This window comes from Pseudomonas sp. CHM02 (assembly GCF_000612585.1).
Taxonomy (GTDB): Bacteria; Pseudomonadota; Gammaproteobacteria; order Pseudomonadales; family Pseudomonadaceae; genus Aquipseudomonas.
The window spans coordinates 1-56,512 of record NZ_JFCA01000042.1; the positions used below are offsets into that span (position 1 = coordinate 1).

General features: G+C 62.5%; 52 protein-coding genes (1 of these 52 cut by a window edge). 25 read left to right on the top strand and 27 right to left on the bottom strand.

The features are described 5' to 3' along the window. Window positions 1-8 precede the first annotated feature (8 nt). The 3 genes from BM70_RS0122945 to BM70_RS0122955 are packed head-to-tail and all read right to left on the bottom strand — an operon-like array spanning window position 9 to window position 2,076. Window positions 9-602 carry an HAD family hydrolase gene (locus BM70_RS0122945; RefSeq protein WP_025858196.1) on the bottom strand — a complete coding sequence of 198 codons (594 nt, stop codon included), beginning with the start codon at window positions 600-602 and terminating at the stop codon, window positions 9-11. Then, the gene (gene tesB / locus BM70_RS0122950; protein ID WP_025858197.1) at window positions 599-1,468 is read right to left on the bottom strand and encodes an acyl-CoA thioesterase II; all 870 of its coding nucleotides are present in this window, start codon (window positions 1,466-1,468) and stop codon (window positions 599-601) included. Before tesB ends, BM70_RS0122945 begins: the two co-directional genes overlap by 4 nt. 38 nt (window positions 1,469-1,506) lie before the next feature. Then, complete coding sequence (locus BM70_RS0122955) at window positions 1,507-2,076, bottom strand: GNAT family N-acetyltransferase (protein WP_025858198.1); 570 nt, start codon at window positions 2,074-2,076, stop codon at window positions 1,507-1,509. Window positions 2,077-2,151: 75 nt separating this feature from the next. On the opposite strand from BM70_RS0122955, the gene BM70_RS0122960 reads away from it, so the two are divergent. The 3 genes from BM70_RS0122960 to BM70_RS0122970 all read left to right on the top strand — a co-directional run bounded on the left by BM70_RS0122960 (window position 2,152) and on the right by BM70_RS0122970 (window position 8,191). Further along, window positions 2,152-3,072, top strand: a complete 921-nt coding sequence (locus BM70_RS0122960) for a histone deacetylase (RefSeq protein WP_025858200.1) — start codon at window positions 2,152-2,154, stop codon at window positions 3,070-3,072. Window positions 3,073-3,301: 229 nt separating this feature from the next. Beyond that, window positions 3,302-6,625, top strand: a complete 3,324-nt coding sequence (locus BM70_RS0122965) for a type III effector HrpK domain-containing protein (protein WP_025858201.1) — start codon at window positions 3,302-3,304, stop codon at window positions 6,623-6,625. Between the two features lie 339 nt (window positions 6,626-6,964). Continuing rightward, window positions 6,965-8,191 (top strand): TIGR03862 family flavoprotein, encoded by a 1,227-nt coding sequence (locus BM70_RS0122970; RefSeq protein ID WP_025858202.1) that lies wholly within the window; start codon window positions 6,965-6,967, stop codon window positions 8,189-8,191. Between the two features lie 132 nt (window positions 8,192-8,323). Here BM70_RS0122970 and BM70_RS0122975 read toward each other — a convergent pair whose 3' ends face one another. After that, on the bottom strand, window positions 8,324-9,658 hold the full coding sequence (locus BM70_RS0122975; protein WP_025858203.1) for a DEAD/DEAH box helicase: 1,335 nt from the start codon (window positions 9,656-9,658) through the stop codon (window positions 8,324-8,326). A 47-nt stretch (window positions 9,659-9,705) separates the two neighbouring features. Next, window positions 9,706-10,602 (bottom strand): drug/metabolite exporter YedA, encoded by an 897-nt coding sequence (gene yedA / locus BM70_RS0122980; protein ID WP_025858204.1) that lies wholly within the window; start codon window positions 10,600-10,602, stop codon window positions 9,706-9,708. Between the two features lie 160 nt (window positions 10,603-10,762). On the opposite strand from yedA, the gene BM70_RS0122985 reads away from it, so the two are divergent. Beyond that, the gene (locus BM70_RS0122985) at window positions 10,763-11,218 is read left to right on the top strand and encodes an Lrp/AsnC family transcriptional regulator (RefSeq protein ID WP_025858205.1); all 456 of its coding nucleotides are present in this window, start codon (window positions 10,763-10,765) and stop codon (window positions 11,216-11,218) included. Beyond that, window positions 11,208-11,900: a cyclase family protein gene (locus tag BM70_RS0122990; protein WP_025858206.1), complete on the top strand. Its 693-nt coding sequence runs from the start codon at window positions 11,208-11,210 to the stop codon at window positions 11,898-11,900. The genes BM70_RS0122985 and BM70_RS0122990 overlap by 11 nt, the downstream gene beginning before the upstream one ends. 251 nt (window positions 11,901-12,151) lie before the next feature. Here the strand turns inward: BM70_RS0122990 and BM70_RS0122995 are convergent, their stop codons facing one another. The 3 genes from BM70_RS0122995 to BM70_RS0123005 form a co-directional block, all read right to left on the bottom strand. Continuing rightward, on the bottom strand, window positions 12,152-12,763 hold the full coding sequence (locus BM70_RS0122995; protein WP_025858207.1) for a PolC-type DNA polymerase III: 612 nt from the start codon (window positions 12,761-12,763) through the stop codon (window positions 12,152-12,154). 24 nt (window positions 12,764-12,787) lie between these two features. Beyond that, window positions 12,788-13,264 carry an NYN domain-containing protein gene (locus BM70_RS0123000; protein WP_025858209.1) on the bottom strand — a complete coding sequence of 159 codons (477 nt, stop codon included), beginning with the start codon at window positions 13,262-13,264 and terminating at the stop codon, window positions 12,788-12,790. 118 nt (window positions 13,265-13,382) lie between these two features. Beyond that, window positions 13,383-14,138 carry a DUF2076 domain-containing protein gene (locus BM70_RS0123005; RefSeq protein WP_025858211.1) on the bottom strand — a complete coding sequence of 252 codons (756 nt, stop codon included), beginning with the start codon at window positions 14,136-14,138 and terminating at the stop codon, window positions 13,383-13,385. Window positions 14,139-14,314: 176 nt separating this feature from the next. Here BM70_RS0123005 and BM70_RS0123010 point away from each other — a divergent pair, with 176 nt between their 5' ends. After that, window positions 14,315-14,974 carry a YciC family protein gene (locus BM70_RS0123010; protein ID WP_025858212.1) on the top strand — a complete coding sequence of 220 codons (660 nt, stop codon included), beginning with the start codon at window positions 14,315-14,317 and terminating at the stop codon, window positions 14,972-14,974. Window positions 14,975-15,014: 40 nt separating this feature from the next. Further along, complete coding sequence (locus tag BM70_RS0123015) at window positions 15,015-16,103, top strand: endonuclease/exonuclease/phosphatase family protein (RefSeq protein WP_025858213.1); 1,089 nt, start codon at window positions 15,015-15,017, stop codon at window positions 16,101-16,103. Here BM70_RS0123015 and hrpB read toward each other — a convergent pair whose 3' ends face one another. Next, entirely contained in the window at window positions 16,104-18,611 is a 2,508-nt protein-coding gene (gene hrpB / locus BM70_RS0123020; RefSeq protein WP_025858214.1) for an ATP-dependent helicase HrpB, read from the bottom strand. 222 nt (window positions 18,612-18,833) lie between these two features. Between hrpB and BM70_RS0123025 the strand changes: the two genes are divergently transcribed. Together BM70_RS0123025 and BM70_RS0123030 are read left to right on the top strand one after the other, a co-directional pair. Continuing rightward, window positions 18,834-19,253 carry a hypothetical protein gene (locus BM70_RS0123025; RefSeq protein WP_025858215.1) on the top strand — a complete coding sequence of 140 codons (420 nt, stop codon included), beginning with the start codon at window positions 18,834-18,836 and terminating at the stop codon, window positions 19,251-19,253. Between the two features lie 15 nt (window positions 19,254-19,268). Then, entirely contained in the window at window positions 19,269-20,162 is an 894-nt protein-coding gene (locus BM70_RS0123030; RefSeq protein ID WP_025858217.1) for a cation diffusion facilitator family transporter, read from the top strand. On the opposite strand, the gene BM70_RS0123035 is transcribed toward BM70_RS0123030, so the two are convergent. Next, window positions 20,159-21,241 (bottom strand): DUF6515 family protein, encoded by a 1,083-nt coding sequence (locus BM70_RS0123035; protein ID WP_025858218.1) that lies wholly within the window; start codon window positions 21,239-21,241, stop codon window positions 20,159-20,161. The two genes, BM70_RS0123030 and BM70_RS0123035, sit on opposite strands and share 4 nt — an antisense overlap. 398 nt (window positions 21,242-21,639) lie before the next feature. On the opposite strand from BM70_RS0123035, the gene BM70_RS0123040 reads away from it, so the two are divergent. Together BM70_RS0123040 and BM70_RS0123045 are read left to right on the top strand one after the other, a co-directional pair. After that, entirely contained in the window at window positions 21,640-22,119 is a 480-nt protein-coding gene (locus BM70_RS0123040; RefSeq protein WP_003194418.1) for an Lrp/AsnC family transcriptional regulator, read from the top strand. A 192-nt stretch (window positions 22,120-22,311) separates the two neighbouring features. After that, entirely contained in the window at window positions 22,312-22,521 is a 210-nt protein-coding gene (locus BM70_RS0123045; protein ID WP_025858220.1) for a DUF2788 domain-containing protein, read from the top strand. On the opposite strand, the gene BM70_RS0123050 is transcribed toward BM70_RS0123045, so the two are convergent. From BM70_RS0123050 to BM70_RS0123065, 4 genes are all read right to left on the bottom strand, one after another. After that, the gene (locus BM70_RS0123050; RefSeq protein ID WP_025858221.1) at window positions 22,516-23,151 is read right to left on the bottom strand and encodes a pseudouridine synthase; all 636 of its coding nucleotides are present in this window, start codon (window positions 23,149-23,151) and stop codon (window positions 22,516-22,518) included. The two genes, BM70_RS0123045 and BM70_RS0123050, sit on opposite strands and share 6 nt — an antisense overlap. A gap of 70 nt (window positions 23,152-23,221) precedes the next feature. Continuing rightward, window positions 23,222-24,694: an AMP nucleosidase gene (gene amn, locus BM70_RS0123055; RefSeq protein ID WP_161630243.1), complete on the bottom strand. Its 1,473-nt coding sequence runs from the start codon at window positions 24,692-24,694 to the stop codon at window positions 23,222-23,224. 66 nt (window positions 24,695-24,760) lie between these two features. After that, window positions 24,761-26,407 carry an acyl-CoA dehydrogenase family protein gene (locus tag BM70_RS0123060; RefSeq protein ID WP_025858223.1) on the bottom strand — a complete coding sequence of 549 codons (1,647 nt, stop codon included), beginning with the start codon at window positions 26,405-26,407 and terminating at the stop codon, window positions 24,761-24,763. 97 nt (window positions 26,408-26,504) lie between these two features. Next, complete coding sequence (locus tag BM70_RS0123065) at window positions 26,505-28,895, bottom strand: hybrid sensor histidine kinase/response regulator (protein WP_025858224.1); 2,391 nt, start codon at window positions 28,893-28,895, stop codon at window positions 26,505-26,507. Window positions 28,896-29,171: 276 nt separating this feature from the next. On the opposite strand from BM70_RS0123065, the gene BM70_RS0123070 reads away from it, so the two are divergent. The 4 genes from BM70_RS0123070 (at window position 29,172) to BM70_RS0123085 (ending at window position 32,692) form a co-directional block, all read left to right on the top strand. Further along, window positions 29,172-29,969, top strand: coding sequence for a hydroxymethylpyrimidine/phosphomethylpyrimidine kinase (locus BM70_RS0123070; RefSeq protein ID WP_025858225.1), 798 nt, complete (start codon window positions 29,172-29,174; stop codon window positions 29,967-29,969). A gap of 18 nt (window positions 29,970-29,987) precedes the next feature. Further along, a complete protein-coding gene (gene thiE, locus BM70_RS0123075) occupies window positions 29,988-30,617 on the top strand; it encodes a thiamine phosphate synthase (RefSeq protein ID WP_025858226.1) in 630 nt (209 codons plus the stop codon). 11 nt (window positions 30,618-30,628) lie between these two features. Continuing rightward, window positions 30,629-31,912, top strand: coding sequence for a glutamate-1-semialdehyde 2,1-aminomutase (gene hemL / locus BM70_RS0123080; protein ID WP_025858227.1), 1,284 nt, complete (start codon window positions 30,629-30,631; stop codon window positions 31,910-31,912). Window positions 31,913-32,137: 225 nt separating this feature from the next. After that, complete coding sequence (locus tag BM70_RS0123085) at window positions 32,138-32,692, top strand: tetratricopeptide repeat protein (RefSeq protein WP_010206766.1); 555 nt, start codon at window positions 32,138-32,140, stop codon at window positions 32,690-32,692. A 128-nt stretch (window positions 32,693-32,820) separates the two neighbouring features. Here BM70_RS0123085 and BM70_RS0123090 read toward each other — a convergent pair whose 3' ends face one another. Next, on the bottom strand, window positions 32,821-33,147 hold the full coding sequence (locus BM70_RS0123090) for a DUF1820 family protein (protein ID WP_003194436.1): 327 nt from the start codon (window positions 33,145-33,147) through the stop codon (window positions 32,821-32,823). A gap of 131 nt (window positions 33,148-33,278) precedes the next feature. Between BM70_RS0123090 and miaB the strand changes: the two genes are divergently transcribed. The 5 genes from miaB to lnt all read left to right on the top strand — a co-directional run bounded on the left by miaB (window position 33,279) and on the right by lnt (window position 38,702). Next, window positions 33,279-34,607, top strand: coding sequence for a tRNA (N6-isopentenyl adenosine(37)-C2)-methylthiotransferase MiaB (miaB, locus tag BM70_RS0123095; RefSeq protein ID WP_025858228.1), 1,329 nt, complete (start codon window positions 33,279-33,281; stop codon window positions 34,605-34,607). A 226-nt stretch (window positions 34,608-34,833) separates the two neighbouring features. Further along, complete coding sequence (locus tag BM70_RS0123100) at window positions 34,834-35,838, top strand: PhoH family protein (protein ID WP_025858229.1); 1,005 nt, start codon at window positions 34,834-34,836, stop codon at window positions 35,836-35,838. Next, complete coding sequence (gene ybeY, locus BM70_RS0123105) at window positions 35,831-36,289, top strand: rRNA maturation RNase YbeY (RefSeq protein WP_025858230.1); 459 nt, start codon at window positions 35,831-35,833, stop codon at window positions 36,287-36,289. Before BM70_RS0123100 ends, ybeY begins: the two co-directional genes overlap by 8 nt. A 41-nt stretch (window positions 36,290-36,330) precedes the next feature. After that, window positions 36,331-37,170 (top strand): HlyC/CorC family transporter, encoded by an 840-nt coding sequence (locus BM70_RS0123110; protein WP_010206772.1) that lies wholly within the window; start codon window positions 36,331-36,333, stop codon window positions 37,168-37,170. 8 nt (window positions 37,171-37,178) lie between these two features. Further along, a complete protein-coding gene (lnt, locus tag BM70_RS0123115; RefSeq protein ID WP_025858231.1) occupies window positions 37,179-38,702 on the top strand; it encodes an apolipoprotein N-acyltransferase in 1,524 nt (507 codons plus the stop codon). Window positions 38,703-38,822: 120 nt separating this feature from the next. Here the strand turns inward: lnt and BM70_RS0123120 are convergent, their stop codons facing one another. After that, window positions 38,823-39,584, bottom strand: a complete 762-nt coding sequence (locus BM70_RS0123120; RefSeq protein ID WP_025858232.1) for a YdcF family protein — start codon at window positions 39,582-39,584, stop codon at window positions 38,823-38,825. Between the two features lie 99 nt (window positions 39,585-39,683). After that, window positions 39,684-40,001, bottom strand: coding sequence for a hypothetical protein (locus BM70_RS0123125; RefSeq protein WP_025858233.1), 318 nt, complete (start codon window positions 39,999-40,001; stop codon window positions 39,684-39,686). 262 nt (window positions 40,002-40,263) lie between these two features. On the opposite strand from BM70_RS0123125, the gene leuS reads away from it, so the two are divergent. From leuS to BM70_RS0123150, 5 genes are all read left to right on the top strand, one after another. Further along, window positions 40,264-42,870: a leucine--tRNA ligase gene (gene leuS, locus BM70_RS0123130; protein WP_025858234.1), complete on the top strand. Its 2,607-nt coding sequence runs from the start codon at window positions 40,264-40,266 to the stop codon at window positions 42,868-42,870. 88 nt (window positions 42,871-42,958) lie between these two features. Further along, window positions 42,959-43,564, top strand: a complete 606-nt coding sequence (lptE, locus tag BM70_RS0123135) for an LPS assembly lipoprotein LptE (protein ID WP_025858235.1) — start codon at window positions 42,959-42,961, stop codon at window positions 43,562-43,564. Between the two features lie 39 nt (window positions 43,565-43,603). Continuing rightward, window positions 43,604-44,641, top strand: a complete 1,038-nt coding sequence (holA, locus tag BM70_RS0123140) for a DNA polymerase III subunit delta (RefSeq protein ID WP_025858236.1) — start codon at window positions 43,604-43,606, stop codon at window positions 44,639-44,641. Window positions 44,642-44,835: 194 nt separating this feature from the next. Beyond that, entirely contained in the window at window positions 44,836-45,000 is a 165-nt protein-coding gene (gene arfA, locus BM70_RS0123145) for an alternative ribosome rescue factor ArfA (protein ID WP_003176285.1), read from the top strand. Between the two features lie 61 nt (window positions 45,001-45,061). After that, window positions 45,062-46,387, top strand: coding sequence for a lytic murein transglycosylase (locus BM70_RS0123150; protein WP_025858237.1), 1,326 nt, complete (start codon window positions 45,062-45,064; stop codon window positions 46,385-46,387). Window positions 46,388-46,500: 113 nt separating this feature from the next. Here BM70_RS0123150 and BM70_RS0123155 read toward each other — a convergent pair whose 3' ends face one another. From BM70_RS0123155 to rlmH, 10 genes are all read right to left on the bottom strand, one after another. After that, on the bottom strand, window positions 46,501-47,421 hold the full coding sequence (locus BM70_RS0123155) for an LD-carboxypeptidase (RefSeq protein ID WP_025858238.1): 921 nt from the start codon (window positions 47,419-47,421) through the stop codon (window positions 46,501-46,503). 190 nt (window positions 47,422-47,611) lie between these two features. After that, window positions 47,612-48,613, bottom strand: a complete 1,002-nt coding sequence (lipA, locus tag BM70_RS0123160) for a lipoyl synthase (protein WP_162493887.1) — start codon at window positions 48,611-48,613, stop codon at window positions 47,612-47,614. A 26-nt stretch (window positions 48,614-48,639) separates the two neighbouring features. After that, window positions 48,640-49,287: a lipoyl(octanoyl) transferase LipB gene (gene lipB, locus BM70_RS0123165; protein ID WP_025858240.1), complete on the bottom strand. Its 648-nt coding sequence runs from the start codon at window positions 49,285-49,287 to the stop codon at window positions 48,640-48,642. Continuing rightward, window positions 49,287-49,568: a DUF493 domain-containing protein gene (locus BM70_RS0123170; protein ID WP_025858241.1), complete on the bottom strand. Its 282-nt coding sequence runs from the start codon at window positions 49,566-49,568 to the stop codon at window positions 49,287-49,289. Before BM70_RS0123170 ends, lipB begins: the two co-directional genes overlap by 1 nt. 84 nt (window positions 49,569-49,652) lie before the next feature. Then, entirely contained in the window at window positions 49,653-50,810 is a 1,158-nt protein-coding gene (locus tag BM70_RS0123175) for a D-alanyl-D-alanine carboxypeptidase family protein (protein ID WP_015886062.1), read from the bottom strand. Between the two features lie 180 nt (window positions 50,811-50,990). Continuing rightward, on the bottom strand, window positions 50,991-51,989 hold the full coding sequence (locus BM70_RS0123180; protein WP_025858242.1) for a septal ring lytic transglycosylase RlpA family protein: 999 nt from the start codon (window positions 51,987-51,989) through the stop codon (window positions 50,991-50,993). Next, a complete protein-coding gene (gene mltB / locus BM70_RS0123185; RefSeq protein WP_025858244.1) occupies window positions 51,989-52,999 on the bottom strand; it encodes a lytic murein transglycosylase B in 1,011 nt (336 codons plus the stop codon). The genes BM70_RS0123180 and mltB overlap by 1 nt, the downstream gene beginning before the upstream one ends. A gap of 17 nt (window positions 53,000-53,016) precedes the next feature. Beyond that, the gene (gene rodA / locus BM70_RS0123190) at window positions 53,017-54,120 is read right to left on the bottom strand and encodes a rod shape-determining protein RodA (protein ID WP_042570827.1); all 1,104 of its coding nucleotides are present in this window, start codon (window positions 54,118-54,120) and stop codon (window positions 53,017-53,019) included. Window positions 54,121-54,151: 31 nt separating this feature from the next. Further along, complete coding sequence (gene mrdA / locus BM70_RS0123195) at window positions 54,152-56,050, bottom strand: penicillin-binding protein 2 (RefSeq protein ID WP_025858245.1); 1,899 nt, start codon at window positions 56,048-56,050, stop codon at window positions 54,152-54,154. Window positions 56,051-56,065: 15 nt separating this feature from the next. Then, on the bottom strand, window positions 56,066-56,512 hold the 3' portion of the coding sequence (gene rlmH / locus BM70_RS0123200; RefSeq protein ID WP_003176297.1) for a 23S rRNA (pseudouridine(1915)-N(3))-methyltransferase RlmH. It continues 21 nt past the right edge of the window; only the last 447 of its 468 coding nucleotides appear in the window; the start codon falls outside the window, past its right edge; it ends in the stop codon at window positions 56,066-56,068.

Below are 56,512 nucleotides of genomic sequence, written 5' to 3' on the forward strand. Positions count from 1 at the left end.
ACAGGGGGTCAGGGCTGGAGCATTTGGCGCAGCGCGGCGCAATCCTCGGCATGCCAATCTGCCAACTCCGGCCAGGGGTTTTCCGGCAGATTCACCAACACCGTCCGCGTCCCCGCCGCCCGACCGCAGTCCAGGTCGAAGCGGTAATCGCCGACCATCACCATCTCGCCCGGCGCTACGTCCCAGGCCGCCGCCAGTTTCAGCAAGCCACCCGGATCCGGCTTGGGCGGCGCATCGTCACGCCCCAGCACATCCTCGACGGCAAAGCAGTCCGCCAGGCCAATCGCTTCCAGGGTGATGTGCGCCAATTCGCGCGCATTGCGGGTCAGGATACCCAGGCGATAACCACGCCCAGCCAGCTCGCGCACCAACTCCACCGCACCTTCGGCGGCCACCGAACCCAGCGCCAACTCCCGCTCATGCTCCAGCAACCAGGCGTGCTTGGCCGCCGCGACCTCCGCGGGCAACGCCGCCAGGTGAGTGAGGATGTCGTCTTCGGGCGGAATCTCCAGGGCAACGCGAATGGCCGCGAAATCATGCACGGCCACCGTGAGGGTGCCGTCCATGTCGAAGACCCAGTGCCTGACATCCGACAGGCTCATGCCCAGTCCTTGCGATGGCGGATCAGGCCTTCCTGGGTCACCGAGGCCACCAGTTGCCCGGCGCGGTTGTACACGCTGCCACGGGAGAACCCGCGGGAATTGCCGGCCCACGGGCTGTCCATGGCGTACAGCAGCCAGTCATCGGCGCGCAGGTCAGCGTGAAACCACAGCGCGTGGTCGAGGCTGGCGACCTGCATGTCTTTCTGCCACACGGTCTTGCCATGGGGCAGCAGCGAGGTGGTCAGCAGACCGAAGTCAGAGGCATAGGCCAGCAGGTATTTGTGCAGCGCCGGCGCGTCGGCCAGGGCTCCGTCGGCGCGGAACCACACGTATTTGACCGGGTCGGACGGCTGCGGGTTGAACGGGTCTTTCTCCGTCACCGGGCGCACTTCGATGGGCTTGGGGCACAACAGCTTGTCGCGCATGTGCTCCGGGATCAGGTGCGCACGCTGTTGGGTCAGTTCCAGCTCCGACGGCAGGTTTTCCGGGCCGACCACCACGGGCATGGTGGTCTGGTGATCGAAGCCTTGTTCGTCGTACTGGAACGAGGTGGTGCAGGTGAAGATCGGGTGGCCCTTCTGGATCGCCGTCACGCGGCGCGTGCTGAAACTGCCGCCATCGCGCACGCGGTCGACCGAGTACACCACCGGCAATTTTGCGTCGCCAGGGCGCAGGAAGTAGCCATGCAGGGAATGCACATGCCGCGCTTCTTCTACGGTCTGGCTGGCCGCCGACAGCGACTGGCCGAGCACCTGGCCTCCGAACAGCTGGCGAAAGCCCAGGTCCTGGCTGCGGCCGCGAAAGAGGTTTTCCTCGATCGGCTCCAGGGTCAGCAAGTCCACCAGATCTTCCAATACTTGGCTCATAGAGCAACTCCTAAAATCTACGGGGCATTCCGGGCTGCCTATCCGTGCAGCGTGTCCAACCATTGGGCGCGGGTGATGCGGTACAAAACATGATGGCGCAGCGGGTCATCGGCTGCGACCTTGGGGTGTTCAAAATCTGCCAGCGGATCGTAATGCATACCGATGGCTTGCATGACTTTTTGTGATGGCAGATTGGCTTCCGTGGTGAAGGCGACAATCTCGTCCAGGTTCAAGCGATCAAAACCACAGCGCAATGCGGTCCACGCGGCCTCGCTGGCATACCCCAGGCCCCAATGTTCGCGGGCCAGGCGCCAGCCGATTTCCACCGCTGGGGTAAAATCCGCCTCAAAGCTGACATTCAGCAACCCGGTGAGGCCGATGAATTCCCCGGTGTCCTTGCGCTGCAAGGCCCACAGGCCAAAGCCGTATTCGGCGAAGTGGCCGCGAATACGGCCGATCAACGCGGCGCTTTCCAGGTGGCTCAGCCTGGCCGGGAAATAGCGCATCACCTGCGGGTCGGCGCACATGCGTGCAAACTCCGGCAGGTCGCTGTCGCGCCACTGGCGCAACACCAACCGTGCACTTTCCAATTCCAGTATCGGCTCCATGGGTCCCCTCCCTTGCCATGTGCGTGAGTGTACAGCGCTGTTAAGATCCGTCGCAGGTTCCCGTCAGAAAATCCCATGCCTTTGCCATTGATCTACCACGATGACTACAGCCCCGAGTTCCCGGCGGACCACCGCTTCCCCATGGACAAGTTCCGCCTGCTGCGCGACCACCTGGTGGACAGCGGCCTGACCGAGGACAACCAGTTGCTGCGCCCGCAACTGTGCCCGCCGGAAATTCTGGCCCTGGCCCATGACAGGGGCTACATCGAACGCTACATGGGCGGCGAGCTGTCCCGCGAAGACCAGCGCCGCCTCGGCCTGCCCTGGAACGAAGCCCTGGCGCGGCGCACCGTGCGTGCGGTCGGCGGCTCGATCCTGGCGGCGGAGCAGGCGCTGGAACACGGCCTGGCATGCCACCTGGCCGGCGGCACGCACCACGCCCATTACGATTACCCGGCGGGCTTCTGCATCTTCAATGACCTGGCGGTGATCAGCCATTACCTGCTGGCCAGCGGCCGGGTCAACCGCGTGCTGATCTTCGATTGCGACGTGCACCAGGGCGACGGCACCGCACGCATCCTCCACGACACCCCGGACGCCATCACCGTGTCGCTGCACTGTGAAAAGAACTTTCCCGCGCGCAAGGCCCAGAGTGACTGGGACATCCCGCTGCCCATGGGCATGGGCGATACCGATTACCTCAAGGTGGTGGACGATGCCCTCAACTACCTGCTGCCGCTCTACCAGCCCGACCTGGTGCTCTACGACGCCGGCGTCGATGTGCACAAGGATGACGCCCTCGGTTACCTCAAGCTGACAGACCAAGGCGTGGCCGCCCGTGATGAAAACGTGATGCGCCACTGCCTGGGCCGCGACATCCCGGTGATGGGCGTGATCGGCGGCGGCTACAGCAAGGACCGTCCGGCCCTCGCCCGCCGCCACGGCATCCTGCACCACAGCGCGCAACGGGTGTGGACGTCATCAGGTTGTCACTGAACTGTGAGCGTTACCCACAATGCCTGTGGAACCACCTGTGGATAACTTGAGCGTAAGGGCCTGAAAGCCATTATCGGTATGGCTTGCAAGAAACTGTACACTTTTTAACCAGATACTTTTCCACAGCCGTGAAACGTTGTGGAACTTGGCGTTCACGGCTGTCTTGCAACAAAACTGCCGCACCCCGCCGTCACCCTGAAAGCCTCTCCCGCTTTCAGAGTACCCCGCGATGGCAACGTACAAGATCGGCAGCAGCACGACGCCCGGCAACGACGACGCCCTGAAAAAAGTCGCCGCCACCTTCGACGCGGCGATGTCCCGCGCCCTGTCCGGCTTCAAGGAAGCCGCCCACCCCGGCAACTTCAAGGTGCTGGCCGTGACCGACAACACCAGGGACCAGAAGATCGCCGACGTCAAAGCCACCGGCGACCAGGAGGCGATCAAGCGCCTCAACGACCCGAACCTGGCCGACATCAGCAACACCGGCGTGCCCCTGGCCAATATCGCCAGCATCACCAAGATTTCCGACAACGTCCTGGAGCTGAAAACCCGCGACGGCCAGGACATCATCATTATCAAGCAGATGACCCCGTACCTGTTCGACGGCATGGCCGGCAAAGCCGACGCGGTGGACGCGCTGAACCAGAGCAAGGCCGACGGCTACCGCATCGCCCAGGCCGGCGACACCGCACCGGGCCTGGACACCTACAAAGGCATCGGCCCGGCTGACGAAGTAGGACCGGGGATGATTCGCTACGAAACCCTGTCGGGCGACAAGGTCGTCGTCAGCAAGGAAACCAACCTCGACCTGTACGAAAAAGTGAAGTCCGACGGCGAGACCTGGGGCCTGATCAACGACAGCAAGAACGAAGGCTACCACCTGGCCAGTGCCGATGAAGCCGGTGGCGTGAGCCTGGTGGGCACCCCGCAAGAGCTGGGCCACGGGCTGATCCGCTACGAAACCGCCTCGGGCGACAAGATCATCGTGTCCCAGGCCATCAGCCCCGACCTGTACGCCTCGGTGGTCAAGGAGTCCAATGGCATCTTCGGCGTGGACGGCGCCGTGGACACCAACTGGATCGACAACTCCAAATACGCCAGCGCCAAGGACTGGGACAAGATCGTCGGCAACACCAGCGGCACGCCGACCCAGGAAGAACGCGACCTCGACCGCCCACGCGCGGCCTCGAAAATGCTCAGCGACAACTGGGACAAGTGGGGCCTGCACGACCGCCCGATCGACTTCTCCAACCCACCCGCCGACCTGCCGCCCGAAGCCCAGGCCTGCCTCAAGTACCTGGCCGGCAGCCCGAGCCTGATGAACGCCCTCGACAGCGGCGGCCTGGGTAAAAGCGACGGGGTGATCACCCACGCCGATGTGGATAAATTCATCAGCCAGTCGAACAAGGACCTGTCGGCCGCTTCGAAGTCCTACAGCAGCTTCCTCAGCAAGAACCCCGACGCCACGGAACTGGCCAAGGAAAACGCCAAGTCCGCCGCCATCGTCATGGCCAATATCTCCCTGGTGAGCAGCGCCGGCCCGGAAATGCAGGGCCCCAACCAGCGCGCCAACAATGGCAGCCTGAACACCGCCAACCTCAAGGCGATCAAGGATGACTCGGGCCTGAGCCCCGAGCTGACCGGCGCCGCCGGCTACTGGTCCACCCCCGGCATGCTGCGCACCCTCGACATGGCCGGCGACCTGCCCGCCACCGCCAAGGCCGACGGCATCACCCAGCAGAAAAACCTCGGCGCGTGGCTGGAAAACCAGGCCCCCAAGGACGACCACGGCGTGCTGATGATGCTCAGCAACGCCTCGGTGCGCAGCTCGGTGGCCGATGTCGACACCTCCAAGCTGACCAAGGACGTGCTTGAACACCCGGAGAATTACGACGGCAAGACCAAAGCCGCGGTAATGATGGAAATCAGCGACGCCCGCGCACGCATGGCGGCCAGCGACAAGGTGGGGGACGGCGACTTGTACGCCGGGATCACCGCCGACACCGAATACCACCTCAACCCGACCAAATCCAAAGTCACCGACCAGCTCGACGCCGCCATCGGCCAGTTGTCCAGTGACCCGGATGTGAAGACGTTCCTCTCGCAAAACCAAGCGTCCGGCATGCGCGATATCGTCAACAGCGACCCGGCGATCAAGCATGAGCTGCAGGCCTATCAGGACGGCCAGATCAACAGCGGCAACGTGCTCAACACCGCCCTGGCTACCAAGGATGCCGACGGCAAACCGCTGTCGCTCATGGATGCCCTGAGCCTGGCGGGCACCGATGCCACCCTCACCGACCTGGCCCTGGGCGGCGATGGCCATGTGGACCTCAGCGTCATCGCCGAAAAATCGGGCAAGTCCGGGGACATTGAGCAGTTCTTCAAGGACCACATCCTCAACGGCAAAGACCTGGAAGACGCCCTCGCCCAGCCGAACGCCGACCCGATGACCGCCATCGGCCAGTACGCGGCCCACGCGGAATTGCTCAAGGAGTTTCTCGGCGACAAAGTCTCGGCCCAGGATTCGTCGACCGTGCAGCAATACGTCAACCAGGCGGTGTCCGACACCTTGGTCAACGGCGCCAACGACGACGTGCTCAAAGGCGCATTCGGCGATGCGAATGGCAACTTCGATGAAGCCAAGACCACGGCCATCATCGAGAAAGCCATGGCCGACGACCCGGACATGTTCAAGGACGCCACGGGTGCGCAGATCAAGCCGCAGGATGTGATCTCGCTGATCCGTTCGATGTGGGACGTGAACCGCCAGGGCCAGAAGATCAGCGACGTACTGCCCAAAGCCGTGGATGGGCTGAAGCTTAACGTCAGCGATTCGTATAAACAGGGCCTGCTGCACATCGGCAGTGCGCTGCTGGCCGGTGGCGTGCTGGCGGCGCGCTCGGCCACGGGCGGCAACAGCCCGGCCGACAACGCCGGCCGTGTGGCGGCGGGCATGCAGTTTGCCGGCCTGATCACCGAGGGCGGTACCAAATACGCCAAGGAAGCCGGCTACGGCATGACCTGGAAACCCACGCCGATCGACCCGAACAAACCCCAAGGCATTGGCGACTTCCCCACCGGCAAAATGGTGCAGAACACCGACGGCCTCAACCGCCTCGGCAACCTGGGCAAGATCGTCGGTGGCAGCGGCAGTTTCATCGGTGGTGTGTTCGGCCTGATCAGTGGGGTCAACAGCGCGTTTGCCGGAGACAAACTCAACGCCGGTTTCTCCCTCACCAGCGGCGCCCTGGGCACTGGCGCGGCGGTGGCGTCGATCATCGAAGGCGGCGCAGGCCTGTTCGGGATCGCCGACGCGGCGGCCATCGCCGGCACCTTCGCCGGTGTTCTGGGCTGGGCCGCAGCGGGCGTGGGGATCGTCACCAGCTTTGTGTTCCCGATCATCGAGGTAGTGAAGCGGGAAAAACAACAGGACGCATTCTTCGGTAACCTGGTGCCGACCCTGGACAAATATGGCCTTACCGGCGGCCCTATCACCGACGCCGACCGCAAGGATGAATACCCGCCTTACACCAACACCGGCTTCGCCTGACCAAGCCGGGTAACACTTCCCTGCTATGAGCAGGCTTATTGTGGTGAGCGGTCTTCTTGTGGTGAGCGGGCTTGCGGTGGTGTGCAGCCTTATTGTGGTGAGCGGGCTTGCCCCGCGCTGGGCTGCGAAGCAGCCCTATAAAATCGCCGCGCTTTCCCAGTAAGAACGCATTAGCCGGTTTGGGGCTGCTTCGCAGCCCAGCGCGGGCAAGCCCGCTCACCACAAGAAGCCCGCTCACCACAAGAAGGCTGCACACCACAGCAAGCCCGCTCACTACAACACCACAATTGCACGGTATTGCTTACAATGGGCGCCCTTTGTTTTTGACCAGGCCTGCCGATGTCCGCTACTGCTCCTTCCCACGTTGCCATTATCGGCGGCGGCCCTGCCGGGCTGATGGCCGCCGAAGTCCTGAGCCAGGCGGGCGTGCGGGTGGACCTGTACGACGGCATGCCCTCGGTGGGACGCAAGTTTCTGCTGGCCGGCGTGGGCGGCATGAACATCACCCACTCCGAAGCCTACCCGGCATTCCTGTCACGCTACGCCGAACGCGCGCCGCACATGGCGCCGTTGCTGCGCAGTTTCGGGGCTGAGGCGTTGTGTGAATGGATTCATGGCTTGGGCATCGAAACGTTTGTCGGCACCTCCGGTCGTGTGTTTCCCACCGACATGAAAGCCGCGCCCCTGTTGCGCGCCTGGCTCAAGCGCCTGCGTGACCAGGGCGTGGTTATCCACACCCGTCATCGCTGGCTGGGCTGGAATGCCGAGGGCGACTTACTTATCCACAGCCCCGACGGCGAAAAAACGGTCCACAGCGATGCCGTGCTGCTGGCCCTCGGTGGCGGCAGTTGGTCGCGCCTGGGTTCCGACGGTGCGTGGCTCAAGTTGCTGGAAGATCGCGGCGTGCCCTACGCCCCGCTGCAACCGAGCAACTGTGGCTTCGAGGTGTCGGCCTGGAGCGAGCTGATGGTCAGCAAATTCGCCGGCGCGCCATTGAAAAACGTCGCCATCGGGCTGGGGGACGATAAGCCTCGCCTGGGCGAATGCGTGGTCACCGCGACAGGTATCGAGGGCAGCTTGATCTACGCGCTGTCGGCGCCGATCCGGGAAGCCATCAACCGCGACGGCTCGGCCACGGTGCATATCGACCTGTTGCCGAGCAAGCCGCTGGACAAAGTCCAGGCCGCCCTGGCCAAACCCCGTGGCTCACGGTCGATGAGCAAACACCTGCACAGTCAGTTGGGGTTAGACGGGGTGAAAGCCGCGCTGCTGCGTGAGTTGGCGCCTGCGGAGCACTTCACTGATCCGGCGCAATTGGCGGTGGATATCAAGGCGTTGCCGCTGACGCTGGTGAAGACCCGGCCGATGGATGAGGCGATCAGCACGGCGGGCGGCGTGCCGTTCGAGGCGCTGGATGAGCGCTTGATGCTCAAGCAATTGCCGGGGGTGTTCTGTGCGGGGGAGATGCTGGATTGGGAAGCGCCAACGGGCGGGTATCTGTTGACGGGGTGTTTTGCCAGTGGCAGAGCGGCTGGGCAGGGGATGTTGGAGTGGCTTAATCGCTGAGATTTGCGGTGAATTCCGAGCCGCCTTCGCGGGCAAGCCCGCTCCCACCTTTGACTGCATTCCAATGTTGGAACTCGGTCAAATGTGGGAGCTGGCTTGCCTGCGAAGAGGCCATCAGCAGCGCTGAAAAACTTACTTCTTCTTGCGCGGCCCGGTATTAAAAACAGGCACCTTGCGCACCGGCTTGATCGACGGCTCGGCCGGCGCCACTTCACCGCTGTCCACCCACTTGCCCAGGTTGCGCTTGCCGCCACCACCGGACGTTTTTGGCTTCTTCGGCTTTTTCGGTTTCTTCACCACCTGCCCGCTGGCATCGGTGTCCGGCACGCGGTGTTCCGGTTCGAAATCCGGTTCCGTCTTGCGGGTCAGGGTCTGACGCGTGAGCATCTCGATGGCCGACAGCATGTTCACTTCATCGGCACACACCAGGGAAATCGCTTCACCGGTGTTGCCCGCACGCCCGGTGCGGCCGATGCGGTGGATGTAGTCCTCAGCCACGATCGGCAAGTCGAAGTTGACCACCAGCGGCAAGTCTTCGATATCCAGGCCGCGGGCGGCCACGTCGGTGGCTACCAGGATCTGCACTTCACTGGATTTGAAACGGTCCAGCGCACGTTGGCGGGTCGCTTGGGGTTTGTCGCCATGGATGCCGTCGGCATTGATGCCCAGGCCCTGCAACTTATCCACCAGCGCATCCACGCCGTTACGGGTCTTGGCGAACACCAGCACCTGCTTCCAGCGGCCCTTGCGCATCAGGTGCACAAACAGCTCCGGCTTGCGCTTCTTGTCGACCGGCACCACCCATTGCTTCACGGTGTTGGCAGCGACGTTGCGCGGGCTGACTTCGATACTCAGCGGATCGTTGAGCATCTGCCCGGCCAGCAGGCGGATGTCATCGGAGAAGGTCGCGGAGAACAACAGGGTCTGGCGCTTTTTCGGCAGCATGCGATAAATGTTGGCAAGCTCTTCGGAGAAGCCCAGATCGAGCATGCGGTCGGCTTCGTCCAGCACCAGGGTTTGCAACTGGTTGAGTTTCAGCGCGTTCTGGCGGAACAGGTCGATCAGACGGCCAGGCGTGGCGACCAAAATGTCGACACCCTTGCGCAGCTTCATCATCTGCGGGTTGATGCTCACGCCGCCGTACACCGCGTAGGTGGTGAGTGGCAGGTGTTGGGCGTACTCGGCAACGCTGGCGTGGACCTGCTCGGCCAGCTCGCGGGTCGGGCACAGGATCAGCGCGCGTGCCGAGTTGGCGGCGACTTTCGGCCCTTCCATGGTCAACAATTGCAGGAGCGGCACAGCGAAACCAGCGGTTTTGCCGGTGCCGGTCTGGGCCGCGGCCATCAGGTCGCGACCGGCCAGCACCGCTGGAATGGCTTGCGCCTGCACCGGCGTCGGGGTCTGGTAGCCAAGCGTCTCAAGGGCGCGCAGCAAGGGTTCGATCAGGCCAAGGGTGGCGAAAGTCATGTGTTTACCGTAGGAAAATTCAGCGCAAGGGCGTAATGCGCCGCAGTTTACCTTATTTCCGGCTTGGGCTTTCGCCACTGGGGCAGGCTGATCAACAGAACGGCGCTGATGATCACCAACATCGCCAGGGCTTCTTCCAGGCCGATGGTCTCGCCGATGAACACGATTCCCAGCAATACCGCCACCGCCGGGTTGACGTAGGCGTAGCTGGTCGCCGCCGCCGGGCGAACGTGCTTGAGCAGGTACATATAGGCGTTGAAGGCGATGATCGAGCCGAACACGATCAGGTAGGCCAGGGCCAGCCAGCCTTCCAGTGGCGGCATCGCCTGCAGGCGCTCACCGGAAAGCGCGCTGACGATCAGCAACGCCACACCGGCTACCAGCATTTCCGCAGCACTGGCCATGGCGCCCTGAGGCAGCGGCAATTGTCGACTCCAGACCGAACCGAACGCCCAGGATGCTGCCGCAAGCAAGAGCAAAACAGCGCCCATCGGACTTGATTGCAAGGTACTGCCCATGTTGAGCATGGCAATGCCGACGATCCCCAGGATCACCCCGGCCCATTCCAGCCGGGTGTTGCGTGCGCCCCAGAAATACCCACACAGCAGGGTGAACAACGGCACAGTCGCCACCGCCAGCGCTGCGACACCGGACGACACCCCCATGTGCTCCGCCACACTGACGCCGCCATTGCCCACCGTGAGCAGCAAAATGCCGATCATCCCGGCGGCCTTCCATTGCGCCCACGTCGGTGCCGGCACCCCGCGCCATCTGAGGAATCCATACATCAACGCGCCCGCCGTGCAAAACCGAATCCCCGCCAGCAACAAAGGCGGCCAGTACTCCACGCCAATTCGAATCACCAGGTAGGTGGACCCCCAGATCACGTACAACGCAAAAAAAGCGGCGATCAACGGTAAGGGAAAGCGACGTGGGCCAGGCATTGGGTAGCTCTGCGGCAGGAAATAGGAGGCTTATTCTAAAAAGACGGGTCGTTAAACATAAGTTACAAAACCTGTTTAAAACGCCGTTACACTTTTCAAAGCATGGTTATGAAGGCTATAACCCATGCTTTCGAAAGCCACGCGCAACCGGAGCCTTATCATGGACAAATATGACCGCATGCTCCTCAGCGCCCTGCTCGAAGACGGCCGCGCGTCCTACGCGCAACTGGCCCGCACGGTAAACCTCTCCGCCCCCGCCGCGGCCGAGCGCGTGGCCAAACTGGAGGCCAGCGGGGTGATCACCGGGTATCAGGCCAAGGTGGACTTGTCGAAAGTGGGCTTGCCGATTCAGTGCGTGATTGAGCTACGGTTGACCAATCACGGCAGTCAGAAGGTGTACGACGCGTTGGCGGAAATCCCTGAACTGACGGAGTGCCATCGGGTAACCGGCGATCCGTGCGTGATCATGCAGGCAGCCGTGGGGTCGATGCCGGAGTTGGAGAGCTTGATCAACCGCGTGGCCAAGTTCGGGTTCAGCAAGACCTCGATTATTTTGTCGAGTGCGATAGAGCGGCGGGTGCCGTTGGGGCAGTTGGAGGGCAAGAATGGTGGTTAACCATGGCAAGGTGGTCAGCCTCAGTCACCCCATCAATCCGCGAATTCCGTTGTGGCCGGGCGATCCCCCCGTGGCGTTCGAAGACGTCGCCTCGTTGGAAAAGGACGGCTATTTCCTGCGGCGCTTCAGCATGGGCGAACACAGCGCCACGCATATGAATGCGCCGAACAGTTTCTATGCTGACGGGATGGGGATCGAGGGGTATCAGCCGGAAGACCTGGTGCGGTCTGCGGTGGTGATTGATGTGCGGGCCCGGTGCAACCCGGACTACGAAATCAGTGTGCAGGACATTGAAGACTGGGAACGCCAGTACGGCCTTATCGAACCGGGCTGCGTGGTGCTGATGTACACCGGCTGGCAGCACCTTTGGAACAATCCGACAGCGTTTTTTGGGCAGGACGCGCAAGGTTCGCACTTCCCGGGGATTGGCGAAGCGGCGATTCGGTTTTTGCTTGATCACCGTCAGGTTGCCGGAGTGGGCATTGATACCCACGGAGTTGATCCGGGGCAAAGCGGCGTGTTTGCGACAAACCATGCGGTGTTGGCTGGGAATGGGATTGTGCTGGAGTGCTTGACCAACCTCGACCGCCTGCCCGCTAAAGGCGCGACGTTGGTGATCGGAATATTGCTGCTTGAAGGCGGCTCAGGATCGCCGGCATCGGTGATGGCGTTCATGGCTTGACGACGCCATCGCAGGCAAGCCAGCTCCCACATTAGACCGCATAACGTCCAGACAATCCGGTCAACGGTGGGAGCCAGGCTTGTTCGCGATGACGTCAGCGGCTTCAACACAGCGGTGAGTGCTGAACAATCAACTCGATAACCTGCTTAATCGTGGTGACGTTGCCTTAGCCATCCTAGCCATTGTGGCAGCCCAGCGCGGGGCAAGACCGCTCACCACAGAAGACCGGCCCACAGGAGGTTGTGGCGAGGTCAGAACCCTCGGTGCTTCTTCAGGTGTTCATTGATCTTCGCCGCCGGCACTTTCTGCAAGGTGCACAGCAGGTCGTGGGACAGTTCGCGCAAGCCATGAGTACGGCGCAGTTCCTGAGCCAGGTGCGCCGTGAGGTTGGCCGCCATCTCCGCATCCGCCAGCGCCCGGTGAGCCTTGCCGGTGTGGGGCAATTGAGCGAAGGCGTTCAACGTGCCGAGCTTGTGATTGGGGGCCGAAGGCATCAGGCGGCGGGCCAGCAACAGGGAGCAGGCGAACTTTTGTAGGCGGGTACGGCGGATCAGGCCCAGTTCGTAGTCCCAGAACTTCTGGTCGAACGCGGCGTTGTGCGCCATCAGTGGCGTGGTGCCGACGAACTCGTTGACCTCGTTCATCACCCGCTCGGCCGGTGGCGCGCTGCGCAGCATGGCGTTGCTGATGCCGGTGAGCTGTTCGATAAAGCCCGGCACGCGCACGCCGGCATTCATCAGGCTCTGGTAGCGGTCCACGATCTGCCCGCGTTCGAGGATGACCACCGCGATTTCCGTTGCCCGGCAATGGCTGCTCGGGGTGATGCCGGTGGTTTCAAAGTCGATGACCGCTATACGTTCCAAACCTGTTCCAACTCCGTAAAAGATCTATTTAAGCAGCAGCGCGCCTTCGATCGGCACATAGCGGCTGGCGGCGCGAATCAATGAGTTGGCCGTCAGCCCCGGTACGCCGTAGGCCACGGCTTCGACGCCATGCTTGTGGATAACCCGGTCGAGCAGCATGTCGAAATCACCGTCACCTGAGGCCAGCACGATTTCGTCGACGTGGTCGGCTGCGTCCATGATGTCGAGGGTGATACCCACGTCCCAGTCGCCTTTGGCCGAGCCATCGCTGCGCTGGATATACGGCTTGAGTTTTACCGTGAAGCCCAAGTTACGCAGGATCTGCTGGAATTGTTGCTGCTTGCTGTCGCCACGGTCGATGGCATAAGCGTACGCCTCGACGATCTGCCCGCGCGCGCTGATATCAGCCCACAACGCGGCGTAGTTGAAGTGGCAGCCATAGGCCTGGCGAACGGTGTAGTAGAGGTTTTGAACATCGGCGAACACTGCAATTTTCTTCACCGCACTTCCTCATGACAGCCAGGCGCCTGGGCCCGGAAAGGGTGCCAGTATGCCAGCCGCGAGAACGTTTCCGGGAAAAATCAGACCGGGGCGACGAAGCGCCCCGGGCCGAGGTGGGTCAGACGAAGGAATCGTCGTCGCCGAAGGAAGAAGAATCGTCGGAATAATCGCTGTCGGTGAAGCTGTCCGAGTTGTCACTGCCCCAGCTGTCATTGCCGGCGTACTTCTGGTCGTCGCCACCCCAGCCGCCCTGGTCACTGGCGGGCGCCGGCTGCTCGATGATTTCCTCTACCACCTGCGGTTGCTGGTTGTGATGGAACAGGCTGCTGATGCCTTCGGCCAGCAACACACCACCGGCCACGCCGGCTGCGGTTTTCATCGCGCCGCCGAGGAAGCCGCTGCCGATAGGGGCTGCCGGCGCTTGTTGCGGCTGTTGGTAGTTCTGCTGAGGCGCGCCGTAGTTCTGCTGCGGCGCAGGCTGGCTGAACCCAGGCCGCCCCGGTTCACGCCAGCCGCCACCGGAAGAGGCCGGGGCGCTCTGCGCAGGTTGGGGGTCGCGGGAACCACCGCCAAAGATGCTCGACAAGAACCCACCGCTGCTCGCCGGAGCGGCTGGCGCGGATTTCGCCCGCTGCAGCTCATCCTGCAACTGCTGGATCTGCTGCGCCTGCTCCTTGTTTAGCGCGTCGAGACTTTTGAGCGCGTGCTCCTGCACCAGGATCGACTGGGTCATGTAGTACCCGGCCGCTGGTTGGCGAGTCATGTGCTCCTTGATCCGCGCTTCGGCCTGGGCGTCGCGGGGGGCTGAGTCCGTTTCGGCTTGTTGCAACCGTGAAAACAGTCCATCGATCAGGGTTTGCTCTTCGCTGTTCATGGCGACCTCGTTAGATTGCCGGTAGAAATCGTGATCTCGCCTGTGATCAGGCGCCTTTCCAGTTATGGGGGTGTTACGAGTTGTTTCAATGGTCTTTACTCAAGGTTTACGTTTGCTTACCTCCAGCAATGATCGGTTAAAGTGTTGCCCTTGCTTTCAGGCCTGCGATGAACTTGATGAATCCGTTAGATGTACTGCGCGACTCCTTCCGCTTCACCCAACGCAACCTGGGCGCCATCGTCCAGTTGTGTTTGCCATTGGTGATTTTCGAAGCCCTGCTGCAGCAGGTGCTCAACCACGTGGTGGGCCCGGATGCGTTCCCCGGCTACAGCGTGGTGGTGGGGTTGCTGGTGTACCCGCTGTACACCGGCGCGCTGATCCTGTTTCTCGACGCCCGCACCCGAGGCGAGTCGCCGCGCACCAAGGATGTATGGGCCATGGCCCTGACCCTGTGGCCGCGCTTCGCCCTGCTGACGGCCATGAGCACGTTGCTGATCCTGCTGGGGCTGTCGCTGTATTTCCTGCCGGGCCTGTGGCTGATGGTGGTGCTGGCGTTTGCCGAGTACCTGCTGGTGCTGCGCGGCATGCCGGCGCTGGAGGCGATGAAGGAAAGCTTGCGCCTGAGCCGTGGGCATTTCTGGCTGATCCTGGTGAGCCTGCTGTGCGTGATGACGCCGCTGTGGCTGCTCAAGGGCGCCAGCGTTGCGGCCTACCCCACGCCTGCGCCGTTGCTGGGCCTGTTCCTGGACAGCGCCCACAGCTTCCTGCAACTGTTTACCAGCGTGGTGCTGTTCCGTTTATTCATGCTGATCGGTGGCGATGCCGACGCGCGGTGATATGCTCCGTGCCACTCCTGAAACGCTATAAGCCGAGCCGATGACCCGTTTATTGCGCATAACCCTGCTGGGCCTGCTGATCATTGCAGGCCTGCTCGCCGCCCTGATCTACAGCCTGACCTGGCGCCCCGAGGTGAAGGAAACCCTGCCGGTGAGCTGCGTCGCACCCCGTGCACCCACGCTGCTGCCAGGGCAGGCGCTCAAGGTCATGACCTGGAACGTGCAATACCTGGCCGGCAAGAACTACGTGTTCTGGTACGACACCGCCGACGGCAGCGGCCCCGACGACCGCCCCACGGTTGAGGACATGGCCGCCAGCCTCGACGAAGTGGCGCGGGTGATTCGCGGCGAACAGCCGGACATCCTGCTGCTGCAGGAACTCGACGAAAACGCCAAGCCCTCCCACTATCAGGACCAGCTTGCCCTGTTGCAGGAGCGCCTGGTCGATCTCTACCCCTGCAGCGCCCAGGCCTTCGACTGGAAAGCCGACTTCGTGCCCGACCGGCATATCTTCGGCAGCGTCGGCCGCAAATTGGCGACCCTCAGTCGCTACCAGATCGAACACGCCGAACGCCTGCAATTGCCCGCCCCCGAGGCCAACTTCATCAGCCGCCAGTTCCAACCCAAGCCAGCCTTGCTGTTGACGTACCTGCCGCTGAGCGACGGTGGTCAACTGGCGGTGCTCAACACCCGCCTGGACGGCGACGCGCCGGGGCGCAGCGCCGTGCAGGAGCAGGTCCAGACCACGGTCAAGCTGCTGGATAAATTCGAAGGGCGCGGCACGCCCTGGCTGATCGGTGGGGATTTCAACCTGCTGCCCCTGGGCCAATTCCTGCGCCTGGACGCCGGCAAGCGCGGGCAGTATTCGCCGGACAGCGAGCTGCATTTGCTATGGGACAAGTACCCGATGATCCCGAGCAACAGCCAATCCAGCGGCATCGACCGTGAGAAATGGCTGACCCACTTCCCCAACGACCCGAGCGTGGACGGGCCGGACCGCACGTTGGATTACCTGTTCTACAGCCCTCGGATCAAGCGGCTGGAAGCCAAGGTGCGACAGGAGGATACGTTGCGTATTTCCAACCATTTGCCCGTGATCGCGCGGTTCCTGCTGCCCGCCGCGCAATAGTCACTTGCGCGGTTTGATCCGCGCCGTCGCCTCGGCCACCAACGGGTCATCCGGCCAATAGTGCTTCGGGTACCGCCCCTTCAGATCCTTCTTCACCTCGGCGTACGTGCTGCGCCAGAAGTTCGCCAGGTCTTGTGTCACCTGCACCGGCCGGCGCGCCGGGGACAGCAGGTGCAGTTTCACCACCTGGCGCCCGCCGGCAATGCGCGGCGTGTCGGCCAGGCCGAACAATTCCTGCAGGCGCACCGCCAGGATCGGCGGCTGTTCGCTGTAGTCCAGACGCACCGACGAGCCCGACGGCACTTTCACCTGTTGCGGCGCCAGTTCGTCGAGGCGCTGGGGCAGCGGCCACGGCAGCAGGTTGTGCAGGAAGCTGGAGATATCCAGGTTGGCGAAATGGCTCAGCCGCGAGACTTTGCCCAGGTAGGGCATCAGCCAGTGTTCGAGGCTGGCAAGCAAAGCCGTGTCGCTGATATCGGGCCATTCGCTGGTTTTGCCGGCATCGAGGTGGCGCAGCAGTATCACGCGGGCCTGCCATTGGCGCAGCTCCGGCGTCCACGGCAGCAGCTCCAGGCCTTTGCGGCGCACCAGGTTGACCAGCGCCTGGCTGCGCGCGGACTCGTCGAGACCGGTCAGCGGTTCGCGGCTGAGCACCAGCTCGCCGACTTTGCGCTGGCGCTCGGCACGCAGCACGCCTTCGCGTTCATCCCAATCCAGTTGGTCAACGTTGCGCACTTGTTCAGCGAGCACCGTATCGAACAGCGCCGGATCAAAGTCCGCCGCGAGGTAGATGCGCTCTTCACGCTGGCCCTGGCGGCTGCCCAGGTCGGCGATCACCAGCCAGGGTTGTTTCATCAGGCTGTCGGCCTCGGCGAACAGCGCGGCGCGGCCGTTGGCCAGGCGGTATTCGGCGCCGCCGGCACGCCGCTGCTGGGCGACACGGTCCGGGTAGGCCAGCGCCAGCAGGGCGCCGAGCCAGCGCGGGTGGTCGGGATCGGCCACCGGTTGCGAGGCCTGGCCTCTCAGGTAGCCGCGATATTGCCGGGCCAGTTGCTTGGCCCGTTGCACGCCGCCTTGGGTGCCACGCGCACGCTCTTCGCCGGACAACAACGCCAGGCGGCTGTGCAGGTCCGCACCGCCACCGCGCAAGATATCGCGCTCGCCCAACAGTGCGGCCACATCGCAAGCTGTCGCCGCCAGCCCCAGGTCCTGCCCGCGCAACAGCAGATGGGCGATACGCGGATGGGCCGGCAGCTCGGCCATCTTCTGCCCGTGCGCGGTGAGTGTGTCTTCATTCAATGCGCCAAGACGCTGCAACAGATCCTGGGCCTGGGCATACGCAGCGGTCGGTGGCACGTCCAACCACACCAACTGCGCAGGCGTGACGCCCCAGCGCGCCAACTGCAAGGCCAGGCCGGCCAGGTCAGCGGCGAGGATTTCCGCACTGCCGTAGGCAGCCAGGCCTTCATGCTGGTCCTCGGACCACAAGCGATAACACACGCCCGGCTCCAGGCGCCCTGCCCGGCCGGCGCGCTGGGTGGCGCTGGCGCGGGAAATGCGCTGGGTGTCGAGGCGGGTCATGCCGCTGCCCGGATCGAAACGCGGCACCCGCGCCAACCCGGCATCGATCACCACACGCACGCCGTTGATGGTAAGGCTGGTCTCGGCGATGTTGGTCGCCAGCACGACTTTGCGTGTGCCCGCCGGCGCCGGGTCGATGGCGGCGCGCTGCGCGTTGAGGTCAAGCTCGCCGTGCAACGGGCACAACAGCACATCACTGCGATCGCCCAAGGCATCGGCCAGTTGCTGGTTGACCCGGCGAATCTCCGCCTGCCCCGGCAAGAACACCAGCACGCTGCCGGTTTCGTCATGCAGGGCTTCGAGAAGGGTCTGCACCACACGCGGCTCGATGAATTCACCGGGCTGGTAAGGCCGGCCCCAGCGCATCTGCACCGGGAACATGCGCCCTTCGCTGCGCAGGATCGGCGCGTTGTCCAGCAGGCTGGCCAGGCGCTCGCCTTCGAGGGTCGCGGACATCAGCAGGATTTTCAGCGGCTGCTCATCGCGAAACAGCTCGCGGCCGTTCAGACTCAGGGCCAGCGCCAGGTCGGCGTCGAGGCTGCGTTCGTGGAATTCGTCGAAGATCAGCAGGCCCACCCCATCCAGCGCTGGGTCGTCCTGCAGCCGGCGGGTGAGGATGCCTTCGGTGACCACTTCGATGCGGGTGTTGGGGCCGACTTTGCTGTCGAGGCGGATGCGGTAGCCGACGGTTTCGCCGACCTTCTCGCCCAACTCGCTGGCCAAACGCTCGGCCGCCGCACGAGCGGCGAGACGGCGCGGTTCGAGCATCAGGATGGTCTGCCCGGCCAGCCATGGCTCGTTCAACAACGCCAAGGGCACACGGGTGGTTTTACCGGCGCCGGGGGGCGCTTCCAGCACGGCTTCATGGCGAATCGCCAAGGCGTCACGCAGGGCGGGTAAAACTTCATCAATCGGCAACGAATTCATACTGGCTCCAAAGCAGAGCGACGAGTATAACGGCGAACAGCCGAGTACCGACGATGGTCTGAAAGATCACGCGTTCCCTTGTAGGAGCCGGCTTGCCGGCGATGAGGCCCTTTAGCCTTGCGTTGCTCTCTTGGCCGCCATCGCCGGCAAGCCGGCTCCTACAAGGTGCGCAGATATCGGTTCCTATATAGTCATCCTAAAATCGTGTTCTGGAGAGTTTCCATGCGTATCGCTTCCCGCGTCATTGGCGGTGTCCTCGCCGTCACCCTGCTGAGCCAACTGACGGCCTGCGGTTCGATCTTCTACCCGGACCGCCGTGGCCAGATCGACGGCAAGATCGACCCGACCATCGCCGTGTTCGATGCCATCGGCCTGCTGTTCTATGTGATCCCCGGCCTCATTGCCTTTGGTGTCGACTTTGCTACCGGCGCGATCTATTTCGAACCGGGCAAGACCGCCCAGGTCGACCCGCAAAAACTCCACGAAGCCATTGGCGCCGACGGCAAGGTCGACAACGCCAAGCTGCAAAGCATCATCCAGAAAGAAACCGGTCGCCGCCTGCCGCTGGACGACCCGCGCATGATCCAGTTCAAAGGCAGCGTGCAACAACTCGCCAGCCTGGGCCTGCAACCCGCCGCTTAAGGATTCGACCCGCCTATGACCAGCAGCCCCGAACACGCCAGGCTCTTGCGCCTGGCCACCCGCGCGTCGGTGGGTGTGGCCTGTGTGCTGATTATCACCAAGGCCATCGCCTGGTGGCTCAGCGGCTCGGTGAGCATGCTCGCCGGCTTGACCGACTCACTGCTGGACGGCGTGACCTCGCTGCTGAACCTCGTGGCCGTGCACTACGCACTGCGTCCGGCCGATGACGATCACCGGTATGGGCATGGCAAGGCAGAGTCGCTGTCGGGCATGGCCCAGGCGTTGTTTATCGGCGGCAGCGCAGTGTTGATTGCGTTCCAGGCCTACGAGCGCCTGCAGCATCCCGAACCGGTGGGCGCGCCGTGGCTGAGCATCGGCGTGATCATCTTTTCCCTGGTGTTGACCGTGGCCTTGTTGATGCTGCAACACCGGGTGATCCGCGAAACCGGCTCCACTGCTGTGCGCGCAGATTCACTGCACTACCGCTCGGACCTGATGCTCAACGGCAGCATCCTGGTCGCGCTGGTGCTGGCGGGCATGGGTTTTCATCAAGTCGACGCCTGGTTCGGCCTGGGCATCGCCGCTTACATCTTGTGGAGCGCGATCCAGATCGCCCGGGAAAGCTTTGCGGTGTTGATGGATGAAGAGCTGCCGCCGGACGTCAGCCAGCACATGCTGGAATTGGCCCGTGGCGTACCGGGCGTGTTGGGCGCGCATGATTTGCGCACGCGGATTTCCGGCAGCCACTGGTTTGTGCAGTTGCACCTGGAATTGCCGGGAGAATTGACGCTGTCAGTGGCCCACGGCATCAGCGACCAGGCCGCCGATGCCATTCACAAAGCTTACCCGCGGGCCGAAGTGCTGGTGCACGCCGACCCGCGGGAAGTGGTCACGGGCAACAAAACCTAGTACTGCACCTGATAGCCACGACTGCTCAGGCAGTTGCCCTGGGCCTGGCGGTAGGTTTGCACCACGGCCGGGTCGGGGGCGTAGGTGACCTGCTGCGGGTCGAAACCGCTTTGCTGCACCGCCCAGCGATAACAGTCGTAGCCGTCCTGCTGTACCTGGGCCGGCGACTGGCCGTTGGCGGGATACGCCACCACGTCATAGCCATTGCCTTGAGGCGTGGGTTGCGGCGCCGGCACGGCGGTCGGCGGTTGCACCACCACGTACTGCTGGGAGCTGCTTTCGTAGGTGTAGTAAGAACCCGCCGCGAGGAAGAACAGCGCACTGCCCACCCACACTTCACGCGCGTAATCCGGCAGGTAATGCACGCGAATGCCGTACGGTGGCGTCACCACCACATAGCGCGGCCCTTGCGGACGGTACCAGTAGCCACCGGAGTAGAAGTAATCCTGACCACGGTAAGGCACGCGATAGTTGCGATCAGGGAAGCGGTCGATCACGTAACCAGGACGATGTTGCGGGCCCGGGCCCCAGCCATTGCCGTGCCCGTCGGGGCGGCCTGGCCAGCGGTTGTCGCCGGGGCGCCCATTGCCATTGTTGTACCCGCCGCCGTTATTACCGGGGCGAGAGCCTGGGCCGCCGGCTTCCCAGTGCTGGTTGCCGTCGTTGCGTCGCGGGATGTCGCGGTAATAGCCCTGACGGGGTTCCTGGGTCTGGCGCACGGTGTCGGGGCGACTCTGGATCGGCAGGTTGTTCGAGGGCTGGGGTTGTGGCGCGGGGCGGGTCTGCTCATTGCCTTGGGGACGCCCTTGCCATTGACCGCCGCCATTCTGACCGCCGCGCTCGAAATGCGGGTTCTGCGGGCGCGGCTGAGGGTTTTCCGACCGTGGCTGGCTATTCTCCGGGCGCGGCTGATTATTGCCTGGCCGCCCGCCCCCTTCAGGGCCTCGCTCATGCTGCCCGCCACCGCCTTGCGGTCGCTGCCCCTGCCCCGGTGAGTTATCGCGCTCATCGGCTATAACCTGCGTGCCAACGGTGACCATCAGCAAACCTACACCTGCCAAACGCCAGATGCGCTTCATGCTATTCCTCACTGCGGATTAGGGCCTGTCCATGAGACTGGAAAAGCCAGGCCCGGTTCTCGCACAGGTTATCAGCAGGCAAAAGAAAAGGGGTGACCCGTCGGCCACCCCTTGAGAACTTCGTCCTGGCTCAACGCTTTTGACGTTGGCTCACCTCACGCCGTCTTCTGGACAGTGTGCAGCCTGGAGGCCGGCTCAACCCTGCTGGGGTGGCGGCCGCAGCGGGCCTGATTGGGCTCGCTGCAAGTGGACTGTTGTCCAGGCGGTGATTCTGTTGATAACGATACCCGCCAGCGCCCGACAGATGATTGCGAAGATTGCGTCAATAAACAGTGCTTGCGCAATTTTTAACCCTTCATGGATAATTCACCGCAATAGTTACGACAAAGGCCATCCCAATGAGCAAGCTTGACCGATACGACCTGAGTATTTTGGCGGAATTGCAGCGCGACGCGAGGATCTCCAACCAGGAGTTGGCCGAACGCATCGGCTTGTCGCCGTCGCCGTGCTCGCGCCGGGTCAAGCAGTTGGAAGACGACGGCTACATCGCCCGCCAGGTCGCCCTGCTCGACCGCAAGATGCTCGGCCTGAGCCTGACGGCCTATGTGCTGATCGGCATGGACCGCCATACACCGGAGCGTTTCGAGAATTTCGAAGCGGCCATCCGTACCCTGCCCCAAGTGTTGGAGTGCAGCCTGGTGACGGGGATGGATGCTGACTATCAATTGAAAGTGGTGGTGCCGGATATGGATCACTACCAGAAACTGCTGCTGGGGCATTTGACCCGCATTGAAGGCGTGACCAGCGTGCGTTCCAGCTTTGTGCTGAACCAGGTACTCAACAGCACCGAATTGCCGCTGACTCACCTAAGAACCTGAGATCACCACTCAACAATGTGGGAGCTGGCTTGCCTGCGATGCAGGCAACTCGGTGTGTCAGCAAAACCGAGGTGATGCAATCGCAGGCAAGCCAGCTCCCACATTGACAGCGCCGACTCAGGTCAATGTTGCGCCTCAGACGCTGCCGTATACTGCCCACCTGCCTTTGTCGGAAAACTCGCCATGAACACCATCGACCCCGCCCTCTTCGAAGAATGGATGATGACCGGCCTGGTCACCCTGCTGATCATTTTCATGGGCTTTATCGTCTGGGACCTGGCGAAGAAGTCCAAGGCCGGGCGCTTTGGCTCGTTCATCCTGTTCTTCGTGCTGGGCCTGGGCGTGGCCGCGTTCATCATCAAGAGCGTGGTGATCGGCCTGATCGAGTCCGGCGCTTTATAAGCGCGCCGGCACTTCCTTCCACTGGCCTTGGTCGAGGCCATCGATTGTCCAATCGCCAATCCGCACGCGCACCAGTCGCAACGTGGGCAAACCCACAGCGGCGGTCATGCGCCGTACCTGGCGGTTGCGCCCCTCACGAATGACCAGTTCCAGCCAGTGCGTCGGGATGCTTTTGCGAAACCGCACGGGCGGGTTGCGCGGCCATAACTCGGGCTCATCCAACGGCCGGGCTTCGGCGGGTAAGGTCATGCCGTCGTTCAACTCCACGCCCTCGCGCAGGCGCTGCAGTTGTTCTTCGGTGGGTTCGCCTTCGACCTGCACCCAGTAGGTTTTCGCCAGCTTGTGCTTGGGGTCGGCAATCCGCGCCTGCAGCTGGCCGTCATTGGTCAGCAACAACAAGCCTTCGCTGTCACGGTCCAGGCGGCCCGCCGGGTAGATGCCGGGGATGTCGATGAAATCCTTGAGCGTCGCGCGCCCGCCTTCGTCGCTGAACTGGGTCAACACGTCAAAGGGTTTATTGAACAGGATCAGTTTCGGCTCGGCCGGCGGTGCCTTGGCGACACGCCGCGCTGCGGAATGCGGAGGTTTCACGCCAGGGCGGCGCGAATCGGGACGGGTGGGACGGGACATGGCAAGGAACATCTAACGGTCAGGACCGACAATGCTAGTGGCCTGACCGTTAAATGACCATCCCAACCGCTTAGCGGAACGGCGGCTCGTCGAAACTGCGCAGTTTGCGCGAGTGCAGCGAGTTGAGTTCGGTGCGCAGCAAATCCACCGCCTCGATGCCGATCTTCAAGTGCTGACTGACCGCACGCTCATAGAATGCGTTGGCCGAACCGGGCAGCTTGATCTCACTGTGCAGTGGCTTATCCGACACACACAGCAAAGTGCCGTACGGCACCCGCAAGCGATAACCCTGGGCGGCGATGGTGCCGCTTTCCATGTCCACGGCCACGGCGCGGGACAGGTTGATCAACGGGCGTTCCTGGGCCCAGCGCAGTTCCCAGTTGCGATCGTCGTAGGTCAGCACGGTGCCGGTACGCAGGCGTTTTTTCAGCTCTTCGCCTTTTTCGCCGGTGACGTTGGCCGCCGCCTGCTGTAGCGCAAGCTGCACTTCGGCCAAGGCCGGGATCGGGATGTTCGGCGGCACTACGCGGTCGAGAATCCCGTCGCGGCGCATATAGGCGTGGGCCAGTACGTAATCGCCGATGGTCTGGGATTGGCGCAGGCCGCCGCAGTGGCCGATCATCAGCCAGCAATGTGGACGCAGCACCGCCAGGTGGTCGGTGATGTTCTTGGCGTTGGACGGGCCGACGCCGATGTTCACCAGGGTCACGCCGTGGCCATCAGTGGCCTGTAGGTGGTAGGCCGGCATCTGGTAACGGTGCCACACCACGCCTGCGGCAATCGCCGACGCTTCGCCGTGATCCATGCTCTTGTCGATCACCACGTTGCCCGGCAGCACCATGCGGATAAAACGCGGGTCGCTGCGCAGTTGCTCCAGGCCATGCAAGATGAACTGGTCGACATAACGGTGGTAGTTGGTCAGCAGGATCCACGGCTGCACATGGCGCCAGTCACTGCCGGTGTAATGCACCAGGCGGCGCAGGGAAAAGTCCACGCGCGCCGCATCGAACAGGGCCAGGGGCAGCGGGTCGGTGTTTTCCCAATCGTAGAGGCCATCGGCGATACCGTCGGTGGCCGCCGACAGGTCGGTGCTGGGGAACACACGGGCCAGGGTCGCGGCGGTCACACCGGAGCCGGCCAGTTCATCGCCCTGCTCCACCACGTACGGGTACGGGATGTTCTGCTGGCTGACGCCGACTTCCACCGTCACGGTGAAGTCGTGCATCAGCGGCACCAATTGCTCCAGCAGGTATTTACGGAACGCCGCAGGATGGGTGACGGTAACGCTGTACGTCCCCGGCAACTGGACCTTGGCATACGCCCGGGTGGTCTGTGGGACTTCGCCATGGCAGTGGTAGGTCAGGCGCAGTTCCGGGTAGCGAAACAGCGCACGTTGTTCGGCGTCGGGTTCGACGCGGTCTTTGAGGTATTGCTTGAGGGCTTGATTGAGCGCACCAGTGGCACGTTCATGCAGGGCCGCCAGCCGATCCACGGCTTCTTCGGCGGTTTGAACGACAACAAAAGCTTCGGTCACGGTAAGCATCCTGTGTTCTGACTTGCAGGCCTTTATCTTGCCTGTATCCCCGTCAGACGCAAACTTTGAATGCAATCAACAAGGTGTGGACCTGGCGACAATCGCCGCCACGTCCACGCCACGCGGCAGGGTGCCATACACTCGACCGGACGATTCGCCCAAGCGACTGGCGATAAACCCATCACTGACCGCGGCATTCCCCGCCTCCAGCAACAGCTTGGCCTGCAACGCCACGGCAATGTCTTCGGTGAGCTGTCGCGCACGGTACTGGATGTCCTGGGTGTCCATGAACGCCGACTTCAATTGCTCGATATGCCGCGCCAGCAGCCGGTCGCCATGCCCATCGCCGAGTTCGACAAACAGTGCCTCCAGCACTCCCGGTTCCTTGGACAACGCCCGCAGCACATCCAGGCACTGCACGTTGCCGGAACCTTCCCACGTCGAGTTCACCGGTGCCTCTCGGTACAGGCGCGGCAGGATGCTGTCCTCGACGTACCCGGCACCGCCCATGCACTCGGCGGCTTCGTTGATCATCGCCGGGGCGCGCTTGCAGATCCAATATTTACCTACCGCCGTCACCAGCCGAGCGAACTTGGCTTCCTGTTCATCCCCCAAATGATCCAGCGCCCGGCCCATGCGCAGGCTCAGGGCCAGTGCGGATTCACTTTCCAGCGCCAGGTCAGCCAGCACGTTTTGCATCAGCGGCTGCTCGCTGAGTACGCGGCCGCCTACTGAACGATGGGCACAATGATGGCTGGCCTGGGTCAGCGCCTGACGCATCAGGGCGCTGGAGCCGACCATGCAATCGAAGCGGGTCATGGCGACCATCTCGATGATGGTCGGCACGCCACGGCCCTCTTCGCCGATCATCCAGGCCAGGGCACCGCGGAACTCCACTTCGCTGGAAGCGTTGGAGCAGTTGCCGAGTTTGTTTTTCAAGCGCTGGATGTAGAACTCGTTGCGCGTGTCGTCCGGACGGTGCCTTGGCAGCAGGAAACAGGTGAGGCCCTTGTCGGTCTGCGCCAGGGTGAGGAACGCATCGCACATCGGCGCCGAGCAGAACCATTTGTGGCCGACCAGCTCATACGCCTGGCCCGGGCCGCCCGCGCCGACAGGGTAAGCACGGGTGGTGTTGGCACGCACGTCGGTGCCGCCCTGCTTCTCGGTCATGGCCATGCCGATCGTAGCGCCGGCCTTGTGGGCGATGCCGACGTTGCGTGGGTCGTATTGGGTGTTGAGGATTTTCGGCAGCCAGGTGTCAGCCAGGTCAGGCTGCAAACGCAGGGCGGGCACGCAGGCGAAGGTCATGGTCAGCGGGCAACCGGTGCCGGCTTCGGCCTGGCTGTGCAGGTAAGTCATGGCAGCGCGGGCCACATGGGCACCGGACTGCGGATGCGCCCAAGGCAACGATGGCAAGCCGTGCTCGACGGCGGCGCGCATCAGTTCGTGGTAAGCCGGGTGAAACTCCACCAGGTCGATGCGGTGGCCATAACGGTCATGGCTGCTGAACACCGGCTTGTTCTGGTTCGCCAGGAACCCGGCGTCCATCAACGGCCCGCCGGCCAGCGCACCGTAGGCATCGATGCGCGCCTGCGCCCAGCCGGCACCAAAGCGGCGCGACCATTCCTGCAGGGGCAGGTCGATACGATACAGGTTGGTGCCGTCCAGGGACGGCGGCTGGTTGGTGACGTCGTGGGTTTCGGCAAACTGATGCAGGTTCATGACGGGCCTCCTGGAAAAAGGCCCATGTCGATCAGCTCCTACCGGGATGTGCAAATCGATTGAGGCCGGTTTTTTCAGTTAAGCACTGCCACGACGCTTAAAAAAGTGGCATACCCGCCGATTGTCCGGCGCTTTTGCCCTCTAACGGACACAGCAACCGACGCTCCAACACCCCTTGCAATGCCTCGAAACGCACAGGCTTGGCCAGGCGCTCAGAAATCCCGACGCCATGGCAACGCTCGCGCTCCGACACATTCAGCGACGTACTCAAGGCGATCACGGGCAGCTCGCCGCAGCCAGGCAGCGCACGGATCTGGCAGCACAACGAGAAACCACCTTCGGGAATATCCAACAGTACCGCGTCGAAATGCCCGTTTTGCAAGGCCGCCAAGGCGTTCGCGCCAGTGTCCACGGTTTTCACCCGGTAACCGAGCTTGAGCAGCATGCCACGTACCACCAACTGGCCGACGCTGTTGTCATCCACCAACAGCACCGAACACTCCTGAGGCGCACGTTGCCTGTCCGGTGCTGGCTTGGACTCAGGCGGGACCGGGCTGACTTCCACTTCCAGCTGGAAGCGGCTGCCCTTGCGCGGCTCGGAATGGTGGGTGAGGCGCCCACCCAGCAGCTCGATCAGTTGCCGGCAGATCGCCAGTCCGATACCCAGGCCGCCGTACTCGCGCGTCATGGAGCCATCCAGCTGGAAGAAACGCTGATACAGGGTGGCCTCGTCCAGGAAAGCAAAACCGATACCGGTGTCGGTCACGATAAAGCTCAGGCGCAAGCCTCCGTCACTGTGGGGCACGCCGACCACACGCAGGCGAACCGAGCCTTCGTGGGTGAACTTGAAGGCGTTATCCAGCAGGCAATCGAGGCACTGCAGCAGTTTGTCGGCGTCGCCCACCATGCGGTCCGGCAGCTCGTCCGCCACATCAATGGAGAACGCCAGGCCTTTGCTCTGAGCGCTGGCGCTGAACTGCTGGCGCAAGGTGTCGAGCGTACCGCGCAGGCTGAACACCTGGGGCTGGGCACTCAGGCGTCCGGCCTGCAACTCGGTGAGGGTAAGGATGCCGTTGACCATGCGCATCATGTCCCGCGCCGAACCGGCGGCGGTTTGCTGGTACTGCGCCAGATCCGCGTCCAGGGGCACGGTTTGCATCAATTCGAGAGAGCCGATCACGCCGTTCATGGGCGTGCGCAGTTCGTGGGTCAGGGTGGCGAGGAATTCATCCTTGAGGCGATTGCTGCGGGCCAACTGCTGGTTGAGCACTTCGAGCTTCTGGCTGGCATCGAACAGGATCTGCGCCTGTTGCTCGCGCATGGAATTGATGCGGTCGGCCAGGGCCAGGGACAACAGCGCCACTTCAATCGCCGAACCGATCTGGCTGGCGTACATGGTCAGGAACACATTGGGCAGGTAACCCAGCACCATCAGCGTATTCACCACCCCGCCAAGCAGGAACGCCGACCAGGCGATGATGAAATAGCGCGCCACCCGCTGCCCGCAATACCACGCCTTGATGGCAGCCACAAAGATGGTCACGGTAAACACCAGCGCCAAGCCAGTGGCCAGGCGCAGCGCCAGGGCGTAGCTGGTCATCAGCGACAACAGCATCACCACGCCACCACCCGCCACCAGCGTCAGCAGCAAGCGGTTGATCCAGCGACTGTGCTGGGCCGTGTGCAAGAAGCTGCGCGCAAACAGGCTGCCGAACAGCGCCGCCGAACCGATCAGGAACGGCGTCGCGGCATTCGCCCACCATGGGTTGTTCGGCCAGAAGTATTCCACCGCCGCGCCATTCACCGAGAGCTGGTACATGCCGAACGAGGCGATATAAAAAATGTAATAGAGGTAGCTGGTGTCGCGCACGCTGAGGTAGATAAACAGGTTGTAGACCAGCATCCCCAGCAACACGCCGTAGATCAGGCCCAACACATACAGGCGCAGCGGCTGTTGCTCCAGGTAGGCGGTGCTGGACCAGAGCGTCAATGGCGCCTGGATCGAGCCTTCGCTTTGCAGGCGCAGGTAGACGGTTTTTGCCTCGCCCGGCGTGAAGTCGACCTTGAACAGGTAGTTGTTCTGGCGGATCTCGCGGGCGGAAAACGGCAACGCGTCCCCCGTGCGCCCGGCCAGCCGGTAGGTGCCAGTGCTGTCAGGCAGGTACAGGTCAAGATGGTCGAGCGGCGGGTACGCCAGCTCCAGCAACCAGGTGCGTTGCGCTTCAGGGTCCCGGGGCAGGTAATGCAAATTGACCTTGAGCCAGAACACCGAGCGCGAGTAGCCGGCATTCAGGGTGTCTTTATCGTGGGGCTTGAACTGTGAGGTGGCGGAAGGCGCACTGACATCAGCGATCGTGAGGGCATCGGTCGGGTCTTCGAGCACTTGCATGGCTCGGCCCAGCGGCAGGCTTCGCGTGTCCTGGTTGAACTCGATGGCGCTGGCGAGCATCGGCAGCCCGCACAACAATAAAATCAGCAAATAGCGCATAGAGCCCCAGCGTGGCCTGTCCGGTTATGTCAAAAAGCCCCCCATTCCTTTTGAGAAGACGTACACCGGCAATACAGTTAGTAGTTTGGATCCACTCTAGCATAGCCATTAAAGGCTATTGGACACCATTGAAATAATTTTTTGAAAGGCTCTAGAACAGGCGTTACAGAAGGTTTTAACGGCCAGCAGCGCGCCAAAAAAGTGTCACATTGCGGGCAAAATTCAACCATCGCCAGACAGCCCCGCCAAAAGCGTTTGGTGGTAAGCTCGCGCACCATGAATATCTACAGCTCTCGCCCCGTTGTCCTCTGTCTCTCCGGCCATGATCCCAGTGGTGGCGCCGGCTTGCAGGCAGATATCGAAGCCCTGCTCGCCCAGGGTTGCCATGCGGCTCCGGCCGTCACCGCCCTGACCGTGCAGAACACGGTCAATGTCAGCGATTTCCGCGTGCTCGACCGCGAGTGGGTACTGGCCCAGGCCAATGCCGTACTCGGCGATTCCGAAGTGGCCGCGGTCAAGCTGGGCATGCTCGGCTCAACCGCGATGGTCGACACCGTGGTCGAACTGCTGCAGGCGCACCCGCACCTACCGGTGGTGTGCGACCCGGTGCTGCGTGCCGGCGGTGGTGGCAGCCTGGGCAAGGACGAAGTCGGTTACGCGATGCGTGAGCGGCTACTGCCGTTGTCGCTGATCGCCACGCCGAACCTGCCCGAAGCGCGCATTCTTGCCGAACTGCCCGAAGGCACCGCGGACGAATGCGCCGAGAAGCTGCTGCCCTATATCAAGCACCTGCTGATCACCGGCGGTCATGGCGACGAGCACGAAGTGCACAACCGCCTCTACAGCCGCGACGGCACGCGCCAGACCTTTACCTGCCAGCGCCTGCCCGGCAGCTATCACGGTTCAGGTTGCACGCTGGCAAGCGCACTGACTGGCCGGATCGCCCAGGGCGAAGGACTGGTCAGCGCCGTGCAATCGGCACTCAACTACACTTGGCGCACCCTGCGTGACGCCGAACAACTCGGTCGGGGCCAGTTTGTACCGCGCCGTCTGCCGCTGGATTTCTGCTCTTAAAAGCAAGAGGCCTGCCTGATGAAACTACGTGGCCTGTATGCCATTACCGACAGCCAACTGTTGGCCGGCAAGTTCCTCGCCTACGTCGAAGCGGCGTTGGACGGTGGCGTGACTCTGCTGCAGTACCGCGACAAAAGCAGCGACGAAGCCCGGCGCTTGCGTGAGGCCGAGAAGTTGCATGAGCTGTGCTCGCGCTACAAGACCCAACTGATCATCAACGACGACGCCGAGTTGGCCGCACGCCTGGGCGTCGGCGTGCACCTGGGCCAGACCGACGGCCCGCTGACCCCAGCCCGTGCGTTGCTCGGCTCCAAGGCGATCATCGGCGCCACCTGCCACAGCCAGATCGAACTGGCCGAGCAGGCCGCCAAGGAAGGCGCGAGCTATGTCGCCTTCGGCCGCTTCTTCAATTCCAACACCAAGCCCGGCGCCCCGGCCGCCACCGTCGAGATGCTGGCCCAGGCCCGTGCGCGCCTGCAGTTGCCCATCTGCGTGATCGGCGGCATCACCCTGGAGAACGCCGAACCCCTGGTGGCCCACGGTGCCGACCTGCTGGCGGTGGTGCACGGCCTGTTTGGCGCCGACAGCACCCAGGAAGTCACGCGCCGCGCTCGCGCGTTCAACGATCTGCTTAAAACTTCAGTTTAGAGAGCCCTCTCATGTCCCGTTCCGAAACGCTGTTTGCCAATGCCCAGAAACACATCCCCGGCGGTGTGAACTCCCCCGTGCGTGCGTTCAAGAGCGTGGGCGGCACGCCGTTGTTCTTCAAGCATGCCGAAGGCGCCTACGTCACCGACGAAGATGACAAGCGCTACGTGGACTACGTCGGCTCCTGGGGCCCGATGATCCTCGGCCACAGCCACCCGGACGTGCTGGACGCGGTGCGCAAGCAGCTGGAACACGGCTTGTCCTACGGCGCGCCGACCGCCATGGAAACCGAAATGGCGGACCTGGTGTGCAGCATCGTGCCGTCGATGGAAATGGTGCGCATGGTCAGCTCCGGCACCGAAGCCACCATGAGCGCGATCCGCCTGGCCCGTGGCTTTACCGGCCGTGACAGCATCATCAAGTTCGAAGGCTGCTACCACGGCCATTCCGACAGCCTGCTGGTCAAGGCCGGCTCCGGCGCGCTGACCCAGGGCGTGCCGAGCTCGGCCGGCGTGCCTGCCGCGTTTGCCAAACACACCTTGACCCTGCCGTTCAACGACATCGCCGCCGTCGAGCAGATGCTCAGCGAAGTCGGCCAGGACGTGGCGTGCATCATCGTTGAGCCGGTGGCCGGCAACATGAACTGCGTACCGCCGGCGCCGGGCTTCCTTGAAGGCCTGCGCGAGCAGTGCGACAAGCATGGCGTGGTGCTGATTTTCGACGAAGTGATGACCGGTTTCCGTGTAGCCCTTGGCGGCGCCCAGGCGCACTACGGCGTCACGCCAGACCTGAGCACCTTCGGCAAGATCATCGGCGGCGGCATGCCGGTGGGCTGCTTCGGTGGCAAGCGCGAAATCATGCAACACATCGCGCCGCTGGGCCCGGTGTACCAGGCTGGCACCTTGTCGGGCAACCCGTTGGCCATGGCCGCCGGCCTGACAACCCTGCGCCTGATCAGCCGCCCGGGCTTCCACGCCGAGCTGACCGACTACACCACGCGCCTGCTCGACGGCCTGCAACAGCGCGCCGATGCCGCCGGTATCCCGTTCGTTACCACCCAGGCGGGCGGCATGTTCGGCCTGTATTTCAGCGGCGCCGACGATATTGTCACCTTTGACGACGTGATGGGCAGCGATGCTGGCCTGTTCAAGCGCTTCTTCCACCTGATGCTGGAAGGCGGCGTTTACCTGGCGCCGAGCGCTTTCGAAGCCGGCTTCACCTCGATCGCCCATGGCGATGCCGAGCTGAAACTGACCCTCGACGCCGCCGAACGCGCCTTTGCTGCATTGAAATAATTGGCCGCAAAAATCAGGCACCGCGCAAACGGTGTCTGATTTGCTACTTTGCTTACAGAGATTTCCGAGTTTTTTAGAGAAATCACCTGCAATCCGGCGGATAACTTGCCCAAGCAGCAGAAAAACGAGTAAAGACTTTGTAAGCAGAGGCCTGCTTATTTCATAATGCGCGCTTATTGGATCCCCCGAGGGTCCGCGTGCCCCGTCAGAGGTAAGTCGATTCCCATGAAACGCACCGGCCGCACCCTGGTTCTGGGCTGCCTGTTGCTCCTTCAGCCGCTGCTGGCACATGCACAAGCAGGCGGCAACTCGTTGTTAATCCCAGCGATGGGTCGTTGCACCCTCAATACCCAGCCAGACAGCCAGGCCGAAGCCCTGAGCGCGTGCCAGAAGCAGGCCGACGGTGGAGATGCGCAGGCGCAATACGAGTTGGGCGAGTACTTCCACGACAGCAAAAACCCCGCCCGCGACCTCAACAAGGCCTTGAGCTACTTCGAGAAAGCCTCGTTGCAGGGCCACGCCCAGGCGCAATTCGAACTGGGCAACATGTTCTTCAAAGGCGAAGGCGTGCCGGCCAACAACGTCCAGGCGTACATCGTGTTGAAAATGGCCGCGGTCAACGGCGCCGAAGACGCGCTGGACACCGCCGACGAAGTCGCCGAGCACATGCAGCGCGATGAGCTGGAAGTGGCGACCCAGGTGCTGGGCCAGATTTTCCGCAACTACCTGCAGGAATTGCAGAGTGCCGATGGGCGTTCGCCCTTCTCACCCCTGCCCTGAATTCATCTAGTCCCTTCTATCGCTATCGCAGGCAAGCCAGCTCCCACACTCGACCGAGTTCCCGCGTAGGAATGCGCTCAACTGTGGGAGCTGGCTTGCCTGCGATGGGCGCGACGCGGTCTGAAGCCCTACTTCTCAGGCATCGGCATCGGAAACGGCATCACATTGCTGGTGCCCCGTGCCTCGCTGATCTTCGGCGTGCCCAGGCGCTCGACTTCATCGATGCGCACAATCGAATGCATCGGCACAAAACTGCGCACCACGCCTTCGAACTGAGCCTTGAGCTTCTCTTCGCCCGGGTCGACGACCAACTGGGTGCGCTCGCCAAAGACGAACTCTTCCACCTCCAGGAAGCCCCACAGATCGCTCTGATAGATCTGCTTGGCGTACATTTCGAACACCTGGCCCTGGTTGAGGAAAATCACCTTGTAGATTGGAGCTTCACGTTTGGTCATGGTGGGCGAACAACACATCGGGGATATAAAAGAGGGCGCGAACTATAGCATGGCACCCGATGCACAACGCTAGGAACCAATGGGCATGCCCCCTATAATGCGCGGTTCTTTACCACCAGTTGACGATTCCCATGGCCAAGAAGCTTTACATCGAAACCCACGGTTGCCAGATGAACGAGTACGACAGCTCGCGCATGGTCGATCTGCTGGGCGAACACCAGGCCCTGGAAGTCACCGCCCGCGCCGAAGATGCCGACGTGATCCTGCTCAATACCTGCTCGATCCGCGAGCGGGCCCAGGACCGTGTGTACTCGCAGCTGGGCCGCTGGCGCGAATTGAAACTGGCCAACCCGGACATGGTGATCGCCGTCGGCGGTTGCGTGGCCAGCCAGGAAGGCGCCGCTATCCGCGACCGCGCGCCCTATGTCGACGTGGTTTTCGGCCCGCAGACCCTGCATCGCCTGCCGGAGATGATCGACGCCGCACGTTTCACCAAGCTGCCGCAGGTCGACGTGTCGTTCCCGGAGATCGAAAAATTCGACCACTTGCCCGAGCCACGTATCGATGGGCCGAGCGCCTACGTGTCGGTCATGGAAGGTTGCAGCAAGTACTGTACATTCTGCGTGGTGCCCTACACACGCGGTGAAGAAGTCAGCCGGCCTTTTGACGATGTGTTGTCGGAAATCATCCACCTGGCCGAAAACGGCGTACGGGAAGTCACCCTGCTGGGCCAGAACGTCAATGGCTATCGCGGCCTGACCCACGACGGCCGCCTGGCCGATCTGGCGGAGCTGATCCGCGTGGTGGCTGCGGTGGACGGTATCGAGCGTATCCGCTACACCACCTCGCACCCGTTGGAGTTCTCCGACAGCCTGATCCAGGCCCACGCGCAAGTGCCGGAACTGGTCAAGCACCTGCACTTGCCGGTGCAATCGGGCTCGGACCGCATCCTGGCAGCCATGAAGCGCAACCACACCGCCCTGGAATACAAATCCAAACTGCGCAAGTTGCGCGCAGCGGTGCCGGGCATCTGCATCAGCTCGGACTTCATCGTCGGCTTCCCCGGTGAAACCGAGAAAGACTTCCAGCAGACCATGAAGCTGATCGAAGACGTCGGTTTCGACTTCTCCTACTCGTTCGTCTACAGCCAGCGCCCCGGTACCCCGGCGGCCGATCTGGCGGATGACACCCCGGAAGCGCTGAAAAAAGAGCGTCTCAACGCCCTGCAACACCGGTTGAACCAGCAAGGTTTCGAGATCAGCCGACAAATGGTCGGCTCGACCCAGCGTATCCTGGTCACCGACTACTCGAAAAAAGATCCAGGCGAATTGCAAGGCCGTACCGAGAACAACCGAATCGTAAACTTCCGTTGCGATAATCCGACCTTGATCGGCCAGTTTGCCGATGTGCACATCGATGCAGCGCAACCGCACTCGTTGCGCGGGTCGCTGGTTCAGTAACCCACCAATATTTCTGGCTGATAGAGATCAAAATGTGGGAGCGGGCTTGCTCGCGAAGGCGGTGGATCAGTTGATACATGTATTAGCTGACCCACCGCCTTCGCGAGCAAGCCCGCTCTCACATGGGACCCGTGCCACACTTGGGCTAGATAAGTGCTTTCGCACGTCGGCGGCTGGCGTTATTCTCTATTTCACCTCAACAGCCAAAGGGCGGCTAAAAACAACCTTGAACGCACCCATAGCAGAACCCCATCGTTTTCTCCTCGAGCCCTTTGAGGCTCGCCGTTTCGCCAACCTGTGCGGACAGTTCGACGAGCACCTGCGCCTGATCGAACAACGCCTGAGCATCGAGATCCGCAATCGCGGCAATCAGTTCGAGCTCATTGGTGAAGCCCTGCACACTAAATCCGCAGAAAACCTGCTGCGCCGTCTCTACCGCGAAACCAAGGGTAGCGAGCTGTCGCCAGAAATCGTGCACCTGTATTTGCAGGAATCGGCTGTGGAAGACCTGGCCAACAATCCGGTGGCTGAAGCCAGCGTGGCCCTGCGTACCAAAAAAGGCATGATTCGCCCAAAGGGCTTGAATCAGCAGAAGTACGTCAAGGCAATCCTGGGTAACGACATCAATTTCGGCATCGGCCCTGCCGGTACCGGCAAGACCTACCTGGCCGTGGCCTGTGCGGTCGACGCGCTGGAGCGTGAGCAAGTACGCCGCATCCTGCTGGTGCGCCCAGCGGTCGAGGCCGGCGAAAAGCTCGGTTTCCTGCCCGGTGACCTGGCCCAGAAGATCGACCCGTACCTGCGCCCGCTCTACGACGCGCTTTACGAGATGCTCGGCTTCGAATACGTCGCCAAGCTGATCGAGCGCCAGGTGATCGAGATCGCCCCGCTGGCCTACATGCGCGGCCGCACCCTGAGCAACAGTTTCATCATCCTCGACGAAAGCCAGAACACCACCGTCGAGCAGATGAAGATGTTCCTGACCCGCATCGGGTTCGGCTCCACGGCCATTATCACCGGGGACATCACCCAGGTTGACCTGCCCAAGGGCACCAAGTCGGGCTTGAGCCATGTGATTGAAGTACTCAAGGACGTGCCGGGCATCAGTTTCACGCACTTCTCGCCCAAGGACGTCGTGCGCCACCCGCTGGTACAGCGCATTGTCGAGGCCTACGAGCGCTTCGAACATCGCGATGACGGGCTGTCCAAGGACGTTCGCCGCGATGCTTGAGCTTGACCTGCAGCTGGCCACCGATGCGCCCGCCCCCAGTGAAGCCCAGTTCCGTCAATGGTGCGCTCTGGCCCTGCGCCAGCGCACCGCCGACTCGGAACTGACCATTCGCCTGGTCGACGAGCCCGAGGGCCGTGAGCTGAATCACACCTGGCGCCAGAAGGATTACGCGACCAACGTGCTGTCCTTCCCCGCCGACGTACCGGATGAGCTGCTGGATATCCCGTTGCTGGGCGACCTGGTCATCTGCGTGGCGGTGGTGGAGCGCGAGGCGAAGGAACAAGGCAAGGCACTGGAAGCCCATTGGGCCCATCTAGTCATCCACGGCTGCTTGCATCTCTTGGGTTACGACCATATAGACGATGAAGAAGCCGAGGAAATGGAAACACTGGAACAAACGTTGCTTGCAGAATTGGGTCATCCGGACCCGTATGCAGACGACGAAGTTTAAAAACACTCAACTGTAACAATAAAGGATTCAGAGTAATCGCTATGAGCGAAGACCGATCGAGCAACGGGCAGAAGTCATGGCTGGGTAAACTGACCCAGGCTTTTGCCCACGAGCCGAAAAACCGCCAGGAGCTGCTTGAGCTGCTGCGCGAGGCCCATCAGAACAAGTTGCTGGACAGCGAAGCGCTGGCCATCGTCGAAGGCGCCATCCAGGTGGCTGACCTGCAAGTACGGGACATCATGGTCCCGCGCTCGCAGATGATCAGCATCAAGGCGACCCAGACCCCACGGGAATTCCTCCCGGCCGTGATCGACTCGGCGCACTCGCGCTACCCGGTGATCGGTGAAAGCCATGACGACGTCATGGGCGTCCTGCTGGCCAAGGACCTGCTGCCGCTGATCCTCAAGGAGAACGGCGACAGCTTCAACATCAAGGACCTGCTGCGTCCGGCGACCTTCGTGCCTGAATCCAAGCGCCTGAATGTGTTGCTGCGCGAATTCCGCGCCAACCACAATCACATGGCCATTGTGATCGACGAATACGGAGGCGTGGCGGGCCTGGTGACGATTGAAGACGTGCTGGAACAGATCGTCGGCGACATCGAAGACGAGCACGACGTCGAAGAAGACAGTTACATCAAGCCGCTGCCCAGCGGTGACTTCCTGATCAAGGCGTTGACGCCGATCGAGAACTTCAACGAGTTCTTCGACAGCGAATTCTCCGACGACGAGTTCGACACCGTCGGTGGCCTGGTGATGAGTGCGTTCGGGCACCTGCCCAAGCGTAACGAAACCACCGAGATCGGCGCTTATCGCTTCCGCATCCTGAATGCCGATAGCCGCAGGATCCACCTGATCCGCCTGACACCCATTGCCCGCTAAGGAATGACATGCAGCGCCTAACCCGCCCCGGCTGGCCCGGTAATTTGCTGGCCGTGGTGGCCGGCGCCATCACCACCCTGGCGCTGGCGCCGTTCGATCTGTGGCCGTTTGCGCTGGTGGCGGTCGGCTTTTTCTATATCGGGCTACGGGACCTGAGCCCGCGCCAGGCCTTGGGGCGTGGCTGGTGCTTCGGTTTCGGCCTGTTTGGTGCCGGCACCAGCTGGATCTACTACAGCATCCACCACTTCGGCGGCGCTTCGGTGCTGCTGGCGGGTTTCCTGATGCTGCTGTTTACCGCTGCGATTGCCTGGTTCTTCGCCCTGCCCGCCTGGCTTTGGGCTCGCTGGTTGCGGCGCAATGAAGCGCCCTTGGCCGATGCGCTGACGTTTGCCGCGCTGTGGGTGGGCCAGGAAGCGTTTCGCGGTTGGTTCCTCACCGGTTTCCCGTGGCTGTACTCCGGTTACAGCCAACTCGACGGCCCCCTCACCGGCCTCGCGCCGCTGGGCGGGATGTGGCTGATCTCCTTCGCCCTGGCACTCACGGCGGCCTTGCTGTGCAACCTGCCACGCCTGTTGGCTCGCAAGCGCAACGCCTTTATCGGCGCAGGCCTGGTGTTGCTGGTCGCGCCCTGGGCCATCGGCCTGGCGCTGAAGCATCACGCCTGGACCAGCCCCTCCGGTGCGCCACTGACCGTGGCCGCCATCCAGGGCAACGTCGAACAAAGCATGAAATGGGACCCGGAGCAGCTCAACGCACAGCTCGCGCTGTACCGCGACATGAGCTTCACCTCCAAGCCCGTCGACCTGCTGGTGTGGCCGGAAACCGCCGTGCCGGTGCTCAAAGAGTCTGTCGAAGGCTACCTGGGCATGATGGGCAAATTCGCTGCCGACCGGCACACCGCGCTGATCACCGGCGTGCCGATCCGTCAGGAAGTGCACCATCAGAAGCGCTACTTCAATGGCATCACCGTGGTCGGCGAAGGCGACGGCACCTACCTCAAGCAGAAGCTGGTGCCCTTCGGTGAGTACGTGCCGCTGCAGGACATGTTGCGCGGCCTGATTGCCTTCTTCGACCTGCCAATGTCGGACTTCGCCCGCGGCCCGTCCGACCAGGCGATGCTGCAGGCCAAGGGCTATCAGATTGCACCGTTCATTTGCTACGAAGTGGTGTACCCGGAGTTCGCTGCCGGCCTGTCAGCCCAGAGCGATCTGCTGCTGACCATCAGCAACGACACCTGGTTCGGCCGCTCCATCGGCCCGCTGCAGCACCTGCAAATGGCGCAGATGCGTGCGCTGGAAGCCGGTCGCTGGATGATCCGCGCCACCAACAATGGCGTCACCGGCCTGATCAACCCCTTTGGGCAGATTACCGCGCAGATCCCGCAGTTCGAGCGCGGCATCCTCTACGGCGAAGTGGTGCCGATGCACAACCTCACGCCGTATCTGCAATGGCGTTCGTGGCCGTTGATCATTGTGTGCCTGGGGCTGTTTGGCTGGGCGTTGCTGGCGGGGCGGATGGCCAAAACCGTCTAACAGATACACATAAAACCAATGTGGGAGCTGGCTTGCCTGCGATGCAGGCACCTCGGTGTATCAGATACACCAGGGTGATGCTATCGCAGGCAAGCCAGCTCCCACATTTACCCTACGGTGTTACTTATAAAACAGCCGGTAACCTATCTGCCCCGCCGCTTCATTGATCAACTGCCCGCTCTGCCACACCGACTTGAACTCCGGCATCCAGCCGCCCAGCGGCCGGGCGTTGTCCACGCCCAGGAACCCCATGGGCGCCGGCACCACGGTAAAGCCGGCCTTTTCAAAACTCCACACAGAGCGCGGCATGTGCCAGGCCTGGGTCACGACCACCACGCGCTTGATGCCTTCGGGCAGCAGAATCTCGGCGCTCATCTGTGCATTTTCCCAGGTGGTGCGGCTGCGCTCTTCCTTCCAGCGCACCGTAACGCCGAAGTCATCCTGCATCGACACCGCCATCAACTGCGCCTCGCTGGGCGGCGTACCGTAATGCAGGCCACCCGTGGTGAGCACCGGCAGCCCGGAAGCCTTGGCCAATCGCGCGGCATAGCGCTGGCGTTCCAGACCTATACCCGTGGGCTGGTCGGCGCCCCACGCCGGGTCACCGCGCTCGCGCCCCGAGCCCAACACCACGATGGCGTCAGCGCGCTGCGCCAGGGTGGCCCAATCCTCGCGCGCCAACGGCGGCTCGGTTTCCAGCGCGCTTGCCCCCCACTGCACCATCACTGGCAGGCTGATCAGCCACATGCCGCCCAAACCCAAGGTGAAGCAACACGCCGCCAAGCGCGGGCGACTGCGACGAAACCACCAGGCAAGCGCCAGCAACAGCAAGAGAATGCCGGGCGGCAAGAGCAGTTGTTTGATGAAGTAACGAATAGGCATCGGGCATCTCCATAGATGCCCGAAGCCTAAGGTGTAACGGGGTTTAGCGACAATCTTTACACTGAAATGGCACGGTGATGCAGTTCCGGGGGCAGTGAATTACTTGTAGCGGGCAGACCGGAGCTTTTCCGGGCCACGACCGGCCGACAAGTCCTTGAGCCACACCACCTTGGCTGAGTGCGTAGGCTCCTTGATTGGCGGGGTTGCCACCCAAGGAGGCGCACTGCGCCCATTTCGTTCCAGATATGCCTTGATCAGTTCCAGCTCCGCACGGCTCAAGCCACGCAGTTCCAACTCCACAGGCCGTTCATCACGCAATCGGCCCGCTGTCCTGGCTGCATCCAATGCACGACCCAATCGGTCGATCAGTCCTTCATAGATTTCCGGTTTCGTTACGATTCGCTGCGATTCAACCATCCCCTCACCTCATTGAAGATATGACTCACTCCCCAATAAACAGCGTAGCCCCCATGGCTGCCCCTGCCTGGCGCCGCGACAGACGGCCCTGCCGGCGCAATCAGGGTTTCCCTCGATAGAGTGGGGTCATGTATGCTACGGCGCTTCCTGTAACTCCACTTCCCGCAGGGTTTGGGCACGGACGCGCCGCTTTTTGGTGTCGATCAACCTGAATGTTGCACCGAAGAGGATTAGGCCACCCCTATTCAGTTCAAAAGTAGCCATGCACGAACAATATCAGCCCCGTGAAATAGAAAATGCCGCCCAAACCTTCTGGGACGAGCAAAAGTCCTTTGAAGTCAGTGAACAGCCAGGCAAGGAGACTTACTACTGCCTATCGATGTTCCCTTACCCCAGCGGCAAGCTACACATGGGGCATGTGCGTAACTACACCATCGGCGACGTGATTTCCCGCTACCAGCGCATGCAAGGCAAGAACGTCCTGCAACCCATGGGTTGGGACGCCTTCGGCATGCCGGCGGAAAACGCCGCGATGAAAAACAACGTGGCGCCCGCCAAGTGGACCTACGAAAACATCGCCTACATGAAGTCCCAGCTGCGCAGCCTGGGCCTGGCGGTGGACTGGTCCCGCGAAGTGACCACCTGCAAGCCGGACTACTACCGCTGGGAACAATGGCTGTTCACGCGCCTGTTCGAAAAAGGCGTGATCTACAAGAAGAGCGGCACCGTGAACTGGGACCCGCTCGACCAGACCGTGCTGGCCAACGAACAGGTGATCGACGGTCGCGGCTGGCGCTCCGGCGCGCTGATCGAAAAGCGCGAAATCCCGATGTACTACTTCAAGATCACCGCCTACGCGGATGAGCTCTTGTCGAGCCTCGACGACCTGCCGGGCTGGCCTGAACAGGTCAAGACCATGCAGCGCAACTGGATCGGCAAGTCCAAGGGCATGGAAGTACAGTTCCCGTACAACGTCGACTCGATCGGCGAAGCGGGCGCGCTCAAAGTCTTCACCACCCGTCCGGACACCCTGATGGGCGCGACCTACGTCGCCGTGGCCGCCGAACACCCGCTGGCCACCCAGGCGGCACAGAACAACCCTGAGCTACAGGCGTTCATCGCCGAATGCAAAGGCGGCAGCGTGGCCGAAGCCGACGTCGCCACCCAGGAGAAAAAAGGCCTGCCGACCGGCCTGTTCGTCGAGCACCCACTCACCGGTGAAAAGCTGCCGGTATGGGTCGCCAACTACGTGCTGATGCACTACGGCGATGGCGCAGTCATGGCTGTGCCGGCGCACGACGAGCGCGATTTCGAATTCGCCACCAAGTACAGCCTGCCGATCAAATCCGTGGTGCGCACCAGCTCGGGCGACACCAACCCGGCCCCGTGGCAAGACGCCTACGGCGAGCACGGAACCCTGATCAATTCTGGCGAGTACGACGGCCTGGACTTCCAGGGTGCCTTCGACGCCATCGAAGTCGCATTGATCAAGAAAAACCTCGGTGCCTCGCGCACCCAGTTCCGCCTGCGCGACTGGGGCATTAGCCGCCAGCGCTACTGGGGCTGCCCGATCCCGATCATCCACTGCGAAAGCTGTGGCGACGTGCCAGTACCGGAAGACCAACTGCCGGTGGTCCTGCCGGAAGATGTGGTGCCGGATGGCGCCGGTTCGCCATTGGCGCGCATGCCCGAGTTCTACGAGTGCAGTTGCCCGAAATGCGGCCAGCCTGCCAAGCGTGAAACCGACACCATGGACACCTTCGTCGAGTCTTCGTGGTACTACGCCCGCTACGCTTCGCCGCACTATGAAGGTGGCCTGGTAGAAAAGTCCGCGGCCGACCACTGGCTGCCGGTGGACCAGTACATCGGCGGTATCGAACACGCCATCCTTCACCTGCTGTATGCGCGCTTCTTCCACAAGCTGATGCGTGACGAAGGCCTGGTGAGCTCCGATGAGCCGTTCAAGAACCTGCTGACCCAGGGCATGGTGGTCGCCGAGACTTACTATCGCCGTGAAGCCAATGGCGCCTACACCTGGTTCAACCCGGCGGACGTTGAGCTTGAGCGCGACAGCAAAGCCAAGGTCATCAGCGCCAAGCTGATCGCCGACGGCCTGCCGGTGGAAATCGGCGGCACCGAGAAGATGGCCAAGTCGAAGAACAACGGCGTCGACCCACAGTCGATGATCGATCAGTTCGGCGCCGACACCTGCCGCCTGTTCATGATGTTCGCCTCGCCGCCCGACATGAGCGCCGAATGGTCCGACTCCGGCGTCGAAGGTTCGCATCGTTTCCTCAAGCGCGTCTGGCGCCTGGCGCACGCCCACATCAGCCAGGGCCTGCCGGGCAAACTGGACGTGGCAGCCTTGAGCGACGAGCAGAAACTCATTCGCCGCAGCACCCACCTGGCCATCAAGCAAGCCAGCCAGGACGTGGGCCAGAACCACAAATTCAACACCGCCATCGCCCAGGTGATGACGCTGATGAACGTGCTGGAAAAAGCGCCACAGGCCACTGAGCAGGATCGCGCGCTGGTACAGGAAGGCCTGGAAACGGTCACCCTGCTGCTGGCCCCGATCACGCCGCACATCAGCCACGACCTGTGGAACCGCCTGGGCCACAGCGACGCCGTCATCGACGCGCGCTGGCCGGTACAAGATGACAGCGCCCTGGTCCAGGACACGCTGCAACTGGTGATCCAGGTCAACGGCAAACTGCGCGGCCAGATCGACATGCCGGCTACCGCCAGCCGCGAAGACGTCGAGGCGGCTGCCCGCGTCAACGAAAACGTGCTGCGCTTTACCGAAGGCCTGACGATCCGCAAAGTGATCGTGGTGCCTGGCAAACTGGTCAATATCGTCGCTAGCTAATCGGATCGGGCGCAGGGCTTGAGCCCTGCGCCGAACAAAGCCTTCAGGGCCTCGATAAGGCCCACATGGTTTCAAGGGGAGCAACAAAATGATCAAACGCAATTTGCTGGTTATGGGCCTCGCCGTGATGCTGAGCGCTTGCGGCTTCCAGCTGCGCGGTACCGGCACCAACGAAATGGCGATCAAGGAATTGGACGTCAGTGCCCGCGACGCCTACAGCGAAACGGTGACCCAGCTGCGCCAGGTCCTGGAAAACAGCGGCGTTCACGTCTACACCGGTGCAACCTACAAGCTGTACCTGGCCAATGAAAGAGAAACCCAGCGCAACCTGAGCTACGCCAGCGCCGGGCGCGCCTCCGATATCGAACTGAGTACCCAGCTCAACTTTGAAGTGCAGGGCCGTGAGCACCTGCCTTTGATGGCTGACAGCATCCAGGTACAGAAAATCGTCAGCCACGACGGCAACAACCTGGTGGGTTCGGACTCCGAAATCATCCAGGTGCGCAAGGAAATGCGTCGCGAGCTGGTACAGCGCATGGTCCTGCGCCTGTCGATGATCACCCCGCAACAACTCGAGACTTTGCAGCAACGTGCTGACGACAAGGCCAAGGCTGATGCCGACGCGCTGAAAGCCGCCAAAGAGTACGAAGACAACACGCCGAAACAGTCACCTGTTGAAGTCCCTGTCGAGTAAGACAAACGGGGCGCCCCAAGCGCCCCGTTTACCCTGCCTATGAAACTCGCCCCCGCCCAACTCGCCAAACACCTGCAAGGTGGCCTCGCGCCTGTCTACATCGTCAGCGGTGATGACCCGCTGCTGTGCCAGGAAGCCGCCGACGCCATTCGCACCGCGGCTCGCCAGCAAGGTTTCGACGAACGCCAGGTCTTCAGCGCCGACGCCAATTTCGATTGGGGCACGCTGCTGCAGGCGGGCGCAAGCATGTCGCTGTTTGCCGAAAAACGCCTGCTGGAACTCCGCCTGCCGTCGGGTAAACCCGGCGACAAGGGCGCAGCCGCCCTGATGGAATACTGCTCGCGACCTGCCGAGGACACGGTGCTGTTGATCAGCCTGCCCAAACTCGACGGCAGCGCGCAGAAAACCAAATGGGGCAAGGCCCTGGTGGAAGGGGCGCAAACCCAGTTCATCCAGATCTGGCCGGTGGACAGCAGCCAGTTGCCGCAATGGATTCGCCAACGCCTGTCTCAGTCAGGCCTGTCGGCGACCCAGGACGCGGTGGAGCTGATCGCTGCCCGGGTCGAAGGCAACCTGCTTGCCGCCGCCCAAGAGATCGAAAAGCTCAAGCTGATGGCCGAAGACGGACAGATTACCGTCGAGACCGTCCAGGGCGCCGTGGCTGATAGCGCGCGCTTTGATGTGTTCGGGCTGGTGGACGCGATCCTCAATGGCGAACCCGCGCACGCGCTGCGCATGCTTGAAGGCTTGCGCGGCGAAGGCGTGGAGCCCCCGGTGATTCTGTGGGCACTGGCCCGGGAACTGCGGGTACTGGCCAATATTGCCCTGCAATACAGCCAGGGTACGCCATTGGACAAAGCCTTCAGCCAAGCCCGGCCGCCGGTCTGGGACAAGCGCAAGCCGCTGATGAGCAAAGCGCTGCAACGGCACTCGGCGCAACGCTGGGCGCAATTGCTGCTGGAAGCGCAGCGAATAGACGCGCAGATCAAGGGCCAGGCGGCGGGTTCGCCGTGGATGAGCCTGAGTCGGTTGTCGCTGCTGATGGCCGGCCAGCGCCTGACCCTTCCCGCCGAGTAACCACCGCTCTCGGTAGGAGCCAGCTTGCCGGCGATGGGGCCGTTGACGGTAACGGTGATCCCAAGACCGCCTTCGCCGGCAAGCCGGCTCCTACAGGTGATGCGTGACTTTCCTACCTATCGCCGGGCTTTACAGCAGTCCAACATCGGCAGATGATTTGCACCGCTCCATCCCACCTATCGAGAGTAACGACCATGAGCAAAAAGCCATCCAAGCATGGCCCCAACAAGGCCAAATCCATCATCGCCCAGCCACTGTTCCGCAGCCGTCAGGAACGCGCCGGCAAGGGCAAAGGCAGCTACCGCCGCGAAGCCTTCCAGTCTAACAGCTGGGAGGCTTCTTACTTTCTGGCTGCCTGAAGGCAAGCGCCCCTCTGGCATGATAAGGTCTGCACCTGATTTGTAATCCCTGGACCTGTGCATGCCCTCTAGTCTTTCCCGTCGTTGGCACCTTCGCCAACTGATCGCTGCCTCCAGCCTCATTCTGCTTGTCGCCTGCGCGGAGAAACCCACCGCCGCCGACGCTCAACCGCTGCCCAAGCTCCAGACCGCCCCTGTGGTAGCGCCCGCTATCGTGGCCCCGCTGGCCGTGGACAACCTCGATATCCAACCGACCCAGACCTTCGCCGAATGGCAGGCTGGCTTTCGCGTGCAGGCCCTGCAGGCCGGTATCACCGCCGCCGTTTTCGACAACGCCTTTGCCAATGTCACCCCAGATATGGCGGTGATCCGCGCCGATCGCAGCCAGCCGGAATTTTCCCGCCCGGTGTGGGAATACCTCGATGGCGCCCTGTCGCCTGTGCGCGTACGTAATGGCCAGGCCTTGCTGGTCAAGTACGCCGACATCCTGCAGAGCATCGAACAACGTTACGGCGTCGACCGCCAGGCGCTGGTGTCGGTATGGGGCATGGAGAGCAACTTCGGCCAGTTCCAGGGCAACAACTCGGTGATCCGCTCCCTGGCGACGCTGGCCTACGAAGGCCGTCGCCCGGCCTTTGCCCAGGCGCAGTTGCTGGCAGCGCTGCAGATCATCCAGCACGGCGATATCCAGGCCGACCAGATGAAAGGCTCCTGGGCCGGCGCCATGGGCCAGACCCAATTCATCCCGACCACCTACAACACCCACGCCGTGGACTTCGACGGCGACGGTCGCCGCGACATCTGGAACAGCCCGGCCGACGCCCTCGCCTCCACCGCGCACTACCTGCAAAGCTCCGGCTGGCAGAAAGGCCAACCGTGGGGCTTCGAGGTGAAGCAACTGCCGGTGAACTTCGATTACGCCCTGGCCGACGGCGGCATGCGCAAGACGGTGGCTGAATGGCTGAAACTGGGCATCCAACTGCCACCGGGCGCAAGCCTGCCGCCCAACGTCGACCAACTGTCAGCCGCCCTGCTGCTGCCGGCCGGTTATCGTGGCCCGGCATTCCTGGTGCTGGATAACTTCCGCGCGATCCTCAAGTACAACAACTCGTCGTCCTACGCACTGGCGGTTGGCCTGTTGTCGGAACGCTTCGGTGGCGGTGGTGTGATTCGTGGCGATTGGCCGAAGGATGAGCTGCCGTTGAGCCGCTCGCAGCGCATCGACTTGCAGACAGCCCTGAGTGCCAACGGCTATGACGCAGGCAACCCGGACGGAATCATCGGCGCCAATACGCGCAAGGCGATCCGTGCGGCGCAGCAGGCGCTGGGCTGGCCGGCGGATGGGTATCCGACGGTGAAACTGCTGGAATCGCTGCAGAACCGGTAAACCGTCGCACGGCAACTACCATTATCGCAGGCAAGCCAGCTCCCACAGGGGAATGCGTTCCAAATGTGGGAGCTGGCTTGCCTGCGAAGACGGCCTGACAGGCAACATCAAACTCAAGGCTTAAACACTACATCCTGCTCCAACACCACCCGCTGCTCCCCCGCATCCAGCCTTACCAACGCGCCCATCGGCAACGTCAGGTTCGGATCACAATGCCCACTGCGCCAGCCAGACAACACCGGGATGCCGAGCGGCGCAAAGGTCTGCTTCAGCAGCCGCTCCAGCGCCATGTTATCCACTCCCGCCACATCCCCCACCAGTACGCCGGCAACCTGCGCCAGCTTGCCCGCCAGGCGCAGGTGCGTCAGCAAGCGGTCGATGCGGTAGATCGGCTCGTTGACGTCCTCAATCAGCAGGATGATGCCTTCTGCGTCGATTTCGTAAGGCGTGCCCATCACCGCCGCAATCATCGACAGGTTGCCACCCAGCAGGCGTCCACAGGCGATGCCTGGTTCGATTGTGGTCAGTGGATAGGCCATCGGGTGCATCAACTCGCTGCCCGCGCCCAACTGGCCGCGTAGCAGGCTGAACAGGGAGGACTCGGTGGCTTGTTGCTTGTCGCCGAGCAGATCGGCATTGAGCATCGGCCCATGGAAGGTCACGAAACCCGCGTAGCGGCTGATTGCCAGGTGCAACGCGGTGATGTCGCTGTAACCCACGAATGGCTTGGGATTGGCGCGCAACAGCTCGAAGTCCAGGCTGTCGAGCAAGCGTGGCGTACCGTAGCCGCCGCGCAGGCAGAAGATGGCGTCGATTTCAGGGTCGGCAAAGGCTTTGTGCAGGTCGTTGAGGCGGGTTTTGTCGCTGCCGGCAAGGTAGCCGTCGCGTTCGTAGACACCTGGGTATATGCGCAGGTCGTAGCCGCGGGTGCGCATCCATTGGCCGGCTTTTTCAACGTCCAGGGTGGCGGGGCCGGCGGGGGCGATCAGGGCGATGGTGCCTTCGCTACGGAGGGCAGGTACGGCAGCGGTCATCCACGACTCTCCCTGAGGTGATGCTCGGAAAATGTGGGAGGGGCAAAGCCAGTGGGGGTCACTTGGGGCTGCTTCGCAGCCCAGCGCGGGGCAAGCCCGCTCACCACAGCAAGCCTGCTCACCAGGGCAAGCCCCCTCACCACAGCAAGCCCCCTCCCATATTGGACCTGCAGTGCTGCTCACATCGCTATCAGGAAACCAGGCTCGCCTTGACCAGCTTGGCCTGCTCGTCCGCATGGTACGAAGAGCGTACCAACGGGCCCGAGGCCACGTTCTTGAAGCCCATCTTGTAGCCTTCCTCGGCGAACCAGGCGAAGGTGTCCGGGTGCACGAAACGCTGCACCGGCAAGTGGCTGCGGGACGGTTGCAGGTACTGGCCCAGGGTCAGCATGTCGATGTCGTGTTCGCGCATGCGCTTCATGACTTCGATCACTTCTTCGTCGGTCTCGCCCAGGCCCAGCATCAAGCCGGACTTGGTCGGGATGTGCGGCATCATCTGCTTGAATTTCTGCAGCAGGGTCAACGACCACTGGTAGTCCGAACCCGGACGCGCGGCCTTGTACAGGCGCGGCACGGTTTCCAGGTTGTGGTTGAACACGTCCGGCGGCTCGGCGGCGGTGATTTCCAGCGCCACGTCCATACGGCCACGGTAGTCCGGGACCAGGGTTTCGAGCATCACGTTCGGCGACAGCTTGCGGATTTCGCGGATGCAGTCGGCGAAGTGCTGGGCACCGCCGTCACGCAGGTCGTCGCGGTCTACCGAGGTGATCACCACGTACTTGAGTTTCAGGTCGGCGATGGCGATGGCCAGGCTTTCCGGCTCGTTGACGTCCAGCGGCTTCGGACGGCCGTGGCCGACGTCGCAGAACGGGCAACGACGGGTGCAGATGTCACCCATGATCATGAAGGTAGCAGTGCCGCCGGAGAAGCACTCGCCCAGGTTCGGGCAGGACGCTTCTTCGCACACGCTGTGCAGCTTGTGCTTGCGCAGCAGGGCCTTGATACGGTCGACTTCCGGCGAAACCGGGATGCGCACGCGGATCCAGTCAGGCTTCTTCGGCAGTTCGGTGGTCGGAATGATCTTCACCGGGATGCGTGCAACCTTCTCGGCGCCGCGCAGCTTGACGCCGGCTTCCACCTTGGCACGCGGGGCCGGGGCCGGACGGTCGGTAACGTCCACCGTCGGGATCATGGTTTGCACTGCATCAGTAGTCATAATCAGTCGATTCCGCCCGTAAGGGTCGTCTGCTCAGCATAGTCGAGGTGTTTGACGAGCTGCGTACGCAGCCGGGCACTTACCTCGGCAAATTTAATCGGTGTGGCGTGGTCACTCAGTTGCGTCATCGCCAACCCGGCATAGCCACACGGGTTGATCCGCCGGAACGGTGCCAGGTCCATGTCCACGTTCAGGGCCAGGCCATGAAAGGAACAACCGTGGCGAATCCGCAGCCCCAGGGAGGCGATTTTCGCGCCGTCGACATACACACCGGGTGCATCAGGCTTGGCTGCGGCAGTCACGCCGTAACTGGCCAACAGCTCGATCAGGCAAGCCTCCATACGGCTGACCAGGTCGCGCACGCCAAACCCAAGCTTGCGCACATCCAGCAGCAGGTAAGCCACCAGTTGGCCGGGACCATGGTAAGTCACTTGGCCACCTCGGTCGACCTGCACCACCGGAATATCGCCCGGCAGCAACAGATGCTCGGCCTTGCCGGCCTGGCCCTGGGTGAAGACGGGCGGATGTTCCACCAGCCAGATTTCATCGGGGGCCGACGTGCCGCGCTCGTTGGTGAACCGCTGCATGGCGTGCCAGACAGGCTCGTAGTCCATCCGGCCGAGCTCGCGAAAGCCCAGGACCTGTGACATCACAGCACCATGTGCACGAAGCCGGTAGCCCGCAATTCGCTGTTGATGTTGTAGAGCTGGTCCTGATCCGTCGCAACGATGTGCAACTGGATCGTGGTGTATTTGCCGGTGGAGCTTTGACGCTCGTCCACGCGGTTGTCGTTGATCGTCGCGTACTTCCTGACGATCTCGAGAATCTTGTCCTTGCGGCCCACGCCGGTATCGCTGATCACCTTGACGGGATAATCCGTCACTGGGAATTCGATCTTAGGCGCCTTTACTTCTACTTCTTTATCGGTCATGGCGTAACGGCCTCGTAAGCGTAAGCCGTGGCGACGGGCAAAGCCCCGCGTCGGATCAACGCGGGGCTTTGCAGGTGCACACTATCAGTTGAACAAGCTGTAGAAGAATAGACGGATGCTATCCCACACGCGGCGGAAGATACCACCTTCGTCGACGGCGTCCAGCGCGATCAGGTCGGCGCTGTGGACCACTTTGTCGTCCAGCTTCACTTCGACCTTGCCGATCACATCACCCTTGGCGATGGGGGCAACCAATTGCGGGTTCATGGTCATGCTGGCGGCGAGCTTTTTCAGCTGGCCTTTAGGCATGGTCAGGGTCAGGTCTTCAGCCAGGCCGGCTTTGACCTGGGAGGTAGCGCCTTTCCACACGGGCGCGGTCGCCAGCTCAGCACCCTTCTGGTAGAAGGTCTGGGTTTCGAAGAAACGGAAACCGTAGGTCAGCAGTTTTTGCGTCTCGGCCGCACGGGCCTGCTCGCTGTTGGTACCGAAGACCACGGCGATCAGGCGTTGGCCGTCACGCACAGCGGACGACACCATGCAGTAGCCGGCTTCGTCGGTGTGGCCGGTTTTCAGGCCATCGACGGTCTTGTCGCGCCACAGCAACAGGTTGCGGTTAGGCTGCTTGATGTTGTTCCAGAAGAATTCCTTCTGGGAGTAGATCGCGTAGTGCACCGGGTCGACACGGATGATCGCGCGCGCCAGGATCGCCATGTCGTGAGCCGACGAATAGTGCTCAGGGTTCGGCAGACCGGTCGGGTTCATGAAGTGGCTGTTGGTCATGCCCAGGTCGGCCACGGTTTTGTTCATCATGTCGGCGAACGCGTCTTCGCTGCCGGCGATGTGCTCGGCCAGGGCGACGCTGGCGTCGTTACCGGACTGGATGATGATGCCGTGCAGCAGGTCGCTCACGGTGACTTGCGAGCCGACCTTGATAAACATCCGCGAACCGCCGGTGCGCCAGGCATTTTCGCTGACAGTCACCGGGTCGTTCTCGCCGATCTGGCCGCGACGGATTTCCAGGGTCGCGATGTAGGCGGTCATCAGTTTGGTCAGGCTGGCCGGCGGCAGGCGCTGGTCACCGTTGCTCTCGACCAGTACGTTGCCACTGGCGGCATCCATGAGGACCCAGGACTTGGCGGCCAGTTGCGGTGAAGCCGGCACCATTTCAACCGCCCAGGCGGCCGGGGTGATGATCAGCGAGATAAGCAGGCACGTGCGTTTGGCTAAGGTGGTGATGTTCATCCGTCTCTCGAAATTGCTTATGGAAACTTGCCCTCGCGGGCAAAACTTATTCAGACAGCCCGCTTCCAGACTGTCACGTGTTCGGTTGCCCGCTCACCCCTTGCCCCTGGGTTTTTATTGTTCAACGAGCCAACAACCAGGGTTCGAGCCCGCGCACGAGCCTGAACCATCAATGCTTACTTATTCTGCCGTGACCACGCTGGGCTGCCCCAGGTTGGCCAGGCGCACACTGTTCTGCACTTGTGCAACCTCGCTCGGCGAACCGATCGGGCCCATGCGCACACGGTGCAACGTCTGCTGGTTACGCACGATGGAGCTGATGAACACCGGCGCGTTGACCATGCTGCTGAGCTTGGACCTTAACAGTTCTGCCGCATCCGGGTTCGCGAAAGCGCCCACCTGCAGGTATTGCCCACCCGCCAGCGAAGCGCCCTGGGCAGCCTGCGGCACGGCCACGGTGTCCGGGGCGTGCTGCTGTGGCGGCGGCGTCCACTGCTCGACCTTGCCGGCCGATGCGGTGATTTGCGGTTGTGGTGTCTGCGGCTCGTTGAGCATCAACGGTGCCGGCTTGCCACGCTGTGCCCAGTACTGCGCCGGATCGATGCCCTCGACCTTGACCCGTGCGGTGCCGGTTTCGGCGTAACCGAGTTTCTTCGCAGCGGCGTAGGACAGGTCGATGATGCGGTCCGAATAGAACGGCCCGCGGTCGTTGACGCGCAGGATCACCGTGCGGTTGTTGTCCAGGTTGGTCACACGCACATAGCTGGGCAGCGGCAACGTCTTGTGCGCCGCGCTCATGCCGTACAGGTCATACACTTCGCCGTTGGCGGTGTTCTGGCCGTGGAACTTGGTGCCGTACCAGGACGCCGTGCCCGATTGCACGTAGGTCTTGGATTCCTGCAAGGGGAAATAGGTCTTGCCCAGCACGGTGTACGGGTTGGCCTTGTAGGCACCGGTGTGCAGGGTGGGCGTGGCATCCGGGATCTTCGACACGTCGACGTCCCACCACGGCGCGCCGTCTTTGTGCGCGCGGTTGATGTCCAGGCCCGGCTGGGAACGGACGGCCGTGCCCCCAGACTTCTGCGCCGGACCACGGCTGGTGGAACAACTGACGACCAGCAGGGACAACGCGGCGAACGCCACCAGCTTGAGCGGTTGATTGAACGGCGATGCCCGCATTACTTGTTGCCCCGTGCTTGGACCAGCATGTCTGACAGCTGATGCACGGCCATGGCGTACATCACACTGCGGTTATAACGCGTGATTGCGTAGAAATTCTTCAGGCCCATCCAGTATTCCGGGCCATTTTCGCCTTCGAGACGGAACGCCGTCACCGGCATATCATCGCGTGGCGCATTCTGACTCGACCAGCCCAGCGCCCGCAACTCCCCGACCGTCTTGGCCGGCTCTATGCCTTGGGTCAGCCCCTCATCGGCGCGATCGCCGGTGACATCGGCGCGGATCACCACCGGTTCACCGGCCACCCAGCCATGGCGCTTGAAGTAGCTGGCCACACTGCCGATGGCGTCGTCGGGGTTGCTCCAGATATTGATGTGCCCGTCGCCGTCAAAATCCACCGCATAAGCGCGGAAGCTGCTCGGCATGAACTGCGGCAGGCCCATCGCACCGGCGTAGGAGCCCTTGAGGGTCAGCGGATCGACCTGCTCTTCGCGGGCCAGCAGCAGGAATTCGCGCAACTCCTTGCGGAAGAAGTCAGCGCGGGGCGGGTAATCGAAGCCCAGGGTCGACAAGGCGTCGATCACCCGGTAACTGCCGGTATTGCGCCCGTAAAAGGTTTCAATACCAATGATCGAGACAATCACCTGGGCCGGCACGCCGTATTCCTGCTCGGCGCGCGCCAGTACCGCCTCGTGCTGGCGCCAGAAGTCCACGCCACGCGCCACACGGGCGTCGGTGAGGAACATCGGGCGGTATTCTTTCCACTGTTTCACACGTTCGGCAGGGCGTGAGATGGCATCGAGGATCGCCTGCTTTTTCTGGGCTTCGCGGAACACGCCCATCAGCTGTTCACCGGCGAAACCATAGTCGCGGGTCATTTCACCGACAAACTCGGCGACCTGGGGTGAACCATCGTAGTCACCGGCCTGCGCCTCTTGCGTTGCGCCCAGCAGCCCGACCAGGCCCATCCAGGACGCGTGCCGAGTCGCCCAGCCGCGCATTACTTGCATTGACATCTTCACCTTATTCAAACCTGTGCGATCCATTTGCGATGCGTATGAATCGACATCAAAACCCCAAACGCTGACAGCAATGTCACCAGCGAAGTTCCGCCGTAGCTAATGAACGGCAACGGCACCCCAACCACCGGCAGCAGGCCACTGACCATACCGATGTTGACGAAAACGTAAACAAAAAAAGTCATGGTCAGGGCGCCGGCCAGCAATTTGCCGAACAGCGTCTGCGCCTGCGCGGTGATCACCAGTCCGCGACCAATCAACAGCAAATAGATCAGCAACAGCGCGCAAATGCCCACCAGGCCGAACTCTTCGCCCATCACCGCAATAATGAAGTCGGTGTGGCTCTCGGGCAGAAAGTCCAGGTGCGACTGGGTGCCCAGTAACCAACCCTTGCCAAATACGCCACCGGAGCCGATGGCCGCCTTCGACTGGATGATGTTCCAGCCGGTGCCCAGCGGGTCGCTTTCGGGGTCGAGGAAGGTCAGGATCCGCTGCTTCTGGTAGTCATGCATGAAGAAGAACCACATGGCCACGGCCACAGGCACGGCGGCGGCCAGCACGCTGAGGATCCAGCGCCAGCGCAGACCGCCCATGAACAGCACGAACGCGCCGCCTGCCAGAATCAGCAGCGAGGTGCCGAGGTCCGGCTGGCGCACGATCAGGATAAACGGCACGCCGATCAGGATCAGGCTGATCCCCACGTGCTTGAGCTGCGGCGGCAAGGTGCGCTTGGACAGGTACCAGGCGATGGTCGCTGGCATCAGAATCTTCATGAATTCCGACGGCTGGAAGCGAATCACCCCCGGAATGTTGATCCAGCGGGTCGCGCCCATGGCGTTGTGGCCCATCACGTCCACCACGACCAGCAGTAACACGCCAGCCACATAACCGAGCGGCACCCAGCGGGCCATGAAGCGCGGCTCGAGCTGGGCGATCACCACCATCGACAGCAACCCCAGACCGAACGACGACGCCTGTTTGATCAGCAGGTCCCAGTTCTTGCCGCTGGCCGAATACAGGACGAACAGGCTACCGGCCGCCAGTGTCAGCAGCAGGATCAGCAACGGGCCATCAATGTGCATGCGTTGCAGCAACGTCGCACGGCGACGCATCACATCCTCGCTGGAGAGGATGCGGTCAAAATTACTCTTCACGGGCCGTAACCTCGGTGCTTGAAGGGGGGCCGCCGTATTCGGGCTTGAGCCTGCCGTCGTCGGCCAACAGCCAGGCGTCCATCACTTGACGCACCACGGGCGCCGCGACGCCGGAACCGGACTCGCCGTTCTCGACCATCACCGCCACCACGATTTTCGGGTCGTCCGCCGGGGCAAAACCGACAAACAAGGCGTGGTCACGGTGGCGCTCCTGGACCTTGGAGCGGTCGTATTTCTCGCCCTGCTTGATCGCCACGACCTGAGCGGTACCGCTCTTGCCGGCGATGCGGTATTGCGCGCCCAGCGCCGCCTTGCGTGCGGTGCCGCGGGCGCCGTGCATCACTTGCTGCATGCCGTGGTTGACCTTGGTCCAGTCCGACGTATCACGCAGCACGATGTCCGGGATCGGGTTTTCATCCACAGGCTTTTCGCCCTCGATGGTCTTGGCCAGGTGCGGACGGTTCCAGATGCCTTTGTTGGCCACCAGGGCCGTGGCCTGGGCCAGTTGCAGCGGCGTCGCCTGCATATAGCCCTGGCCGATGCCGAGGATCAGGGTTTCGCCCGGGAACCACGCCTGGCGGCGGGTCGCACGCTTCCATTCCCGCGACGGCATCAAGCCGGGGGATTCTTCGAACATGTCCAGGGAAACCTTTTGGCCGAGGCCGAACTTGCCCATGTAGGCGGACAAGCGATCGATACCCAGCTTATGGGCCAGGTCGTAAAAATAGGTGTCGTTGGAGCGCATGATTGCGGTGTCCAGGTCGACATAGCCGTCACCGGTGCGGTTCCAGTTACGGTATTTGTGATCGTAGTTGGGCAGCATGTAGTAGCCCGGGTCGAACACGCGGCTGGAGGCCGTGACCACGCCCGCGTCCAGACCGGCAATCGCCACGGCCGGCTTGATCGTCGACCCCGGCGGGTACAGGCCGCGCAGTACGCGGTTGAACAGTGGCCGATCGATGGAATCACGCAACTCGGCGTAGGCCTTGAAGCTGATGCCCGTCACGAACAGGTTGGGGTCGAAGCTTGGCTGGCTGACCATCGCAAGCACTTCGCCAGTCTTCGGGTCCAACGCAACCACCGCGCCGCGACGACCGCCCAGAGCCATCTCCGCCGCCTCCTGCAGCTTGATGTCCAGGCTCAGCACGATGTCCTTGCCCGGCACCGGGTCGGTGCGCTTGAGCACCCGCAGCACGCGGCCGCGCGCGTTGGTCTCGACTTCTTCGTAACCCACCTGGCCGTGCAGCTCGGGCTCGTAGAAGCGCTCGATGCCGGTCTTGCCGATATGGTGGGTGCCGCTGTAATTGACCGGATCGAGGGTTTTCAGCTCTTTCTCGTTGATCCGCCCCATATAGCCGACGGAATGCGCAAAGTGCGGCCCTTGCGGGTAATGCCGCACCAACTGCGCCACCACTTCCACACCCGGCAGACGGAACTGGTTCACCGCGATCCGCGCGATCTGCTCTTCGGTCAGCTCGAACAGGATCGGCACCGGCTCGAAAGGCCGGCGTCCCTGCTTCATGCGTTTCTCGAAGATCACCCGGTCTTCCGGCGTCAGTTGCAGCACCTCGACGATCACATCGAGGATTTGCTGCCAGTCGCCGGAACGCTCGCGGGTCATGCTCAGGCTGAAGCTGGGCCGGTTATCCGCGACCACCACGCCATTACGGTCGAAAATCAGCCCACGGGTCGGTGGGATCGGCTGCACATGCACCCGGTTGTTTTCCGACAGCGTGGAGTGATAGTCGTACTGGATCACCTGCAGGAAATACAGGCGGGCAATCAGCACGCCCAACAACGCCACCACCATGATTGCGCCAAACACCACGCGAGCGCGTACGAGACGTGCGTCTTTCTCGTGGTCCTTGATGCGGATCGGTTGGGTCATCGGGAGGGGCGCAGATTATTTGTGGTAAGGGTGCCCGGACAGAACTGTCCAGGCGCGATACAGCTGTTCACCGATCAGGATCCTTACCAGCGGGTGCGGCAGCGTCAGCGCTGACAGCGACCAGCGCTGGTCCGCCCGCGCGCAGACTTCCGGCGCCAGCCCTTCGGGACCGCCCACCATGAAGTTGACTGTACGCGAGTCCAGGCGCCAGCGATCCAGCTCCACCGCCAGCTGCTCGGTGCTCCAGGGTTTGCCGTGCACTTCCAGAGTGACGATGCGCTCGTTGGGACCGACCTTGGCCAACATGGCTTCGCCTTCCTGACGGATAAAGCGCGCCACATCGGCATTCTTGCCCCGGGTATTGAGCGGTATCTCTACCAGTTCCAGCGACAGCTCAGCGGGCAGACGCTTGGCATACTCGTGCCAGCCTTCTTCCACCCACTTGGGCATGCGTGAACCGAC

What these genes read in the sequence shown, in the direction of transcription:
- BM70_RS0122990 (WP_025858206.1), top strand. Translation starts at nt 11,208, where the DNA reads ATGGTGGTTAACCATGGCAAGGTGGTCAGCCTCAGTCACCCCATCAAT.
- lnt (WP_025858231.1), top strand. Translation starts at nt 37,179, where the DNA reads ATGCAGCGCCTAACCCGCCCCGGCTGGCCCGGTAATTTGCTGGCCGTG.
- BM70_RS0123155 (WP_025858238.1), bottom strand. Translation starts at nt 47,421, where the DNA reads ATGACCGCTGCCGTACCTGCCCTCCGTAGCGAAGGCACCATCGCCCTG.
- BM70_RS0122975 (WP_025858203.1), bottom strand. Translation starts at nt 9,658, where the DNA reads ATGACTTTCGCCACCCTTGGCCTGATCGAACCCTTGCTGCGCGCCCTT.
- amn (WP_161630243.1), bottom strand. Translation starts at nt 24,694, where the DNA reads ATGCTTACCGTGACCGAAGCTTTTGTTGTCGTTCAAACCGCCGAAGAA.
- BM70_RS0123060 (WP_025858223.1), bottom strand. Translation starts at nt 26,407, where the DNA reads ATGAACCTGCATCAGTTTGCCGAAACCCACGACGTCACCAACCAGCCG.
- BM70_RS0123040 (WP_003194418.1), top strand. Translation starts at nt 21,640, where the DNA reads ATGAGCAAGCTTGACCGATACGACCTGAGTATTTTGGCGGAATTGCAG.
- BM70_RS0123120 (WP_025858232.1), bottom strand. Translation starts at nt 39,584, where the DNA reads ATGCCTATTCGTTACTTCATCAAACAACTGCTCTTGCCGCCCGGCATT.
- BM70_RS0122955 (WP_025858198.1), bottom strand. Translation starts at nt 2,076, where the DNA reads ATGGAGCCGATACTGGAATTGGAAAGTGCACGGTTGGTGTTGCGCCAG.
- holA (WP_025858236.1), top strand. Translation starts at nt 43,604, where the DNA reads ATGAAACTCGCCCCCGCCCAACTCGCCAAACACCTGCAAGGTGGCCTC.
- thiE (WP_025858226.1), top strand. Translation starts at nt 29,988, where the DNA reads ATGAAACTACGTGGCCTGTATGCCATTACCGACAGCCAACTGTTGGCC.
- lptE (WP_025858235.1), top strand. Translation starts at nt 42,959, where the DNA reads ATGATCAAACGCAATTTGCTGGTTATGGGCCTCGCCGTGATGCTGAGC.
- BM70_RS0123090 (WP_003194436.1), bottom strand. Translation starts at nt 33,147, where the DNA reads ATGACCAAACGTGAAGCTCCAATCTACAAGGTGATTTTCCTCAACCAG.
- BM70_RS0122970 (WP_025858202.1), top strand. Translation starts at nt 6,965, where the DNA reads ATGTCCGCTACTGCTCCTTCCCACGTTGCCATTATCGGCGGCGGCCCT.
- BM70_RS0123010 (WP_025858212.1), top strand. Translation starts at nt 14,315, where the DNA reads ATGAATCCGTTAGATGTACTGCGCGACTCCTTCCGCTTCACCCAACGC.
- BM70_RS0123175 (WP_015886062.1), bottom strand. Translation starts at nt 50,810, where the DNA reads ATGAACATCACCACCTTAGCCAAACGCACGTGCCTGCTTATCTCGCTG.
- BM70_RS0123030 (WP_025858217.1), top strand. Translation starts at nt 19,269, where the DNA reads ATGACCAGCAGCCCCGAACACGCCAGGCTCTTGCGCCTGGCCACCCGC.
- BM70_RS0122965 (WP_025858201.1), top strand. Translation starts at nt 3,302, where the DNA reads ATGGCAACGTACAAGATCGGCAGCAGCACGACGCCCGGCAACGACGAC.
- leuS (WP_025858234.1), top strand. Translation starts at nt 40,264, where the DNA reads ATGCACGAACAATATCAGCCCCGTGAAATAGAAAATGCCGCCCAAACC.
- lipB (WP_025858240.1), bottom strand. Translation starts at nt 49,287, where the DNA reads ATGTCACAGGTCCTGGGCTTTCGCGAGCTCGGCCGGATGGACTACGAG.
- ybeY (WP_025858230.1), top strand. Translation starts at nt 35,831, where the DNA reads ATGCTTGAGCTTGACCTGCAGCTGGCCACCGATGCGCCCGCCCCCAGT.
- BM70_RS0123015 (WP_025858213.1), top strand. Translation starts at nt 15,015, where the DNA reads ATGACCCGTTTATTGCGCATAACCCTGCTGGGCCTGCTGATCATTGCA.
- hrpB (WP_025858214.1), bottom strand. Translation starts at nt 18,611, where the DNA reads ATGAATTCGTTGCCGATTGATGAAGTTTTACCCGCCCTGCGTGACGCC.
- lipA (WP_162493887.1), bottom strand. Translation starts at nt 48,613, where the DNA reads ATGATCCCGACGGTGGACGTTACCGACCGTCCGGCCCCGGCCCCGCGT.
- BM70_RS0123150 (WP_025858237.1), top strand. Translation starts at nt 45,062, where the DNA reads ATGCCCTCTAGTCTTTCCCGTCGTTGGCACCTTCGCCAACTGATCGCT.
- BM70_RS0122985 (WP_025858205.1), top strand. Translation starts at nt 10,763, where the DNA reads ATGGACAAATATGACCGCATGCTCCTCAGCGCCCTGCTCGAAGACGGC.
- mrdA (WP_025858245.1), bottom strand. Translation starts at nt 56,050, where the DNA reads ATGACCCAACCGATCCGCATCAAGGACCACGAGAAAGACGCACGTCTC.
- mltB (WP_025858244.1), bottom strand. Translation starts at nt 52,999, where the DNA reads ATGCAAGTAATGCGCGGCTGGGCGACTCGGCACGCGTCCTGGATGGGC.
- BM70_RS0123170 (WP_025858241.1), bottom strand. Translation starts at nt 49,568, where the DNA reads ATGACCGATAAAGAAGTAGAAGTAAAGGCGCCTAAGATCGAATTCCCA.
- BM70_RS0123035 (WP_025858218.1), bottom strand. Translation starts at nt 21,241, where the DNA reads ATGAAGCGCATCTGGCGTTTGGCAGGTGTAGGTTTGCTGATGGTCACC.
- yedA (WP_025858204.1), bottom strand. Translation starts at nt 10,602, where the DNA reads ATGCCTGGCCCACGTCGCTTTCCCTTACCGTTGATCGCCGCTTTTTTT.
- miaB (WP_025858228.1), top strand. Translation starts at nt 33,279, where the DNA reads ATGGCCAAGAAGCTTTACATCGAAACCCACGGTTGCCAGATGAACGAG.
- tesB (WP_025858197.1), bottom strand. Translation starts at nt 1,468, where the DNA reads ATGAGCCAAGTATTGGAAGATCTGGTGGACTTGCTGACCCTGGAGCCG.
- BM70_RS0123025 (WP_025858215.1), top strand. Translation starts at nt 18,834, where the DNA reads ATGCGTATCGCTTCCCGCGTCATTGGCGGTGTCCTCGCCGTCACCCTG.
- hemL (WP_025858227.1), top strand. Translation starts at nt 30,629, where the DNA reads ATGTCCCGTTCCGAAACGCTGTTTGCCAATGCCCAGAAACACATCCCC.
- BM70_RS0123065 (WP_025858224.1), bottom strand. Translation starts at nt 28,895, where the DNA reads ATGCGCTATTTGCTGATTTTATTGTTGTGCGGGCTGCCGATGCTCGCC.
- BM70_RS0123085 (WP_010206766.1), top strand. Translation starts at nt 32,138, where the DNA reads ATGAAACGCACCGGCCGCACCCTGGTTCTGGGCTGCCTGTTGCTCCTT.
- BM70_RS0122960 (WP_025858200.1), top strand. Translation starts at nt 2,152, where the DNA reads ATGCCTTTGCCATTGATCTACCACGATGACTACAGCCCCGAGTTCCCG.
- BM70_RS0123125 (WP_025858233.1), bottom strand. Translation starts at nt 40,001, where the DNA reads ATGGTTGAATCGCAGCGAATCGTAACGAAACCGGAAATCTATGAAGGA.
- BM70_RS0123050 (WP_025858221.1), bottom strand. Translation starts at nt 23,151, where the DNA reads ATGTCCCGTCCCACCCGTCCCGATTCGCGCCGCCCTGGCGTGAAACCT.
- BM70_RS0122945 (WP_025858196.1), bottom strand. Translation starts at nt 602, where the DNA reads ATGAGCCTGTCGGATGTCAGGCACTGGGTCTTCGACATGGACGGCACC.
- BM70_RS0123110 (WP_010206772.1), top strand. Translation starts at nt 36,331, where the DNA reads ATGAGCGAAGACCGATCGAGCAACGGGCAGAAGTCATGGCTGGGTAAA.
- BM70_RS0123005 (WP_025858211.1), bottom strand. Translation starts at nt 14,138, where the DNA reads ATGAACAGCGAAGAGCAAACCCTGATCGATGGACTGTTTTCACGGTTG.
- BM70_RS0123070 (WP_025858225.1), top strand. Translation starts at nt 29,172, where the DNA reads ATGAATATCTACAGCTCTCGCCCCGTTGTCCTCTGTCTCTCCGGCCAT.
- arfA (WP_003176285.1), top strand. Translation starts at nt 44,836, where the DNA reads ATGAGCAAAAAGCCATCCAAGCATGGCCCCAACAAGGCCAAATCCATC.
- rodA (WP_042570827.1), bottom strand. Translation starts at nt 54,120, where the DNA reads ATGCGTCGCCGTGCGACGTTGCTGCAACGCATGCACATTGATGGCCCG.
- BM70_RS0123180 (WP_025858242.1), bottom strand. Translation starts at nt 51,989, where the DNA reads ATGCGGGCATCGCCGTTCAATCAACCGCTCAAGCTGGTGGCGTTCGCC.